Source organism: Micromonospora sp. NPDC051543 (genome assembly GCF_044454415.1).
Lineage (GTDB): Bacteria > Actinomycetota > Actinomycetes > Mycobacteriales > Micromonosporaceae > Micromonospora.
On the sequence record NZ_JBITDT010000005.1, the window covers coordinates 1 to 57,671 of the forward strand.

A 57,671-nucleotide genomic window follows, 5' to 3' on the forward strand; every position below is an offset into this window, starting at 1 on the left:
GCGATCCGGCAAGGCGCGGTTTCGTCCGGATACCGGTGTTGTATCCGGACGAAACCGCAACGCCGCCGGTCGTCGTCCGGGCCCGCCGCAGGCCGGCCAGTTCTTATGAAACAGGCCCTGGGTCAGCGGACCTGGTCGCCCTCGCCGGTACGCGCCTGGGCCTGGTCGACGCCCTTGTCGATCTGGTCGTCGTACTTGCCGCCGGTGCGCTTGTCGGCCATGTCGCCGGCCTTCTCCATACCCTGGTCGACCTGCTTGTCGTGCTTGTCGGCGAAGTCCTTTGCCTTGTCCATGAAGTCACCCACGGCGCTCCTCCTCCTCGGGTTGTCACGTTTCGCGTTCCCTCGTCCCGACAGCGCAAACGCCTTCCGCTCGGGCGTAGACCGCGAAGGCCCGACCAACGGACCCGTGCCGGCGTACGATCCGCGCGGACGGCCGGGTGTCGGCGCACGGCCAGCCGGGTACCGACCTCGCCGAGATCGAGGAGGGCCGACATGACGGCAGAACAACCCGGGGCGGACGTCGCGCCGACAACCGGCGGCACGCAGGAGACCGGTACCACGGCGGCGGCACCCGGCGGCACGGCGGCCGTGGGCGACGCCGGTGCGCGGCACGCGTGGGCGGGGCTGCCCTGGCTGGTACGGACCGCGGTGCTCTGGAGCGCCTGCCTGGTGGTGATCGTCGCCGGGCTCTACCTGCTGGGTCGGATCGCCGTCCTGCTGGCCCCGCTCGCCATCGCCCTGGCCGCCACCATCTTCCTCACCGCGCTGTTGGACCCGGTGCTGCTCCGGCTGCGTCGCCTGCGGCTGCCGGCGGCGCTGGCCGCGCTGCTCACCGTCCTGCTGCTGCTCGGCATCCTCGTGGGCGTCGGAGCGCTGGTATGGAACCTGACCGCCAGCCAGTTCGACCAGCTCAGTCAGCAACTGACGCAGGGGCTCGACCGGAGCCGCGACTTCGTCACGTCCACCCTGCCGGTCAGCGAGGCCCAACTCGACAAGCTGATCGACCAGGCCCGGGAGGGGCTCAGCGGCAGCTCTCCGGACCCGGTGTCCGGCGCCCGGGCGGCCAGCGAGGTCGTCGGTTCCGCGCTGCTCGCCCTGGTGCTGCTCTTCTTCCTGCTGAAGGACGGCCGGTCGATGTGGCACTGGACGCTGTCCCGGATGGCCGGCCCGAACCGATCTCTGGCGGCCGAGGCTGGCCGGAACGGCTGGCAGACCCTCGGCGCGTACAGCCGGGGAACGATGATCATCGCCGCCATCGACGCGATCGGCATCGGCCTGGCCCTGGTGGTGCTACGGGTGCCGCTGGCCCTGCCACTGGCGCTGATCACGTTCCTCGGCGGCTTCGTGCCGATCATCGGGGCGACGGTCGCGGGCGCGGTCGCGGTTCTGGTGGCCCTGGCGGCCAACGGGCCGACGACCGCTCTGCTCACCCTCGCCGCCGTGGTCGCGGTGCAGCAGATCGAGGGCAACCTGCTGGAGCCGCTGGTCATGAAGCGCCAGGTCCGCCTGCACCCCGCCGTGATCCTGGTGGCGGTCACCGCCGGCACCCTCATCGCGGGTATCGCCGGCGCCTTCGTCAGCGTTCCGATCACCGCCGTTCTGTGGCGCATCGTCGACACCGTCCAACGCCGCCGATCCACCTCGCAGGTGCCGGCGGCGGGGTAGAGCCGACACTCACCCGCGGCGGGTCGCGGTTGCCGTCCGGGTCAGACGGGTCGTGAACCAGGTGCCGGCATGCTCGGCGACCTGGTCGAGCGTGCCGGGCTCCTCGAAGAGGTGGGTGGCGCCCGGCACCACCCACAGTTCGCCCACGTCTCCCAGTTCGGCGAGCGCCCGCTCGTTGAGCGCGAGCACCTCCTCGTCCAGGCCGCCGACCAGCAGCAGGGTGGGAGACCGCACCTGACCCAGCGCGGTGCCCGCCAGGTCGGGCCGACCGCCCCGGGAGACCACGGCGCCCACCCGGTCGGCGCGGGACGCCGCTGCCACCAGCGCGGCGGCGGCACCCGTGCTCGCACCGAAGAGACCGATCGAAACGTCACCCGCCGGACGATCGGCCACCAGCCAGTCGACGATCCCGGCCAGCCGGCTGGCCAACATCCCGATGTCGAACCGGAGTTCGGCCGTCCGCGTGTCCACCTTCTCCTCGTCCTGAGTGAGCAGGTCGACCAGGACGCACGCGAGGCCACGGGCGTTCAGCGCCCGGGCCACCGCGACGTTGCGCGGACTGTGCCGGGAGCTGCCGCTACCGTGCGCGAACAGCACCACGCCCACCGGCTGGGCGGGTAGCAGCAGATCGGCGGGGAGTTGGGCGTCCCGAACCGGAATGGTCACCGTCTCGTGCTGCTCGTCCATGCCGCACCTCCGTGCTCGCCTGCGGTCGGGTTACCCCGCCCGGCGCGTCGCACGCACCTGGTGCGGGCGGCCGGAGCACGGCGTTTGCCGGGTGGGTCGCCGGGTACGCGACGAGGAGACCGCAGACCGTGTAGGCGCAGCCGCGCCCCGACGGATCGCGAGGATCACGATGGCCAAGCAGCAGATTTCCCGGCAGCAGCAGATGACCGAACGCGCCCAGCGTGAACAGGACGCCGCGCGCAACCAGGACGTCGGTGACCAGGACTTCGGTGACCAGGCCGCCTCGGCCCGCCTCCCCGACGATCCCAAGGCGGCTGCGCCGCAGGACGCGATCGGACGCCCCTCGACCGGCGAGCCGGTCTGACGTACGCGCGCGACGGCCGGGGCGGGAACACTCCCGCCCCGGCCGTCACTGCTGCTTGGCCTCGGGGAGCCGGAGCAGGGGCGACCGTCCCGGCGGCTGCTCCGGCGGCGGCCCCGAGGGCTCGGCCGGCGGCACCGGCACCGTCACCGGCTCGTCGCAGGTGACCCGCACCATCTGGTCGTGGTGGCGCAGCTCGACGACGTCGTCCGGGCCACCGTGGCGCAGTGAGTACGTCGTCTGGTGCGGTCGGACGTCGACCCGCAGCGCCAGCCCACGCCACTGGAGGGAGAACTCCAGGCGGCTCAGCCGGCTGGAGAGCCGGGGCGCGAACGACAGCTCACCGTCGTGGTCACGCAGCCCGCCCAACCCGCTGACCAGGGCGAGCCACGCGCCGGCCAGCGAGGCCATGTGCACGCCGTCGCGGGTGTTCTCGTTGAGGTCGTGCAGGTCCATCAGCGCGGCCTCGCGCAGATAGATGTGCGCCAGGTCGGGATGGCCGACCTCGGCGGCGAGCACCGACTGGGTGCAGGCCGACAGCGACGAGTCGCGCACCGTCCGACGCTCGTAGTACTGGAAGTTGCGAACCTTCTGCTCGGGGGTGAACGCGTCCCCCCGCCAGTGCATCGCCAGGACCAGGTCGGCCTGCTTGACGACCTGTTTGCGGTACAGGTCGAAGTACGGATAGTGCAGCAGCAGCGGGTACTTCTCGGCGGGCGTGTGCGCGAAGTCCCACTCCTGCAACCGGGTGAACCCCTCCACCTGCTGATGCACGCCCAACTCGTCGTCGTACGGGACGTGCATCGACGTGGCGGCGTCCCGCCAGCTCGCCGCCTCCTCGTCCGTGACGCCGAGGTGGAACGCGTCGTCCCGGTAACGCATGACGACATCGGCGGCGGTGAGCAGGTTCCGCTGGGCCATCAGGTTGGTGTAGATGTTGTCGTTCTTCACCGCCGTGTACTCGTCCGGACCGGTCACCCCGTCGATGTGGAACCGGCCGTGCCGGTCGTGGTGCCCGATCGAGCGCCACAGCCGGGCGGTCTCCACCAGCAGCTCCAGCCCGATCTCGCGCTCGGTGGCAGTGTCCCCGGTGACCAGCACGTACCGTCGGACCGCGTCGGCGATGTCGGCGGCGATGTGGAACGCCGCCGTACCCGCCGGCCAGTACCCGGACGACTCCGGCCCCTCGATGGTCCGCCAGGGGAAGGCGGCACCCTTGAAGTTGAGCGTCGCCGCCCGTTCCCGGGCCTGTTCCAGGGTGCTGTGCCGCCACTGCAGGGCGCTGCGCACCGCGCTGGGCTGGGTGTACGTGAGGACCGGCAGGACGAACATCTCGGTGTCCCAGAAGGCGTGCCCGTCGTAGCCGGGGCCGGTCAGCCCCTTTGCCGAGATCGGCCGCTGCTCGGCACGGGCACCGGCCTGGAGTACGTGGAACAGCCCGAAGCGGACGGCCTGCTGGATCTCCGGATCACCCTCGACCAGCACGTCGGCCGCGTCCCAGAACTCGTCCAGGTAGGCGCGCTGCTCCCGGTGCAGGCCGTCCCAACCGTCCAACCGGGCGCCGGCCAGCGCCGCGCCGACCTGGTCGCGCAGTGCGGGCAACGAACGTCGGCTCGACCAGCCGTACGTCAGGTACTTGACCACCCGCAGCTTCTCGCCGGGCTTGAGCACGCAGCCGATGGTGGTGCGCACCCAGTCCTCGTACCCCTCGGACTCGATGGTGGTGTGGTCCGGGCCGTGCACCTCGTGCTCCATGGCGGCGGCGACGCGCAGCCCGGACACCTTCGTGCGGTGGATGAGCTGGCCGCCGTCCGGGGTGGTCAGCTCCTCCTCGGCCAGCAGCGGCGATTCCAGCACGGCCGCGACCCGGGGGTCCTTGCTCTGCGCGGGCAGCGACTCGTTGGCCACCAGCTCGGACTGCACGATCAACCGCAGCGGGCCGTCGACGGCCTCCACCTCGTAGCTGATCGCGGCGACCGACCGCTGGGTGAACGACACGAGCCGGGTGCTGCGGACCTTGACCTCGCGGCCGGCCGGGGAGCGCCAGTGCAGCTCCCGGTGCAGGGTGCCGGCCCGCAGGTCGAGGATCCGCTCGTGGGACAGCAGCTCGCCGTAACGCACGTCGAGCGGTTCGTCGTCGACGAGCAGGCGGATCAGCTTGCCGTTGGTGACGTTGACGATGGTCTGCCCCGACTCGGGGAAACCGTAGCCGGCCTCCGCGTACGGCAGCGGACGTAGCTCGTAGAACGAGTTGAGGTAGGTGCCGGGCAGCCCGTGCGGCTCGCCCTCGTCGAGGTTGCCGCGCAGGCCGACGTGCCCGTTGGAGAGCGCGAAGACCGATTCCGACTGGGCCAGCACGTCCATGTCCAGGCGGGTCTCCCGGATGTGCCAGGGCTCGACGGGATAGGCCCGTTCCCGGATCACGTGCGGTCCCGTTCGCCGCTGCGGTGGGGTGCCGGCGGGGCGGCGTCGCCCGCGTCGAGCAGGTCCGCGAGGTCCTTGACCACGACGTCCGCGCCGTGCGCGAGCAGTTCGTCGGCCTGTCCCACCCGGTCGACACCGATGACGTACCCGAATTCGCCGGCCCGGCCGGCGGCCACCCCGGAGAGCGCGTCCTCGAAGACGGCGGCCTGCGCCGGCTCCACGCCCAGGATCCTGGCGCCGGCCAGGAAGGTGTCGGGTTGGGGTTTGCCACGCAGCTTCTGCTCCCGGGCCACGAGCCCGTCGACCCGCGCCTCCAGCAGGTCCGCCAGCCCGGCGGCGGCGACCACCTCGCGCCCGTTGGCGCTCGCGGTGACCACCGCCCGACGCAGCCCGGCGGCGGTCGCCGCGCGCAGATACCGCACCGAACCCGGATAGACCTCGACGCCGGAGGTGCGCAGGCGGTCCAGCAGCAGGACGTTCTTGCGGTTGCCGATGCCGTTGACCGTGTCGGCGTCCGGCGGATCGTCCGGGCTGCCCTCGGGAAGCACGATTCCCCGGGACTCGAGGAACGACCGGACGCCGTCGGCACGGGGTCGGCCGTCGACGTAGCGGTTGTAGTCGGGGCCGGGGTCGAACGGTTGGAAGGGCTGCCCGGTCGCCGTGGCGCGCTTGCGCAGGAACTCGTCGAACGTTTCGGTCCAGGCGGCGTTGTGCACCCGGGCGGTCTGCGTCAGCACACCGTCCAGATCGAAAAGACAGGCGGTCACATGAGCAGGTAGGCCCAGCACGGTACGAATCTAACCACCCGGCTGGGTGCGCAAACCCGTTTTGAGCCGCCGCCGGGCCGCTCAGTTCGGCCGCAGGGTCCAGATCACCGTCATGGCCGACGTGGGCGTGCCGTCCTCGGTGGCGATCTCCACCTCGATTCCGAACTCGGGCCGCTGACCGGCCTCCAGCTCGGCGACCACCTCCGACGCCGGACGCCCCAGCCGCGCGGTCGCCAGCACCGCCCCCATGGCCAGCTTGCGGTAGGCGATCTCGGCTCGGACGGCGAGCGGCACGGCCCGGTCGAGGAGCTGCCCGAAGGCGGCCAGCACGACCGCGCCGGAGGCCGTCTCGCCGAGCGTGAACATCGCCCCGGCGTGCGGGCCGCCGACGTGGTTGTGGGTGGCCGACGTGTCGGGGAGCCGGACGACGGCCCGCACCCCGCCGTCCGCCTCGGGCGCCACCTCGACGAATTCGATGCCGAGCGTGCGGGCGAACGGCACCGATTGCAGGATGCCGGCCGCCACCTGGCGGGAGTCGATGGTCATGACCCGACGCTACTTCTCGGTAACCAGGGCGGCAACCAGGGTTTTCCCCGACCACAAGATGGCCGGGTCCACCGCGATGAACCCGCTCAGAGGTTGGCGATCGTACGCAGGATCTCGGCGTAGAAGTTGCCGTCGATGCTGCGGAAGAGGGAGAAGTCCTGACCCGGGTCGCCGAAGAACGGGCGCAGCGTCCACGCCAACTGGGTGCCCACGAAGCCGAAGAGCAGGATCCAGATGTAGAGCAGCGTCATGCTGGCCGGGCGCTGCGTGGGCTCGCCCCGCCGCACCGGTGGGTTGCCCCAGTGGCGCTGCTGCGCCGGGTAACCCGGCGGCAGCATGCCGGGCGGGAACGCGGTGCCGGGCTGCCCACCCCACTGCGCCGGAACAGCCGCCGGGGCCGGGGCGGTGGTCGTGGCGCTCGCGCCCTCGGGCGCGGCACCGTTCGCCGCCGACGCGACGGCCGCGCCGGCCGGAACCGCGACCGGTTCGGCGGTACCCGCCGTCGCGGTGCCCGGAGTGCCCCCGGCGGTCACCGCGACCGGAGCGTTGACCTGGGCCGGAGCACCGGCCGCCGCCGGGACGCCGACCTGAGCCGGGGCCGTCGCCGGTGCGAGCAGACCGTGGTCGTTGAGCACCTGCATGCCACCGGTCAGGAAGCGAAGCCCGACCAGCGCCGACAGCGTCAGGATCGCGACGTTGAGCAGCTTGAAGAAGCCGTAGTCGGGTGCGGTGATCAGGAAGAAGAGGCTGATCGGCGCGAACGCCACCGCGAGCATCGAGGTGACGGTGATCGCCACCATCACCAGCGCCAACGACTGACGTACCGAGAGCCGGGCGCCGAACACCAGGTTGAACAGGTAGAGCGTGGGCAGGCAGATGGCCAGCGTCACCAGGAACAGCAGTGGCAGCTTCAGCGCGGACGTCAACGCCATCAGCGGGCTGTGGAACGCGCCGAGCACCGCCCCGTAACAGGCGAGGGCGATGGCGGAACTGGCCAGCATCCGCCCGGTCAGGGCGTTCAGGTCGCCCTCGGCCACGATCTGCTGCCAGATGCCCTGGCGGTCCCGCAGGATGCGCTCGATGACGAGCGGACTGGGACGGTCACCCGACACGGGGGCACCCCTCTCGGTCAGGCACGAAATGGACTAGGTGGGCAGACGGTAGGGCACCGGACGGGCGGGCCGCCACCCCGCTCCGGCGTGGCGTCACCGCCACCCCACGTCGATCCGCGCGCCGCGCTCGTCGAAGAAGTGCAGCGCGTCCATCCGGACCGACACGGCGAGCGGATGCCCGGCCGTGACGGCCGGGTACGGCGCGAGTCGTACCGCCAGCTCCGCCGGACGGCGGTGGTGCCGACCCGGGTCGGGCAGGACGCTTGTCGTCCGCGAGGCGCCGTTCGGCACCTCCTCGGACTCCACCGGCTTGCCGGTGAGCCGCTGCATCACCGCGCCGAACCGGCGCAGGCCGCGCTGGCCCACGGGCGGCGGGTCGAGCGGCGCGCCCATCTCGTCCACCATGATCGCGGTCGCCCCGATGTCGAGGAACGCCAGCGACTCGTGACCGTGGTGCTCCAGGTAACGGATCCGGCCGCGCAGCACGTCACCGGGGCTGTCCGGGGCGACCGGGGTGAGCGCCTCGGCCCGCATCCCGACCACGATCCGCTCGCCGTGGTAGTGCGCGACCGCCCGGCTGCGGATGTCGTTCCACGGCAGGTAGAGCGACTGCTCGCCGAGGTTGAGCGCGATGTACCGGTCGAGGTGGACGTAGACCGACGCCTCCAGCAGGTTCATCCGGGGGCTGCCCAGGAACGCCGCCACGTAGAGCGTCGCCGGACGGCCGTACACCTGGGTGGGCGTGCCCACGTCCTGGAGCACGCCACGGCGCATGATGGCCACCCGGTCGGCCATGGTCAGCGCCTCGGCCTGGTCGTGGGTCACGTAGACGGTGGTGACGCCCAGCTCCCGGGTCAGCCCGGAGATCTCCGCCCGCAGCTCGGCGCGCAGCCCGCTGTCCAGGTTCGACAGCGGCTCGTCCATCAGGAAGAGCCCCGGCCGCCGGACGATCGCGCGACCCATGGCGACACGCTGACGCTGGCCGCCGGAGAGCTGGCCGGGCTTGCGGCCGAGCACGTCGCTGATACCGAGCGCGCTCGCCACGTCGGTGACCCGCTCGCCGCGCGGTTCCGGTTCCACCCCGGCGAGCCGCAGCGGAAAGGCGATGTTGTCGCCGACGGTCATGTGCGGGTAGAGCGCGAAGTCCTGGAAGACCATGGCGATCTTGCGGTCGCGTGGCGGCAGGTCGTTCGCGAGTTCCCCGTCGAGCAGCACCGCACCCTGCGTCGGGTCCTCCAGACCGGCGATCATGCGCAGCACTGTGGACTTGCCGCAGCCGGACGGACCCAGCAACACCATGAACTCGCCGTCGTTCACGTCCAGATTTATGCTGTCGACGGCGAGTGTGCCGTCCTTGAAAACCTTTGTCACATCTTTGAGTGCGACGGTACTCACCGTCAGGTCCCCCACGTCTCTCGGCCGAACTCCTGATGACTGTGACCAGGATCATTGGTCCCGCACATCGGGTAAACGTCTCATGTTCGGCTTATGACGCCACCATTACACGGCGTACGGGGGAGCGAGCGGTCAGCAGCCCTGCGGCTGGTCAGGCAGCTCGCCGAGGAAAACCCGGCGCACCACCCGCTCGGCAGCCCGCCCGTCGTCCAGCCCGCAGAACCGGCTGCGGAAGCGCTCGCGGGCCTTGTTCGCCGCGTCCGATCGCACCGCGTCGGTCCGGAACAGATCGAGCAGGTCGGCGAACGTTGCGGCCACCGCGCCGGGTGGCTCCGCCGTGACGTCGAAGTAGACCCCCCGGGCCAGGCGGTACGCCTCCCAGTCCGGTGTGTAGAGCACGATGGGCCGGTCCAGCACCGCATAGTCGAACATCGCCGAGGAGTAGTCGGTGACCAGCACGTCGGCGACCAGGTAGAGGTCCTCCACCCGCTGGTAGCCGCTGACGTCGCGGACCCGGCGGAACTCGGACGGACGACCGGGTCGGCGCTCCCGGTCGTGGAAGTAGTGGCTGCGCATCAGCAGCCGGCCCGAGTCACCCAGCGCGTCGACGAGCCGGTCCGGGTCGAACGGCGACCGGTAACCGGGCAGGTGCTCGCGATGCGTCGGGGCGTACAGCACCACCTGCTCGTCGGGGGCGAGGCCGAACTCGGCGCGCAGCCGGCGCACCTCGTCGGGACCGGCGGCGACCAGGCGGTCGTTGCGCGGGTAACCCACCTCCAGGGTGGCGTACGTGGCCGGGTACGCCCGATCCCACATCTGGGTGGAGAAGCTGTTTGAGCTGACGCTGTAGTCCCAGCGGTCCACGCGGCGCAACAGGCCGGCGAAGTCCATCCGGCCCGCGCCGATCGGATAGCGCTGCTGGTCCAACCCCATCACCTTGACCGGCGTGCCGTGATGGGTCTGCACGTGCACCTGCTCCGGCCGCTTACGGACGAAGTCCGGGTAGTTCACGTTGTTGACCAGCCAGCGGGCGCGGGCCAGCACGCGGTAGTAGGCCGGCGTGCCGGCGACCACGTACTCCACCCCGTCCGGCACGGCGTCCACCCGGTCGCGGCGCACGATCCACACTCCCCGCACCTCGGGGGCCAGCCGGCGGGCGGCCTCGTAGATCGCGGCCGGGTTGCAGGAGTATCCCCGGAACCAGTAGGCGGCGTACACCGCGAGCGTGGAGTCCACGGGCCGGCGCAGCTCCGCCCGGTAGTACTCGCGCAGCAGGCCGTCGCGGGTGAGCCGGGCGCCGCGCCGGGCCACCGGGCCGACCCGACGCCGGGCGGTACGCGCCTGCCGGCGGGCCGTGTCGCGGGCCCGGCTGGCGGCCCGCAGGGCGCTGAACGTCCGCCAGCGGCCACTCGCGACCAGCCGGTGCTTGAGCCCTTCGACGCCGTCCGGCACGGGGTACCCCCCGACCGGCAGCCACCGCGCGTAGTCCGCGGTGATCTGCGCGAAGAACACCGGCCGCAGCTCGGGCGCGATGCGCTGACCGTTGCCGAGCACGGTGAGGTAATGCCAGATCATCCGCTCGAAGACCGCCGGCCGTAGCGCGTCGACGCTCGGCGACCAGGCATCCATCAGGAGGAAGACGCGGTGCCACTGGGCGAAGACCTCGAAGTGCCGGTCGCCCCGGGTCTTCGTGATCGCGCCCGCGCGGCGCTGCCGGTAGTTCACGCACACCCGATCGAGGACGCCGATCTGACGCGCGCCCATCAACACCGGGTAGCTGAACGAGACGTCCTCGTACCAGCCGGCCGCGAAGCGCAGACCCAGGTCGACCAGGAACTCCCGGCGGACCAACCGGTTCCAGGCGGTGTGCAGCAGCCGCATGGCCTCCGGCCGTTCCCGCAGCGCGAACGTCTCCGGACCAGGCGACTCGGGAAACACCTCGGCCATCGCGCTGCGGGTGGCAGTGTCGTTCCAGTGTGTCCGGACGTGGTCCACCAGCAGCACGTCCGGCCGGGTCGCCCGGAGGCGGTCGGCCACCTCCGACAGGCAGTCCGGGGCCAGCCAGTCGTCCCCGTCGAGGAACCACACGTACTCGCCGACGGCCCGGTCCAACCCGATGTTGCGGGCTGGACCGAGACCGACGTTCTCCGACAGTCGGACGGCCCGGACCCGCTGGTCACGGGCCGCGTACTCGTCGATGATCTCGCCGCTGGCGTCCGGCGAGCAGTCGTCGACCGCGATCAGTTCGAGGTCGGTCTCCGACTGGCCCAGGATCGAGTCCAGGCACTCGCGCAGATAACCCTGCACCCGGAAGGCCGGCACCACGAAACTGATCAGGGTCATCCGGCCGCCCCTTTCGTCAGCGCGGCGCGACACCTCCCGCGCCCACCGGCGCGGCCGACGCCCGCGCGCCACGGGCCGGCCGGACGAACCAGGCCAGGACGACACTCACCACGAAAACCACGAGAAGGTACGCACCGAGTGTAGCCATGCCGATACTCACGATGCCGGCAATCGCCAGGAGGGCGAGCAGCACCGATCGTCCGTCCCAGCCCAGCGTGGCGGCGTGCAGCGGGGGTGCCGCCTGCCGCTTCTCCAACCGGGCGGTCAGGTCGTAGTGGTGCACGGTGAGCACGAAGACGTACCCGAAGATCAGCCATCCGGGCGCGCCACCGACCACACCGACCGCGATCGCGAACAGGTACTCGGCGGCCCGCAACGCGGCCGGCACCAGCCAGTCCAGCGGCCCGTTGTGCGCGGCCCCCGCGCCGAGGCCGCCGGCCAGCAGCACCAGCAACGCCACCGGCACCGCCCAGCGCAGCCCGTCCGGCGCGTCGCCCAACAGGGCAACGACCAGCAGCGCCGCCGGACCGAGCGCGGCGATCACCGCCAGGGTGAGCGGCCCCATCGGGCGGACCACCGGCAGTCGACGGGCCAACGGACCGTCGTCGCGGTGCAGGGTGGCGTCGACCGTGTCCAGCACCGGCACCCACATCCAGCGGGCCCGCAGCGTCCGCAGGGCACCGGTGTACGCGAACGCCAGCCCACCCCACACCAGCACCGCGATCAGGCTGACCAGCGGGTTGAACAGCGCCACGGTCAGCGCGATCAGCGCCCAGCGCTCCCCGATCGGGAAGACCACGGTCCGCTTCAGCCAGTACGACACCGAGCCGGTGTCCGCCTGCACCCGGGTGGACGCGGCGTTCAGCCGGTCACCGATACCGCCGCTGGCGCCCGTCGTCGTCCGCGGTCGGCGGGCCGCCTCGTCGTGCAGCGCCCCGTACCAGGTGTCGGTCATGTGCCGGACGGTCTGCAACGTCATCGCGGCGATGGCGAGGGCCCAGCCGTTGCCCAGCCCGGCGTGGCTCACGCCGAAGCCCAGACCGGCGTAGACCAGGTACTCCTTGGCCCGGTCGGCCATCGTGTCCAGCCAGCCGCCCCAGGCGCTGAAGTGCCGGGTGTAGCGGGCCAACTGGCCATCCACGCAGTCCAACACGAAGCCCAGGTAGAGCAGCACCGCGCCGCTGACGAGCGCGAGCCGCCCACCGACCCCGAACAGCACCGCGGCACCCAACGCGAAGAGCACCGAGATCACCGTCACCCCGGTGGGGGTGAGCCGCAGCCGGGCCGCCAACCGCACCACGTACGGCGACCAGGTGCTGACGAAGTACGTCGAGAAGAAGTCGTCGCGATCCTTCACCGACAGTCGCAGCTCGGCCCGGTCCTCGTCGACCGACGTCACCGCCGCCTCGGCGGCGACCAGGGCGGCGGCGTCCTCGACCCGGTGCGCCACGAGCAGACGTACCCGCTGGGCGAAGATCAGGGTGCCGAGGGCCGCGAGACCCGCGACGAGCCGGTCCACGGCGGACCCGGGGGCGTCGTGGCCGGCGGACCCGGTCGCCGGCAGCGGCGACACGTCCCCGGCCGGGCCGACCGGGGCGGCGATTGGCCGCGCGCCGACGGCGGCGGCCCGGGCGGCGGCGGCGAGGGTCGGCAGGTCGTCCACGCCGACCCGGAGCGCGCCACCGAACACGCCGGTCGCGTCGCCGTCGAGAGCGTCAAGCGGGCCCGCGTCGACCACCTGGCCCCGCTCCTCGCGCACGGCCGTCCGGCCCGGCACCGGCGGGTCACCCAGCACCAGCGCCACGGTCGGTCCCACCGGGCTGGTGGCGAGGTGCCGCAGCACGGCGGTGTGCGCCACCAGGTCGGTGCCGGTGACCAGCAGCGGACCGGTGGCGGCGTCGGCCAGCGCGGCCAGCTCGTCCAGGGTGGCGGCGAAGCGCACCTCGGCCGCGCCGGCCCGGCGCAGCTGGTCGGCGAGCCGGTCGGCCAACGGCTCGCCGCTCGCGGTGGTGAGGCCCGCCGCGGAACTCCCGGCGGCGAGCACGATCGCGAGCGTCACCGCGGGACCGCGGCGTGGTACGCGTCGAGCGCCTCGGCGATGGTGCCGTCGAGCGTCAACCGGCCCGCGTCGAGGTACAACCCCCGACGGCAGAACCGGGTCAGGTCCTTTTCGTTGTGTGACACCAGCACGAGCGTGCGCCCCTCCCCGAGCAGACGGTCAATCGTCGCGTAACACTTCTTGCGGAACTCCGCGTCCCCGACCGCGGTCACCTCGTCCATCAGCAGGATCGGATGCGGCAGATGCGAGATGATCGCGAAGCCCAGCCGCACCTTCATCCCCGACGAGTAGTGCCGAACCGACGTGTCGATGGCCCGTTCCACCTGCTCGCCGGCGAACTCGACGATCTCGTCGAAGTGCCGCTTCAGGTAGCCCGTCGACAGCCCGTGCAGCCCACCGACCAGGTGCAGGTTCTCCCGGCCGGTCAGGTCATTGGAGAAGCCGGCGGACAACTCCAGCAGCGGCGCCACCGCGCCGTGCACCCGGATGTCGCCCTCGTCCGGGATGAGCACCCCGGCGATCAGCCGCAGCAGCGTGCTCTTGCCGGTGCCGTTGCGGCCGATCACGCCGACGGTCTCGCCCGGCTCGACGGTGAACGACACGTCGCGCAACGGCCAGAACTGGCCGGGCAGGGCGCCGCGCCCACCCCGATGGATGAACAACTCCCGCAGCCGCAGCTGGCGGCGACGATTGCGGACGAACCGGATGCCCAGACCGTCCGCCTCGATGATCGGCGCGGCCACTCAGAGCTCCTTGAGCACGGCGGGCTCCAACCGGCGGAACGACCACCAGCCCGCGGCCAGCACCAGCAGGCTGCCGACGATCGTCGTGGCGAGCAGCCGGGCGTCGGGAAACTCGTCCGGGTACCAGATCGCGTGGTGCAGCTGGAAGATCCCGACCAGCGGGTTCAGCTCGTACACCACCTTCAGCCAGTGCGGCAGGCCGGACTCCCGGACCAGGCTGAGCGGATAGATGATCGGCGTGGCGTAGAAGAGCACCCGGATGATCAGCCGCATCAGCCGTTCCACGTCGCGCATCAGCACGTTCCAGGCCGACAGCAACAGGGCCAGCCCGATCAACAGCACGGCCTGCACGGCCACCGCCAGCGGCAGGGCCAGCAGCGACCAGCCGGGGTGGATCCGCCCGTGCGCCGCGTAGATCACCGCGATGGCGGCCAGGATCGGCAGGCCGGCCGCGTACTCGGCGAACCGTCCGCTGACCCGGCCGATCGGAAAGACCTGCCGGGGCACGTTCATCGTGGTGATCAGCCGGGACTGGCCGGTCAGCGCGTTGGTCGCCTCACTCAGGGCCGAACTGGTCCACATCCAGGCGAAGATGCCGGTGATCAGGAACAGCGGGTACGACCCGGCGGCCTCGCCGAGGTGCCGGCCGGTGTCGCGGGAGTAGAGCACCCCGAAGACGAACCAGTAGATCGCGCCCATGCCCAGCGGCTCGATCAGCGACCAGAAGTAGCCCAGCACCGACTGCTGGTACTTGACCGCCAGGTCCCGCCGGACCAGGATGCGCAGCGAGTTGCGGTGCGACCACAGGGCCGCGACGCCAGAGGTCACCGCCGCCTCCCGCCTCCCGCAAACGGACGCCAGGTTAGCAGTCGGTGAACGAATGCCCTGAATCGACCGGCTTCAGCACTCGATCACGTTGACGGCCAGACCGCCACGCGCCGTCTCCTTGTACTTGACCTTCATGTCGGCGCCCGTCTCCCGCATGGTCTTGATGACCTTGTCCAGCGACACCGCGTGCACGCCGTCGCCGCGCAGCGCGAGCCGGGCGGCCGTGATCGCCTTGATGCTAGCCACGGCGTTGCGCTCGATGCAGGGGATCTGCACCAGGCCACCCACCGGGTCACAGGTCAACCCGAGGTTGTGCTCCATCCCGATCTCGGCCGCGTTCTCCACCTGCTCCGGCGTGCCGCCGAGCGCCTCGGCCAGACCCGCCGCCGCCATCGAACACGCCGAGCCGACCTCACCCTGGCAGCCGACCTCCGCGCCGGAGATCGACGCGTTCTCCTTGAACAGCACCCCGATCGCGCCGGCCGCGAGCAGGAACCGCACCACCCCGTCGTCGTCGGCTTTGTCGATGAAGCGGCGGTAGTAGTGCAGCACCGCCGGAATGATCCCCGCCGCGCCGTTCGTCGGGGCGGTCACCACCCGACCTCCGGCGGCGTTCTCCTCGTTCACCGCCAGGGCGAACAGCGTCACCCAGTCCATCGCGTGCAGCGGGTCGGCCGTCCCGGCGTCCGCCTCCAGCCCGCGCCGCAGCTCCGCCGCGCGCCGCCGGACCTTCAAACCCCCAGGGAGTACGCCGTCCCGCTCGCAACCGCGCTGCACGCACTCGCGCATCACCCGCCAGATCTCCAGCAGGCCCGCCCGGATCTCCGCCTCGCTGCGCCACGAGCGCTCGTTGGCCAGCATCACCTCGCTGATCGACAGCCCGGTGGCGCTGGTGACGTCGAGAAGCTGCGCCCCGGTCAGGAACGGGTACCGCACCGGCGTGCTGTCCGGCTTGATCCGGTCCGCGCCCGCCGCCGCCTCGTCCACCACGAAACCGCCGCCCACGGAGTAGTAGGTGCGGGTCCTGACCTCCTCGCCGGCCGCGTTGAAGGCCGCGAAGGTCATCCCGTTCGGGTGGTACGGCAACGACCGGCGGCGGTGCAGCGTCAGGTCCCGATCGGGGTCGAAGTCGATCTCGTGCGCGTCGAGGAGGCTGATCCGCCGCTCGGCGCGGATACGCTCCACGCGAGGACCGACGGTGTCCGTGTCGACCGTCTCCGGGGACTCGCCGGCAAGCCCCAGCAGCACCGCCGGCCCGCTGCCGTGCCCGTGCCCGGTGGCGCCCAGTGAGCCGAACAGCTCCGCCTGCACCCGCTCGGTGTCGGTGAGCAGCCCGTCGGCCTTGAGCCCGGCGACGAACGTACGCGCCGCCCGCATTGGCCCCACCGTGTGCGAGCTGGACGGCCCGATGCCGACGCTGAAGAGGTCGAAAACACTGATCATGGCTGCGCTTCCTCGGCGTGCTCCCGGGGTACGGGGTTCGCCCGGTCGTGGCCGCCGGTCGGCAGCCCCGCTCGTGACCGCCCGGTCGGGTGGCCGCCGGTCACCCGGGGTGCGGGTGCCCGACCTGTCAGCCTACCTGCCCTGCTCACCCCTTACCCGAGCACCGCAACCGGTCCATCCGATCATGGCGGCGCGGCCATCCGACCGCCGATTGCCGGACATCCCTCGGCCACCCCGCGCAGCCCGCGTGCCGGGCCCAGCCCGCCTGCCCCGCCAGGCCCGCGTGCCCCGCCCAGGCCGCCTGCCCCGCCAGGCCCGCGTGCCCCGCCCAGGCCGCCTGCCCCGCCAGGCCGCGTGCCCCGCCTGCCCCGCCAGGCCGCCTGCCCCGCCAGGCCGCGTGCCCCGCCTGCCCCGCCAGGCCGCCTGCCCCGCCCAGGCCGCGTGCCCCGCCAGGCCGCGTGCCCAGCCCAGCCCAGCCCAGCCCACATGATCGTGCTCGATCCTGGATGTAGTGGCCTCCCCCGCGTCCGAGGCCACTACATCCTGGATCGAGCGCGACCTTGGCGTGGGGACGCGGGCGTGGGGACGCGGGCGTGGGGACGGGGACGTGGAGCGCGCGGGCGCAAGGACGCGGGCGCAAGGACGCGGGCGCAAGGACGCGGGCGCAAGGACGCGGGCGCAAGGACGCGGGCGCAAGGACGCGGGCGCAAGACGCGGGCGCAAGGACGCGGGCGGCGCGGGGGCGCCGAGCGCGGGGGCGCCGAGCGCGGGGGCGCCGAGCGCGGGGGGCGTCGAGCGGGGGCCGCACGGGTAAGTACCTACGGGTCCACGGGTCGCTGATCCTCCTCGGGACCGAGGGCGGAGCGGCCGCCCCTTTCTACCGTGGATTGCAGACGCGGCGCACCGCCGCAGAGTGGGAGTACGACGATGAGTCGCAAACTGGTCCGACCCCGCCAGGGGCGCATGCTCGCCGGTGTCTGCGCCGGCCTCGGTCAGCGGTTCGGCATGTCCGCCGGAATGGTCCGGCTGCTGTTCCTGCTGTCCCTGCTGCTGCCCGGCACCCAGGTGGTCGTCTACCTGATCCTCTGGATCCTCATGCCCAACGAGGACCGCTACCTGGCCTCCACCGGCCACTGATCCCCGCCCCGACCCCAGCCGGTCGGGCCGGGCACAGCCGGCCGCAACTTCGGGGATACTGCTGCCTCCGGCGTCCGTGAGTCAGCAGGATCCCTGAAGTTGTGCAGATCTTGGCGGGCAGCTCGTCGTACATCGCAGACCCATGCCGACGGTCCGCTCCCTGCGCGGGCCTCTCGCCAGAGACGACAGCGCGGCAGGCAGGGCGACCGGCCAACACTCGCAGACACGGCAGCGCCCGCCCCGACCATCGTCGGGACGGGCGCTGCCGCAACACCAGAGCGCCGAGGCGCCGGGGTCAGGGGGCCGTGTAGGTGACCGTGACCTGCTGGTAGCCCAGCGAGCGCAGCAGCCCCTCCAGCATTTTTCGGGTGTTCTCCTCGGCGCGGGCGGAGAGCCCGCTGTCCCGGGCGGCGGCGGTGATCCGATCCTCGGCGAGCTGGTAGATCTGCTGCTGCCGGTTGGGGTCGTTGCCGACCAGGTCACCGAGCCGGTTGAGCAGGCCACGCTGCTCGGCGAAGACGTAGCTCTTCTCCATGTCGAGGTTGGTCTCGCCGAGCTGCGGCGCGGGCAGCTTGATCTCGACGGACTTGCCGTCGGCGGACTGCACCACGGCACCTTCACCGATCTTGGTGAAGTCGACGTACGCCTCGACGCTGCCGGCTCCGACGAACAGCGTGCGCTCGTTGAGCAGGAAGTCCGGGACGTTGCGCCGGTCGTTCTGGGTGTCGACCACGACCTGGAAGTTGCCCTCGGCCGCCACGTAGCGGCTCAGATCCTGGATCGACTTCAGCAGCGGCGGCTGGCTGCGGTCGGTCTGCTCCTTGGCGAACGGGTTACGGAAGTCCGGCAGGAAGCCGGTCGCCTGCACGCCGAGCAGCACCACCACGGCCAGCGCGGCGGCGCCGAGCAGCAGGAGCAGCCCGCGGGCAGCACCCCCACCCCCACCCCCGCCGGTGCCGGGACCATCAGTGCCATCCGGCCCGCCCGGAGTCGGGTCGGGTGTCGCGGCCGAGCGCTCCCTGAGGTCGTCGCCGGTCGGGTAACCGGGGAACTCCCTCGTGGGCTCGTTGATGTCAGCGTCGCGAGCCATCACACTCACCGTCCTCGTCAGACACGTCGTCTGTCAATGACGGTACGGCCCCCGTACGACAGCCGCGCGGCGAGCGGCCGGAATGTGTAAATGGGCAGGTCAAGCGAAGGCGGAGAGCCCGGTGAGCCGCTGGCCGACGATCAGCTGGTGGATCTCCGAGGTGCCCTCGTACGTCAACACGCTCTCCAGGTTGTTCGCGTGCCGCAGCACCGGGTACTCGCCGGAGACGCCGTTGGCGCCGAGGATGGTGCGGCACTGCCGGGCGATGGCCAGCGCCTCCCGCACGTTGTTCAGCTTGCCCACGCTCACCTGGTCGGGGCGGAGCCGGCCGGCGTCGGCGAGCCGGCCGAGGTGCAGCGCGAGCAGTTGCGCCTTCACCAGCTCGACGGCCATGTCGGCGAGCTTGGCCTGGGTGAGTTGAAACGCGGCGAGCGGTCGGCCGAACTGGGTGCGCGTGGTGGCGTACGCCAGGGTGGTTTCCAGGCAGTCGCGCGCCGCACCGACGGCCCCCCAGACGATGCCGTGGCGGGCCTCGGTCAGGCAGCTCAGCGGGGCCTTGAGCCCGACGGCCCCGGGCAGTTGGGCGTCGGCCGGAAGCCGGACGTCGTCGAGCACGATCTCGCCGGTCAGCGACGCGCGCAGCGACATCTTGCGGCGGATCTCGCGCGCCGTCACGCCGGGCGTGTCCATGGGTACGGCGAAACCGCGTACCCCGTCGTCGGTCCGCGCCCAGATCACGGCGACGTCGGCGATCGGCGCGTTGGTGATCCACATCTTGCCGCCGGTGAGCACCCAGTCGTCGCCGTCGCGACGGGCCCGGGTGGCCATGGACCCCGGGTCGGAGCCGTGGTCGGGCTCGGTGAGGCCGAAGCAGCCGATCGCCTCGCCGATCGCCATCGGGGGCAGCCAGCGCTGCTTCTGCTCCTCGCTGCCGAAGCGCCAGATGGCGTACATCGCCAGCGAGCCCTGCACCGAGACCAGCGAACGCACACCCGAGTCGGCGGCCTCCAACTCCTGACATGCCAGCCCGTACGCGACGGCGGACGCGCCCGCGCAGCCGTACCCGCTCAGGTGCATGCCGAGCAGCCCGAGCTTGCCGAACTCCCGGGCCAGCTCGCGGGCCGGCACACGACCCTCCTCGTACCAGTCGGCGACGTGCGGGCGGACCCGGTCGTCGACCAGTCGGCGGACGACATCGCGGATCTGCCGCTCCTCCTCGGTGAACGACGGGTCCAGGTCGAGCAGATCGAGGGCAGTCATGCCGCCACCTTAATGAAGCCTCAGGCGGCCGGGCCGCTCACTCGCGCTCAGTCGACGGGCTCGGAGAGCACCAGGACCCGGGCGTGGATCTGGTTGCGCTGTTGCAGCGCGGCGCGCAGCGCGCGGTGCAGCCCGTCCTCCAGGTAGAGGCCACCGCTCCACTGCACGACGTGCGGGAAGAGGTCGCCGTAGAAGGTCGAGTCCTCCGCGAGGAGCTTGTCGAGCGCCAACTCGCGCTTGGTGGTGATCAACTGATCCAGACGCAGCGGACGGGGCGGAATCTCCGCCCACTGCTTGAGCGTCAGGTTGTGCTCCGGGTAGGGACGCCCGTCCCGGACCGCTCTGAAGATCACGACGGCACGCTCCCCTCCCCGAGACCGGACGGACCGACGGCGCCGAGCCGGGCCGCGGCGGGCGCCGCGCGGCGCGGCGCCCATGACCGTGCCAGCCTAGCGGCCCCGCGCACGCGACGTTCTGCTCCCTGATGTCAGTTTCGCTATCGCTCGTCCGATCCTCAACCCGACGAACGGGACGCGACGCTCAGCTCCACCGGCCGCGCCGCACCACCTCGTCGATTTCGCGCCGGCGGCGCCGCAACGATGGTGACCGATGGTCCGGTGCGCGGTAACCGATTGTGACGGCACCGATGGGCTGGTACTCCGCCGGCACTCCGAAGCTCTCCCGGTACGCGGCCAGTCGCTGGGGTGGGATACCGAAGAAACACGCCCCCAGCCCCTCGTCCACCGCCGTGAGCAGCATGAGCAGCGCGGCGAAGCCGGTGTCGACGTACCAGTAGGGCACCGGCCAGCGGTCCTTCGACCGGTCGGTCCAGCCCTTGTCGGGCTCCGCGTACCGCGTCAGGTAGGCCGACTCGTTGGCGTGTGGCACCACGATGAGCGGCGCGCGTCGCATCCCGGCCAGCCAGCGCTCCCGGCCTCCGCCGTCGGGCGTGGTCGCCGCCCAGAACCGCTCCCGGTCCGCCGGTTCCTCCAGCACCAGGAAACCCCAGCCCTGGGCGAAGCCGGCCGACGGGGCGCGTACGGCGTGGCCGAGCAGCCGGTCCACCACGTCGGGCGGGACGGGGCGGTCCGGGTCGTAGTTGCGGATCATCCGTCGACGGCGGACGACCTCTGCGAACTCCATCAGGCCCCGGGACGGATGCCCCAGGCACCCCGCCAGGTCGCGCCGGGCTTGAGCGCGAGCACGTCCTTGCCCGACCGGAACGCGTCCGGCGGGCAGGTCATCGGCTCGATCGCCACCGACCGGCGGTGTCGTTCGCCGGTGAGCGCGTCGCCGGTGAAGACCTGCCACCAGCCGAACTCCGCGTCCGCCCAGATGCTCACCCCGGACGAGGAATCCGGTGCCGCGAGGCTCACCGAGGAGCCGCCGTCGGCGTCGCGGACGACCTCGCCGAAGCACAGGTCCAACTCGGCGTCGCCGATCCGGCGCGGGCTGGTCCAGTCGTACTCGGTGCCGGCCACCGGCGTCGCGCCGACCGGGAGCAACCGACCGTCCACCATGATCCGGGTACGCGCCGGCATCCGCATGACCAGGTCGTCCACGGCGACACCCGGCAGTTGCAGGTACGGGTGCACGGAGAAGCCGAACGGGGCGACCTCGGTGCCCACGTTCGTCACCTCGTGCTCGGCCCGCAGACCGTCCGCGCTCACGCTCCACCGGCTGACCAGCCGCAGCGGCCACTCGTAGCCGGGCTGCGGCGGCAGGTCGTAGCCGAGGGTCACCGCGTCCGTGGACTGCTCCAACAGCCGCCACGGCACCCAGTTGACCAGCCCGTGGATGGCGACGTGCCGCTCCGGCTCGGTCAGCGCGAGCTGGTGCGTCCGGTCGCCGTACGCGTAGCGCCCGTCCCGGATCCGGTTCGGCCAGGGAGCGAGAACCTGTCCGGCGCAGCCGGGGCAGACCTCGTCGACGCCGTACCCGTCGAGCAGGTCGACGCCGTCGTGCCGGTACGTCCGCAGCCCGCCGCCCACCTCGACGATGACGGCTTCGTGGCCCGCGGCGGCGATGGTCCACTGTGCGCCGGAGAAGGGGCGCTGCTCAGGGCTTTCCATGCCGGCGACCCTAACCGGTCACGGCCGGTCGCCGCTCGACGCCGTCGTGGCCCGGTAGCGCAGCAGCGCCGGGAAGGCGACCGCGAGCACCACCACGAGCACCGCCGAGGCGAGTCCGCCGGCGACCCAGGCCACCCCGCCGCCGAACCCGGCCGCCATGGTGCCGGCCCGCAGGTCGCCGAGGCGGGGCCCACCGGCCACCACCACCGTGTTGACGCCCTGGAGTCGGCCGCGCATGCGGTCCGGCGCGTACACCAGCAGCATGGACTGGCGGAGTACGGCGCTGACCAGGTCGGCGGCGCCGGCCACGGCGAGCAGCAGGACCATCAGCCAGAGCTGGTGCGCGAGTCCGGCGGCGGCGATCGCAAGGCCCCAGCCGACCACCGCGACGACCAGGCCGACGCCCTGCCGGCGGAGCCGACCGATCCAGCCGGAGGTCAGTCCGCCGATCATGGAGCCGATCGCGATGGCGCTGTAGAGCAGGCCGACCGAGCCGCCCCCACCGAACCGCTCGTTGGCGATCTCCGGAAACAGGGCCCGCGGCATGGCCAGGATCATCGCGATCAGGTCCACCCCGAAGGAGAGCAGCAGGACGGGCGTGGTGGCCAGGTACCGGAAACCGTCGATGACGCTGGCCAGGCCGGCACGGCGGACCTGACCGTCGGCGCTCGGCTCGGGCGGCAGCGCCGGCAGGCGCAGCGCCGCCCAGAGCATCGCCGTGAACAGCACCGCGTCCACCCCGTACGCGATCGGCAACACCACCCGCGTGTCCGACGAGGCGGCGAGGATGAGGCCGGCGGCGAGCGGACCGGCGACCGACGCGGCGGTGAAGGTCGTGTAGTTGAGGGTGCTGGCGGCCGGGACGAGGTCGTCGGGGACCAGCCGGGGCAGCATGGCGCTGCGGGCCGGCGAGGTGATCGCGAACGCCACCGACTGCACCGCCATCAACACCAGCAGCAGCACCGGGCTGCCCACGTTCAGCAGCGCCTGCACCAGCAGCCCGAGGGTGGATGCCCAGAGCAACAATGAGCCGCCGAGCAGCACCGCACGGCGGTCGCGGGCGTCGGCGACCGCGCCACCCCAGAGCCCGAAGATCAGCAGGGGTACGAAGGCAGCCACGCCCAGCAGGCCGACCCAGAACGAGTCCCGGGTGAGGGCGTACATCTCCACCGGCACCGCGACGGCGGTGAACTGGAAGCCGAACATCGCCACGGTGTTGCCGAGCCACAGCCGCCGGTACGCCGGGACGCGCAGCGGGCGGACGTCGATCGCCCAGCGGCGCGCTCCGCGCGGCCGGGCCTCCTGCACACCGGTCACGGCGCCAACCGCTCGACGATCCAGTCGCTTGCGTCGACGCGACGGAAGCGCAGGCGGTCGTGCAGCCGACCGGACCGGCCCTGCCAGAACTCCACCGAGTCCGGCCGGACCCGTAGGCCACCCCAGTGCGGCGGGGGCGGGATGGCGCTCTCGTCGTCGTACCGCTCGGCCACCTCGCGGTAGCGCTCCTCCAACGTGGCCCGGTCCGGCACCACGGACGACTGCGGGCTGGCCCACGCGCCCACCTGCGACCCGCGCGGCCGGCTGGCGAAGTACGACTCGGTCAGCGCCCGCTCGACCGGGGCGATCACTCCTGCGACCACCACCTGCCGCTGCATCGGAAACCACGGAAAGACCAGGCTGGCGTACGGGTTGCCGGCCGCCTCGACGCCCTTGCGGGACAGGTGGTTGGTGAAGAAGACGAAGCCGTCCGGGTCGTACCCCTTGAGCAGCACGGTCCGCCCACTCGGCCGGCCGGCGGCGTCGGCCGTGCCGACCACCATGGCGTTGGGTTCGGGCAGCCCGTGAGCCACCGCGTCGGCGAACCACCTGTCGAACTGGGTGTACCAGTCGGCGGCCAGGTCAGCCTCGGTCAGGCCCAGGTCCGCGGCGTACTCGTTACGCATCGCAGCCGGGGCTGGTGTGTCGCCCGTCACGTCCCCACTCCTTCTCGGCGTGCTGACCGGCACCCTCCCGCGCTGGCCAGACCGCTTCGCCCAGTCTCACCGACCGGCGCGGAGAATGCGCGCCCTGAGATGTCGCGTGCAGCACAGTCGCACTGGGTCGCGTATCCGGTTACCCAGCAGGCAAGATGTTCCGAACACATCCCTGAGGGTCGCCTAAGGCGCTCGGCCGACCGGGCCGGATCAGCTGATCGGGCGTACCGACCAGATCCAGGAGAGCGACATGGCCGACTTCAAACCCGGTCTGGAGGGCGTCGTCGCCTTCGAGACCGAGATCGCCGAACCCGACCGCGAGGGTGGCGCGCTGCGCTATCGCGGGGTCGACATCGAGGATCTGATCGGCCAGGTCTCGTTCGGCAACGTCTGGGCGCTGCTGGTCGACGGCCGGTTCGGGCCGGGCCTGCCGCCGGCGGAGCCGTTCCCGGTGCCGGTGCACTCCGGTGACATCCGGGTCGACGTGCAGTCGGCGGTCGCCATGCTGGCGCCGTACTGGGGCCTCAGCCAGCTGCTGGACATCTCCGACGAGCAGGCCCGCGAGGACCTGGCCCGGGTTTCGGTGACCGCGCTCTCCTTCGTCGCCCAGTCCGCTCGCGGTCTCGGCCTGCCGGCGGTGCCGCAGAAGGAGATCGACAAGGCGCAGACCATCGTCGAGCGGTTCATGAAGCGCTGGCGGGGCGAGCCGGACCCGCGGCACGTCAAGGCCGTCGACGCGTACTTCATCTCGGCCGCCGAGCACGGCCTGAACGCCTCGACCTTCACCGCGCGCATCGTCGCCTCCACCGGCGCCGACGCCGCGGCCTGCATCTCGTCCGGCATCGGCGCCCTCTCCGGCCCGCTGCACGGTGGCGCGCCGTCGCGCGTGCTCACCATGCTCGAGGCGGTGGAGCGCAGCGGCGACGCCGAGGGGTACGTCAAGGGTGTCCTCGACCGCGGCGAGCGGCTGATGGGCTTCGGCCACCGGGTCTACCGTGCCGAGGACCCGCGCGCCCGCGTGCTCCGGCGCACCGCCAAGGAGCTGGGCGCGCCGCGCTTCGAGATCGCCGAGGCGCTGGAGAAGGCCGCCCTGGCCGAGCTTCAGGCCCGCCGTCCGGACCGGGTGCTGGCCACCAACGTCGAGTTCTGGTCGGCCGTCGTGCTGGACTTCGCCGAGGTGCCGGCGCACATGTTCACGTCGATGTTCACCTGCGCGCGGATGGGCGGCTGGAGCGCGCACATCCTGGAGCAGAAGCGCCTCCAGCGGCTGGTCCGGCCGTCCGCCCGCTACGTGGGCCCGGAGACGCGCAAGCCGTCCGACGTCGAGGGCTGGGGCGCCGTCCCGCACGGCGTCTGAGCAGTAAGAGGACGGCCCCTCCGCAACGCCTGCGCGTTAAGGAGGGGCCGCTTCCTGATGCGAGTGGCCGCAGCCGGCGTGTGCTGGTCCTGCCGGTACGCGGTGCCGGCACGTCAGGCCCTGGCGGTCCTGATCTGGTCGCAGTACTCGGTGGTCGACTTCACCAGACAGACCTTGATCCAGATCAGCGTGTCCTCGGCGATGTCGCCGCTGGCCCACGGGCTGCAATAGGGCGAGTTCTGGCCCCGGGTCGATGCCTTACGGTCCCAGCCGGAGCCGGGGTCGGTGTCCAGCCAGATCTCTATGCCCCACCCGTCGGCGAGCCAGTCACACGCGCGGAGCGCGTCGCCGGGGGTACCTGAGTACGGATCCGCCTGGAACTCACCGGAGCCGGCGGCGGTGTCGCTCGGGTCGAAGAGGGTGACCGTTCGGTCGTACGACGCGCCGTCGCGTGCCTCCGTGTAGGTCACGACGGTGTAGCCAGATGGCAATGCGGCTTGAGCGGGCGCCTGGACGGCAACGACGACGATCATCGCCATCATCGCGGCCATCGCCAGGCGGATGGGACTGAGAGCCTTACGAATCATGATCTTCCACTCCCTACTGGAGCCAGACCTGTTGTCCGCGCCCCGTGCGCTTCCAGCGGTACCGCCAGGGCAAGCCGTTCCTCGGCTCTCCCACCCTGCGGTCGGTGTCCCGAAACGGTAGAGGTCGATGTCTGGGCGATCAAGGGCTCGTGCCCGCGCAGCGCCAAACATGATGGTTTGTCACCGGGAAACTGCGCGCGACAGCCGGTCCCGACGGTTGTCCGTCCGCCTGATCTGAAGCCAACGGCGCAGACCCCGAGTTGTCGCAGCCCCCAGTGGCAGCGCCCGGTCGCGCTGGATCGCCCGCCTCATCCGCCGGTGTGGCGAAGGACTCAGGCCGGCGGCCGGGACCACGGCGGTCGCCGCCGGCCCCGGGTGCGAGGATGAGGGCCGGCAGTGTCGCCGGGCCCGCCCTCGCCCTTGCGGAAGGATCTTCAGAACCGTGGCTGACGCACCGATCATCCGGATTCCCGACGAGATCAAGCCCGCCGACGGCCGTTTCGGCTGCGGCCCGTCCAAGGTCCGTCCGGCGGCCGTGTCCGCGCTCGCCGAGGTGGCGACCAGCTACCTGGGTACGTCGCACCGGCAGAAGACGGTCCGCGACCAGGTGGCCCGGCTGCGCTCCGGGATCGCCGAGTTCTTCTCCCTGCCCGAGGGCTACGAGGTCGTGATCGGCAACGGCGGCACCACGGCGTTCTGGGAGGTCGCCACCTTCGGCCTGGTCCGTGACCGGGCCCAGTTCGCCAGCTTCGGCGAGTTCGGCGCGAAGTTCGCCAAGTCGGTCGCCGACGCGCCGTTCCTGGGCGAGCCCACCGTCCGCAAGGCCGCCGCCGGCAGCGCCCCGGCCCTGGTCGCCGAGGCCGGCGTGGACGTGTACGCGACGCCGCAGAACGAGACCTCGACCGGCGTGGCCGTGCCGATCAGCCGGGTGGCCGGCGCGGACGAGGGGTCGCTGCTGCTGGTCGACGCCACCTCCGGCGCGGGTGGCCTGGAGGTCAACGTCGGCGAGACCGACGTCTACTACTTCGCGCCGCAGAAGTGCTTCGGCTCCGACGGCGGCCTCTGGCTGGCCCTGATGTCGCCGGCCGCGCTGGACCGGGCCGCCGAGATCAAGGCGTCCGGCCGCTACATCCCGGCCTTCCTCGACCTGGTGACCGCGATCGACAACTCGCGGCTCGAGCAGACCTACAACACCCCGGCGCTGGCGACCATCTTCCTGGCCGCCGAGCAGACCGACTGGATGAACGCGCAGGGTGGCCTGGCCTGGGCGGCGAAGCGCACGGCGGAGAGCGCCGCCACGGTGTACGGCTGGGCGGAGCGGTCCACGGTGGCCACTCCGTTCGTCACCGACCCGGCACTGCGGTCCAACGTGGTCGCGACCATCGACTTCGCCGACGGGGTGGACGCCACGGCGATCGCCAAGGCGCTGCGCGCCAACGGCATCGTCGACACCGAGCCGTACCGCAAGCTCGGCCGCAACCAGTTGCGGGTGGCGCTGTTCCCGGCCGTCGAGCCGTCCGACGTCGAGGCTCTGACCGCCTCCATCGACTACGTGGTCGAGCGCCTCTGAGCTTCGTCACGGTGGGTGTCCGTCGACGCCTCGATGGACACCCACCGTGATCATTGCCGCAGCTCAGTCACGACATGCGGGGTGTCGCTTCCCCCACCCTGAGACAGATGCGCGTACGGTGGTCCGAGACGCCTGGGTGGCCGACTCGTGGCGTGCGGCCAGCGAAGCGGGACGGAGGCAACGTTATGCGCCCAGTACGCTTCGTCGCCCTCTCCGAGGACGGCCAGGCCCTGGTGCTCGCCGACGAGGTCGGGCGACTGCTCGCCCTGCCGATCGACGAGCGCATCGCCGGTGTGATGCACCCCGAACCAGGTGCCCCGCCGCTCGCGGTGGCGCCGACCGCCGCCGATCCCGTTCCCTCCCTGTCCCCTCGGGACATCCAGGCCCGTATTCGTTCCGGTGAGTCCGCCGAGGACGTCGCCCGGATCGCCGGGGTGCCGGTCGACCGGGTCCTGCGCTACGCCGGGCCGGTGCTCCAGGAGCGGGCCATGCTCGCCCAGCACGCCCGCCGCACCCGGCTCAAGGGCGCGGAGAAGCCCACCCCGCTGGCCGAGGTGGTCAACGGTCGACTGAGCCAGCACGGCATCGACACCGAGAAGATCTCCTGGGACGCGTACCGGCGCGACGACGGCACCTGGCGGATCATCGCCACCTGGCCGTCGGGCAAGGCCACCGCGCAGGCCATCTGGGACATGGACAAGGCCCGGCAGGTGGTCACGCCGCACGACGACATGGCGCAGTACCTGTGCGCCGAGCGGCCCACGCCGATCCTCGGCCAGGAGCCGGCGCCGGAGCGGAGTGGGCACGGCCTGCCCGGTCCGTCGCGTGGCGAGCCGAGTCGTGGTGGGCACGGGTTGCCGGCGGCGTCCGAGCACCCGCGCCCGGGCCGCGATCCGATCCGGGCCGGCCGGGACGCCCTGCTCGCCTCGCTGGACCGTCCACTCGGGGCCTCGTCGGGTCGCGGGCTCGAACCGCGTAACCCGGCTGCTCTCGCCGGGTCGGACGCGCCCCGGCAGCGGCCGGTCGGCGGTGGCGCTGCCGCGCTGCTCGGCGGTGGCCAGGGGTCGGCCTTCGACGACGACTCGGACGCGCCCAAGGAGGTCCCGGCCGTGCCGTCGCTGGCGGTGTTGCGGCCGCGACGGACCGGCACGGCAGCCGCTGCGGCGGCCGGCGGCGAGTCCACCGACGCCAACGGCAAGCCGCGCAAGCGGCTGCCAAGCTGGGACGACGTGCTCTTCGGCAGCGGTCCGGCCGCCCGCGAGTCCTCCTGACGTTCCACGGGGCAGCCACTGCTTGATCGACTCGGGTTCTCGGAAACCGCGCTGTCGGCGCGTGTCGGACACCCCGGCTTTCGAGAACCCGAGTGGATCATGAGTCAGAGCGGCCAGGCGGCGAGCCGGTCGTAACGCGAGCGACCCGACCCGGGGTGGCTGCGCATCAGCAGCAACTCCGTGGTCGGCCACTCCGGGCCCGCGTACCCGTCCAGGTCGGTGCGGTCGGCTTCGACGGCGGCCGGATCCATCCGGTCCCCGGGCCGGGCCACGGTCAGGTGCGGGCGGAAGGGCTTTTCGTCGTACGGCAACCCGGCCACGCGTAGCCGCTCTCGGACGAGCCGGCCCAACTCGTGCAGTGCCCCGACATCGCCCCGAAGGTCCACCCAGAGCACCGTGCGCCGGCCGTCGCCGAACACGCCACCGCCGCCCAGGCGCAGCCGGGGCGGGACGTTCCGATCGGCGCCGAACGAGTCGGCGGCGAGCCCGAGCGCACTCTCCACGTCGACCAGCCGGCCGGCCTCGACGTCACCGAGGAACGCCAGGGTGAGGTGCAGGTCCGCCGGGTCGGCGAGCCGCACCTGGGCACCAGCGGCCGCCGCCGCGCCGACCCGCAGCCGGGCGACCTGCGCGCCGAGGTGGTCGACCGCCTCGGCGGGCGGATTGACCGCGACGAACAGGCGCATTCGGGGGCCCGTCAATGGTGGCGTTGCCGGTGCCCGGCTCGGGCGGCCGGCAGGGTCAACCCGGCGGCGTGCAGCACGCCCTCCACGCGTACCCGCTCGATCTCCTGGTCGACGCCGGTAAGCTCGGCCAGGTGCTCGGTGATCCCGAGGGCGCGGCAGGCCAGCCGGAGCCGGTCGTCGTACGCCTGGACCACCGCGCCGTGCCAGACCATCGGCCGGCCGATGCCGCCGAGCCGCTGACCGCCGAGGCGGCGCAGGTCGGCCGCGAGCTGTTCCAGGGGACGACGGTCGGTGCGGTCGAACTCGCTGAGGTCGATGTCCCGGGTCAGCGCGTCGGCTTCGATGGCCCGGTCGAGGCGGGCGATGGTGCGTCGCTCCCGTCGGCGCTCCCGCCACTCGGCCCAGCCGCAGACCACCCGGTCGAGAATCTCGTCGTAGCAGAAGAGCAGGGCGAACACCGCCGGAATGCTGGCCATGGCGAGGAACGCCAGGGCCAGCATCAGCGCGCGTCCGACTCCCACATATCGACGCTAAGCCCCGTCGTGCCACCTCGCCAGCGGTTTGGCCGCATCCGCGCTATCCGTGGATCGGGACCACGCTCGAGGGCCCCTGCCCGGCGGTCGGCGGGGGCCCGAGCGCGTGGCTCAGCAGTCGGCGGAAGTGACGTAGAAGCGGGGCATGGGCAGCACCCGGAAGCGCAGCCGCGCACCGGAGCGGCGCAGTTGCCAGGTCAGCGCGATCAGCGCGGTGGCCAGCGAGATCAGCCCGCCCATCCAGATGCTGGCGCCGGCGCCGAAGTGCTCGGCCACCCAGCCGATCAGCGGTGCGCCGACCGGGTTGGTGCCCAGGAACACCAGCACCCACAGGGCCATCACCCGTCCCCGGAACGCGGCGTCCACGCCGAGCTGGACCCGCTGGTTGGCGGCCTGGGCGAAGAAGACCATGAAGAAGCCGGTGGGCACCAGGAGCGCGACGACCAGCCAGTACGTCGATGCGAACCCGACCAGCGTGCCGAAGCTGGCGCAGCCGACCGCGGCGCCGAGCACCAGCCACACCGACGGGCGGCTCCGCCGGCCGGTGCCGCTGAGCGCGCCGCCCAGCGCGCCGACGGCAAGGGCGGTGCTGAACAGCCCGAAGGAGGCGGCACCGGTGTGGAAGACCGTCTTGGCCAGCGCGGCCAGGGTGAGCTGGAAGTTGAACAGCGACATGCCGATCACCGACATCACCGCCATCGGCAGCAGCAGGTCCGGCCGCCGCCACACGTACCGCAGCCCGTCGACGACCTTCGCGGACGCCCGCTCGTCGCGCGGTAGGAGCGCGTCGCGGTGCAGGTCGGCGGTCCGCATCCGGACGACGTTCACCAGCGGCGCGATGGAGCTGACGGCGGTGAACAGGAAGACCGGGCCCACGTCGAACGCGGCGATCGCCAGACCGGCGACCGCCGGACCGACGATCCGGGCGGAGTTGAAGACGGCGGCGTTCAGCGACAGCGCGTTGGGCAGCAGCGGTGTGCCGACCAGTTCGGAGACGAACGCCTGGCGGACCGGGGTCTCCACGGCGTTGGCCACGCCGAGCAGCGCGGCGAACGCGAAGACGTGCCACAACTGCACCAGGTCGGTGAGGACCAGCAGGGACATGACGAGCGCCAGCACCGTCCAGAAGGTGTTGGCGGCGAACAGCAGGACCCGCTTGTCGTACCGGTCGGCGAGGCGGCCGGAGAAGAGCGTGAGCAGCAGAACCGGCGTGAACTGACACGCGGTGACCACGCCGAGCGCGGTGGCGGAGTTGTCGGAAAGGTCGAGGACGAGCCAGTCCTGGGCGATGAACATCATCCAGACGCCGACCAGTTTGATCAGCTGCCCGGACGCGAAAAGGCGGTAGTTGCGGACCTGTAGGGACTGGAACATCGTGCTCAGCTTGGCCTGCACTCTCGGTGCGCCTCCTCAAGGACGTACGCGTCATCGTCAGGTGACGGCACGGCCCGGTGGCGCGGGCGCGGGCTCAGGCGCGAGCGAGCTGCTGGAGAATCTCGGCGGCCCTGTGCAGGGTCTCCCGTTGGTCCTCGTCGAGCGCGGCCAGCCGGTGGGCCAGCCATTCGTCGCGGGCCCGCTCGAACTGGTCGAGCACGGCCTGCCCTCCTTCGGTCGCCGCGAGGATGACCTGTCGGCCGTCGGTCGGGTGGGGGGTCCGCCGCACGAGGCCACGGTCCTCCAACTTCGCGACGATCTTGGTCATCGTCGGTGGCTGCACCCGTTCGATCTCGGCCAGTTCCCGTGGCGTCATCCCGCCCGCCAGCCGCAGGCTGGTGAGCGCGGAGACCTGGGTGACCGTGAGGTCGCCGACCGGCCGGGCCCGTCGGACCCGCCGGTTGAGTCGGGTGATCGCATCTCGCAACTGGGGAGCCAGCTGCGCCGGTGGCACGCGTTCCGCCGTCACCGTCCGCTCCGTCACGTTAGTTAGCTTAACTAATGAGCCTGGCTAACGACATCTGTTATGACCAGGCTCACGGGGATGTTTGTGCTGTTCCGGGCGGGGAATCACACTCGACCCCCGCCCGGACGACACCTGTCAGAGCACCAGCGACTCGATGGGCCCACGCAGGAAGTACAGCACGAAGAGGGCGGCCACCCCGTACAGCAGCGGGTGGACCTCCCGGGCCTTACCCCGGGCCAGCTTGACCACCACGAAGGTGATCAGACCAGCGCCGATCCCGTTCGAGATCGAGTAGGTGAACGGCATCAGCACGATGGTGAGGAACGCGGGAATGGCGATCTCGTAGTCCGACCAGTCGATCGTCCGTACCGCGGTCATCATCAGGAAACCGACCACCACCAGCGCCGTCGAGGCCGCCTCGAACGGCACGATCACCACCAGCGGCGCCAGGAACATCGCCAGCAGGAAGAGGGCGCCGGTGACCAGGTTGGCCACGCCGGTCCGGGCACCCTCCGCGACACCGGCCGCGCTCTCGATGTACGACGTGTTGCTGGAGGTGCTGGCCGCACCGCCGGCCGCCGCCGCGATCGAATCGACCAGCAGGATCTCCTTGGCCCTCGGCGGGGTGCCCTTCTCGTCGAGCAGGCCACCCTCCTGGCCGACCGCCACCATCGTGCCCATGGTGTCGAAGAAGTCCGTGATGAGCAGCGTGAAGATGAACATCAGCACGACGACCCAGCCGGCCCGACCCCACGAATCGAGCACGTTGAACTTGCCGAGCAGCGACAGGTCCGGCACGTCGACAACCGTCTTGGGCAGCTCCGGCACGTTCAGCGCCCAGCCCTTCGGATTGGGCTTGCCGTCGACGAACGACGGGCCGATGTTGCCGATCGCCTCCACGATCACCGCGAGCACGGTGGACGCGAGGATGCCGATCAGGATCGCGCCCCGGACCCGGCGCACCACGAGCACCAGCGTGAGCAGCAGGCCCACCACGAAGACCAGCAGCGGCCAGCTCACCAGCTTGCCGCCGACGCCCAGGCCGACCGGAACGGTGGTGTTGGCGGCGTCCGGGAGCCGCCGGACGAAGCCGGCGTCCACCAGACCGATAATGGTCAGGAAGAGGCCGATGCCGACGCCGATCGCCGTCTTCATCTGCGTGGGCACCGAGCGGAACACCGCGGTACGCAGACCGGTCAGCACCAGCACCGCGATGATCACACCCTCGATCACCACGAGGCCCATCGCGTCGGCCCAGGTCATCTCGGGAGCGATCTCGTACGCCACCAGGGCGTTGACGCCCAGACCGGCGGCGAGCGCCAGCGGGAACCGGCCGACGACACCCATCAGGATGGTCATCAGGCCGGCGACCAGCGCCGTCGCGGCGGCCAGCGCCGGAATCGGGAGAGTCTTGTTGTCACCGTCGACCGCGCCGCCCAGGATCAGCGGGTTGAGCACGACGATGTACGCCATCGTGAAGAAGGTCGCCAGGCCACCTCGTACCTCACGGCTCAACGTTGAGCCGCGGGCGGAGATCTCAAAGAACCGGTCGAAGCCATTACGCGGTTGAGCGGAGTTGGGAGGTGTGTCGTTCTCGGGCGGCGCTACTGCCATGAGGACCTCACAGGTGATCTTCCGGTTGTCGCGCGCATCGTCCCAGATCGCTGGCGGACAGGGGAAGGGCGTCGCGTACGCTTGCCCGATGCCGAACGACCAGCCAACGCGCCCCGCGCCGCTGGACCCGCCGATGGTGCCGTTCGCCGTAGCCGGCCTGATCGCGTGGGCGGTCGTCGGACTGGTGCTGCTGGTGTTCTTCCGGGGCTGGCTGACCGAGCACGATCACGAGAACTGGCTCTGGACCTGCCTGGCCGGGTTCCTGTGGGGCTTCCCCGGCCTCGCCGTCATGCTGCGGCACGACGCCAACCGACGCCGCCGCCGGGCGAGCTGAACGCACCGGCAGGCGCCGGAGCGCGACTCAGGGGTGCCCGTACGGCTCCGCCGGCTCCCCCGCCTCGACCGAACCCGGCGCACGGCTGACCGACATGGCCTCCACGGCGCTGTCGTCGTACACCGTTGGTAGGTCCTCGACCGCGGTCTCGGCGGCCTCGATCAGCGTCTCGGAGTGCGCGCCGCAACCATGGTCGGCGCTGACCACCCGGCCGTCGTCGGGTGCGTAGAAGTTGCCGCACGCGCCGAACGCCTGCCGCATCGCCCCGGCCAACGGAAGGTAGAAGCCACAGGTGCCGCAGCGGGCGGCGGCCGGCGCGGCGGTGGAGATGGCCGCCGTCGGGCCGTGCTCGCCGTCGTACCAGCGCTGCGCCGCGTCGGCCCGACCCTCACGGGAGAGCACCCGGGCCCGACCGAGACCCAGCTCCCAGGCCGTCTCCTCGACCGCCGGGTCGTCGGAGAGCAGGTAGCCGGGGACCAGCCGCTCATCCTCCGGAGCGGTCGGCAGCAGGTCACCCGGGCCGAGGTCACCGGGCTTGAGCCGCTCCTGCCAGGGCAGCCACCCGGGCGCGAGCAGCGCGTCCGGACCGGGCAGCAGCACCGTCTCGCAGATCGTGACCGTACGGCTGCGCGGGACGCGGGTGACGGTGACCGCCCACCGCCAACCGCGGTAGCCGGCGAGGCGGCACTCGAAGTAGTGGGTGACCAGCCGTTCGCCCTCGGACACGACCTGCAGGTGGTCGCCGACGTCGTCGGCGTCCACCTCGGTGATGCCGGCACGGGCCACCTCGACGGCGGCGGCGCAGACCTGGTCGAGACGGGCGGCACGGGTGGAGGCGGGCCTGGTCACCAGACCATTGTTCCCCATGCTCCCCGCAGGGGTGACAGGGACTCCCGGGGAACCTTTCGCCGCGACTGATGCGGCACACCTGCGTCGGATGGGCGAGGATGGTGCACATGCCGCCGTACTCCCACTCCGGGCGATCCCTCCTCGGGCGGACCGTCGGCACCGGCATCCGGGCGATCCGTCTGCTCCTGCGCGGTTCGGTGGGCAGCGGCCGCTGGGTGACCCGCCGGGCCGGTCACGCCCGGGCGCGGGGCGCCGGCGGCGAGGTGGGCATGGTCCGGCTGTTCGACCTGCACGCGCTCTCCTGCGCGGGTGACACCCTGATCGCGATCGGCCTGGCCGGGACGATCTTCTTCAACGTGCCGCTGGGTGAGGCCCGCAGCAAGGTCGCGCTCTACCTGCTGGTGACCATGGTTCCGTTCGCGATGCTCGCACCCGTGGTGGGGCCGCTGCTGGACCACTTCCGGCACGGCCGGCGGTACGCGCTGGCCGCCACCATGCTCGGCCGGGCGTTCCTGGCCTGGCTGATCTCGGACTACATCCACGGCTTCGGGCTCTATCCGGCCGCGTTCGGTGTGCTGGCGCTGTCGCGCGCCTACGGCGTGGCCCGCTCGGCGGCGGTACCCCGGCTGCTGCCGGAGGGGCTGGGCCTGTCCCAGGTGGGTGCCCGGGCCAGCGTGTACGGCACGGTGGCGGGCGCGCTCGTGGCCCCGATCGGTTTGGCCGCCTTCTGGTTCGGGCCGCAGTGGCCGCTGCGGGTCGCGTCGGTGATCTTCCTGATCGGCATGGTGATCTCGCTGCGGCTGCCCCCGAAGGCGGACTCGGAGCCACCCGAGCGCGTCCCCCGCGCGCTCCGCGCCCTGAGCCGTCGGAAGGACCGGCCGCTGGGCCGGGGCCGACCCGCCGGACGGCTGGTGATCGCCACCCTGATCGGCGCCGCGACCCTACGTGCCGTGTACGGCTTCCTGCTGCTCTTCCTCGCGTTCGCCATCAAGAAGGGCGATCTGACCACCGGGGTGTTCGGACGGGACCTGGGCGCGGAGTGGGCGCTGGGGTTGATCGGTGGCGCTCTGGCCGTCGGCAGCTTCTTGGCGACCGCCGTCGGCACCCGGTTGCGCATCCACCGGCCGACCGCCATCCAGTCCAGCAGCATGATCATCGTGGCGGGCGTAGGGGTACTCGCCGTCATCCAGTTCTCGCTGCTGATGGTGGCCCTGCTCTGCCTGGTCACCGCGCTGGTCAGCGGAGTGGCCAAACTCGCCGTGGACGCCTCGATCCAGGAGCGCATCCCGGAGCGGTTGCGGGCCAGCTCCTTCGCCCACTCCGAGACGGTGCTCATGCTCGCCTTCGTCGCCGGTGGCGGGCTCGGACTCGTGCCGTTCGCGGGCCGGACCGGCATCGCGGTCGCCGCCGGGGTGGGCATCGTGGCCGCCGTCCGGGGAGTGCTGGTCGCCGCTCGGCTACGTACCGAGAAGCTGGCCGGCCGGCCGCTGGGTGACGACGAACTGACCGAGGACGAGCCCGAGGTCGCCGCGCCCGAAACCGTCGCGCCCGAGACCGTCGCGCCCACCTCGCCGGCGCCACCTCAGGCCACGTCGCAGCGGCACGACGAAGCGGGGCTCGCGCCGCCGGGCTACCACATCTACCGGCCCTCTTCGTCGGTCGGCGGCCCAGGCGGGGGCGCGGACGACGAGACCCGCCGCGAGTCCCCCGGCTCGCTCTCGTGACCGGTCTGCTGGTGGTGACCGCGGTGCCGGCCGAGGCGGACGCCGTACAGGCCGGGTTGACCGCCACCGACGTGACCGTCGCCCCGGTCGGGGTGGGCCCGGCCGTGGCGGGTGCCGCCACCGCGCGGCTGCTGACGCTGGCCGAGGCGGCCGGTCGTCCGTACCGGGCGGTGGTCAGCGCCGGCGTGGCCGGCGGCTTCACCGGTCGCGCAGCGGTCGGCGACACCGTGCTCGGCACCGCGAGCATCGCGGCCGACCTGGGCGCCGACTCACCGGAGGGCTTCATCGGCATCGAAGATCTGGGCATGCCACCCGCGCTGCTCGGCGGCGGCAGCGTCGTCCCCGCGGACCCGGCGTTACTGGCGGCGCTGCGCGCCGCCCTACCCATGGCCACGATCGGCCCGGTGCTCACGGTCACCACCGTCACGGGCACCGCCGCCGGCACCGAGGAGCTACGCCGGCGGCATCCGGAGGCGGTGGCCGAGGCCATGGAGGGGTACGGGGTAGCCGTCGCCGCCGCACAGGCCGGAGTGCCCTTCGCCGAGCTGCGCACCATCTCCAACCCGATCGGCCCGCGCGACCGCGACGCCTGGCGGCTGCGCGAGGCCCTCACCGCCCTGACGAAGGCGGCTCCGGCGCTGGGCTGACCCCGGGTACGCCTCGGACGTCGAGCATCAGCGCCGACGGTCTGCTCGCCCGGAGTTCGAAGCCGCAGGCGAGGAGAAAGACGACGTTGCCGAACTCGGCGACGGCGTGCGCGGTGCGAAGGCCTACTCGCGCCATCTCGTTCGCCAACAGCTCGACCAGCCGCCGTCCGATACCCAGAAACCGCAGGTCCGGAGCGACGACAACACCCTCGATCACCACCTCACGCCGGTCGTTGCGGTCTTCGCCGAGGAGGAGGTCGAGGCTCCGTTCATGAGCCCGCAGTTCCCCTACCGGTCCCGCTCCGGGCACCTCGGCGACGAACCGCCAAGACGTGGGCGGCACGCCTTCGAACGCACGCCGGAAAATCACCCGTGCGCGGGCCTCCTGCCGCCACCGCCGCCGGTCCCGCCGAGCCCGGTCGAGGTCGTAGGTCAGCTCCGGCACGCGCAAAGGCCACGATCTCTGCGGGAGTGTGTACGAATGCGCCCACCACGCACCCGGCCAGTCCTTGAGGGTCCGTACCCGGCGGACATCGAGGTGCGCCGGGTACCGACGGTCGGCCTCGTCCCGTGGCTCGTCAACAGGCATGCCTAGCGGCACGCCGTCCGGATCGGTGAACTTGTCGCCCGGCGGTTCGCCGTGCAGCCGGATCGACAGCTCGCCCCCTGCCGCCCCGACGAGCCGCGCCACCGTGCGAAACGCCGGCTCGCCACCCCGCCCCGCCTCGATCCGGGCCAGCGTGCTCTTCGGGACCCCGGAGCGATCGGCCAACTCCCGTTGGCTCAGATCTGCACGTCGACGAAGATCACGCAGCACCGCCCCCACGTCGATCGCATCCCCGCTCATCCCCATCCGTCCATGCTTTTCCGCACGGCGAACGTCGTCAACAGCGCACCCTTCGCCTGTGGATAACCATGTGGACAACGCGCCAGGGCTGTGGGTATCCCTGTGGTGGTCGGCCCCTGTCGAGCTGCCCCAGAAGTGGGGCGCGCCCCGCACGGGCACGGCCACGGGCAGGGCACGGCACGGGCAGGGCACGGGCAGGGCACGGGCACGGGCAGGGCACGGGCACGGGCAGGGCACGGGCACGGGCAGGGCACGGGCAGGGCACGGGCACGGGCAGGGCACGGGCACGGGCAGGGCACGGGCAGGGCACGGGCAGGGCACGGGCAGGGCAGGGCACTGGCAGGGCAGGGCACTGGCAGGGCACGGGCAGGGCACGGGCAGGGGCAGGGCACGGGCAGGGCACGGGCAGGGGCAGGGCACTGGCAGGGCACGGTCAGTGCAGGGGCAGGGGCAGGGGCAGGGCACGGTCAGGGGCAGGGCATGGGCAATGGGCAATGGGCAATGGGCAATGGGCAATGAGCAATGGGCAATGGGCACCGGTACGCGTACGGCACGGCATAGGGCATCAAACGCCGCCACGACCGCCGCCGCTGGCGCACGGCGCCCCACATGTGGAGCAGCTCGACAGGCAGCGACCTAACCACCCGCCACCACCGCCGCCGGCGCCCTCTCACCCCACATTCGAAGCAGCTCGACGCGGCGCGACCTGACCAACCATCCACCTCACCGCCGGCGCCATGCTCACCCCACATTCGAAGCAGCTCGACAGGGACCGACCTAACCACCCGCCACCACCGCCATCAGTGCCCCTCGCCCTACATCCGGGGCAGCTCGACACCGAGCGACGTGACCTCTCGCACCTGGACGAGGGGCGCCGGAGGGGCAGGAGCCGGCGCCGGCCTGGTTTGTCGCGGATCACCAGGCACGGGGTCGCCCCGACCGGCCGCGCGGGCGGGGCTAACGTGAGGGGCGTGGCGCTCTCCCTGGCGATCTCGCCCTGCCCCAACGACACGTTCGTGTTCGACGCCCTGGTGCACGGGCGGGTGCCTGGCGCACCGCCGGTGGAGGTGACGTACGCCGACGTCGACGTCACCAACACGGCGGCCGAGCGGGGTGCTTTCGACCTGGTGAAGGTGAGCTACGCGGCGCTGCCGTGGCTGCTCGACGACTACCACCTGCTGCCCTGCGGTGGCGCGCTCGGCCGCGGGTGCGGGCCGCTGGTGCTCACCCGGGGCGACCGCGCCGACCTGACCGGCGCCACGGTGGCTGTGCCGGGCGACCGGACCACCGCGTACCTGCTGTTCCGGCTCTGGTCGGCTGGACGGCCGCCGGCCCGGATCGAGGTGGTTCCGTTCCACGAGATCATGCCGGGCGTCGCGGCCGGCCGCTACGACGCGGGCCTGGTCATCCACGAGGCCCGCTTCACCTACCACCGGCACGGCCTGACCGCGCTCGTCGACCTCGGCGAGTGGTGGGAAGCCGACACGGGCCTGCCCATTCCCCTCGGCGCGATCCTGGCCCGTCGCGGCGCGGTCGACCCGGAGGCCGCCGCCGGTTGGATCCGCGAGTCCGTCCGGCAGGCCTGGGCGGACCCGACGGTCAGCCGGGAGTACGTCCTCGCGCACGCCCAGGAGATGGAACTCGACGTGGTGGACCGGCACATCGGCCTCTACGTCAACGAGTTCACGGCCGACCTGGGCGAGGCCGGCTTCGCCGCGGTGACGGCGCTCCTCGACCGCGCCGCCACCGCCGGGCTGGTGCCTCAGACCTCCAGCTCGCGCGCGACCGCGTGGACCAGCTGAGCGATCTTCTGCGCGGTCTTCTTGTCCGGGTACCGGCCCCGACGCAGGTCCGGCTGGACCTTCGCCTCCAGCACCTTGATCATGTCTTCGACGAGGCCGTGCAGCTCCTCGGCCGGCCGGCGCCGCAGCTCCGCCATCGACGGCGGCGCGTCCAGCAGTTTCACGCCCATGGCCTGCGCGCCACGGCGGCTGTCCACGACGCTGAAGTCGACCCGCTGACCACCCTTGAGGTCGGTGACGCCCGCCGGCAACGCGCCCTTGGGCAGGAACACGTCACCGCCCTCGTCGCTGGTGACGAAGCCGTATCCCTTGGCCGTGTCGTACCACTTCACTCGACCCGTAGGCACCTGAAAACCCCTGCTTCACTTGAGCCGCTACTGCTCCAAGGCTAGCTGGATCATGCCGTCGAGCGCCGCTGGGAATCCGGTGAGATCGTCCAGCACGACGCTCGCCCCCGCCGCACGCAGCTCATCCGCGGAGCACGGGCCCGTCGCGACGGCGATTCCGGGCACCCCGGCGACCCCCGCCGCCACCATGTCCGCCACGTGATCGCCCACGTAGTGGGTCGCGCCGTGCTCCCGCAGGGCGGTCGCCTTCTGCTCGGCGAACAGGTCACCGGCGAGCTCGTCCACCACCAGGCCGAGGTGGTCCAGGTGCAGCCGAGCCAACCGGGCGATCTTGGAAGTGACGACGAGCACCCTTCCGCCCCGGGCGCGGATCGCGTCGATGGCCTCCCGCGCGCCGGGCATCGGGACCGTCGGGGTGATCGCGTACGCCGGGTACAGCTCGCGATAGAGCAGGACGGCCGACTCGACCTGCTCCGGTGGGAACCAGTGGGCGATCTCGGTGCGCAGCGGCGGGCCGAGGCGGGACACCGCCAGGTCGGCGTCCACCGGAACGCCCGTCCTCGCGGTCAGCGCCCGGTAGGCCGCGGCGATGCCGGGGCGGGAGTCCACCAGGGTCATGTCGAGGTCGAATCCGACGGTCGGTGCAGACATGCCGAGAAACCTACTCGCCGACGCACAGCCGGCCGTACGTCCGAGGGGCGCGACCGGCCCACCCCGGGCTAGCGTGGAAAGACGATGACCACCTCACTCGCCGACCATCTGCGGTCGCTGCCCGACGAGTCACTGGCCGCACTCCTGCAACTGCGGCCGGACCTCGTCGTGCCCGTGCCGGCCGACATCTCCGCTCTGGCCATCCGCGCCCAGTCCCGGGTCTCGGTGGCCCGCGCGCTGGACGGGCTGGACCAGTTCACGCTGCTGATCCTGGACGCCGGCCGGCTCACCCGGCACCCGGACGAGGGCACGACCGCCACCGACACGATCCTCGCCATGGCGACCGCCGGGCCGCACCCACCGGCGCCGACCGCGGTCCGGGCCGCCGTGGGCCGGCTGAGGGCGCTGTTCCTGCTGTACGGCCCCGAGCACGCCATGCACGTGGCGGCCGCCGTCGACGAGGTCTCCCCGTACCCCGCTGGACTTGGTCGACCCGCCGCGGACCTGGACGTTCGCGCGGCCGCTCTCTGCGCGGACCCGGCGAAGCTGCGCCGGACGCTGCTCGCGGCGCCCCCGTCGGCCCGGGCGATCCTGGACCGGCTGGCGGCCGGACCGCCGGTCGGTAGCGTGCCCGCGGGCGCGCTGCAGGCACCGGCGATCGGCGCGCAGGACGACGTCCTCGCCGACCCGACCAACGGTGGCGCGCCCACCGGCTCACCGGTGCGCTGGCTGGTCGACAACCGGCTGCTGGTGAACGTCTCGGCCGGCTCGGCGACGGCTGGCGGCACCGTCGAGCTGCCCCGCGAGGTCGGCCTCCTGCTGCGGCGCGACAGCGGTCCGCTCGGGCCGTTGCAGACCAGCCCGCCGTCGGTGGCCGCCGCTCCCCGCGAGCCCAAGATGGTCGACTCGGCCGGCGCCGGGCAGACCATGGAGGTGGTCCGGCACACCGAAGGACTGCTGGAACAGCTCGCCGCCGAACCCGCCCCGGTGCTGCGCTCGGGTGGCATCGGTGTCCGCGACCTGCGCCGGCTGGCCCGCACCGCCGGCCTGGACGAGCCGACCACCGCGCTGCTGCTCGAGGTGGCGTACGCGGCGGGGCTCGCCGGCGAGATGGAGATGCCTGGTGCGACCACCGGTCGGTACGGGGCGGACCAGCAGGTGCTGCCGACCGGCGGGTACGAGGTGTGGCGGGCCGGATCGCTGGCCCAACGGTGGGAGCACCTGGCCCGCGCCTGGATGACCATGACCCGGCAGGTGGGGTTGGTCGGGCGGCGTGACGACCGGGACCGGCCGATCACCGCGCTCTCCGCGGAGGCGGAGCGGGCCGGTGCGCCGGCAACCCGCCGGGCGGTGCTCGGGGTGCTCGCCGACCTGGAGCCGGCGACCGCGCCCACCCCGGAGGAGTTGCAGGCTCTGCTGGACTGGCGGACGCCACGGCGCAGCCGGGGTCGGGAGGCCGCCCACCGGGAGGTGCTGGCCGAGGCGGCGCAGCTCGGTATGACCGGGCTGGGGGCGCTCACCTCGTACGGACGGTTGTTGCTGGGCGAGCTGACGTCGACCGACGAATCCGGTGGCGACCCGCTGGGGTTGCACGCGGACACCGAGAGTGGCGATCCGTCCGGTGCGGCGCGGGCGTTGGACGCGCTGTTGCCCGCCCCGGTCGACCACTTCCTGGTGCAGGCCGACCTGACCGTGGTGGTGCCCGGGCCGCCCGAGCCGGCGCTCGCCGCCGAGTTGGAGGCGACGACGGAACTCGAGTCGGCCGGCGGGGCGAGTGTGCACCGGGTCACCACGGCGAGCGTCCGGCGAGCGTTGGACGCCGGTTACACGGCCGACGATTTGCACGAGTTGTTCCGTCGCCGATCGCGTACCCCGGTGCCGCAGGGGCTCAGCTACCTGGTGGACGACGTGGCCCGTAAGCACGGCGGGCTGCGGGCCGGCTCGGCCGGGGCGTACCTGCGCAGCGACGACGAGGCGCTCCTCACCGAGGTGCTGGCCGACCGGCGGCTGGAGTCGCTGACGCTGCGTCGGCTGGCGCCGACGGTGTTGACCACCCCGTACCAGGTCAGCCGGATGCTCACCGCGCTGCGGGAGGCCGGGTACGCGCCGGTGCAGGAGGACGGCACTGGCAGCACGATGCTGATCCGGCCACGAGTCCGGCGCGCTCCGGCGCGGGTAGGGGTGACCACCAGGACGCTGGACCCGCTGGCCACCCCGAAGCTGCCGATGCCCCGGCTGCTCGGGGTGGTGGAGCACATCCGGCGGGGCGAGGCGGCGGCGCGGGCGGCCCGTCGTGCCCCGGCGGTGGTTCGGGGTGGGGCGGCGGGGCTGGGCGGTGGCCCGGTGCCGGCGCACACGCACAGCGAGGCGCTCGCCGTGCTCCAACAGGCGGTCCGGGACCGGGCGCTGGTCTGGGTCGGGTACGTGGACGCCCACGGGGCGACCGCGTCGCGGCTCGTGAAGCCGGTGTCGATCGGGGCGGGCTACCTGCGCGCCGAGGACGAGCGGACCGAGATGCTGCACACCTTCGCGCTGCACCGGATCACCGCGGCGGTGCTGGCGGACTGAGCGGCGCTGTCTCTCCCGTGGTCGCCCAGCTTCTCCCGTGGTCGCTCAGCGGCGGCTGCGTCGTACGGTGCCGACCACCGAGACGATCAGCAGGAGGGCGAAGCCGGCCCCGGCCGACTCGCCGACCGAGTCGACGAAGCCCTGTTGGAGCACCAACCACCCGAAGAGGAACCACCCGAAGAGCAGCGCCGCCGCGAAGGCGTACGCGAACACCGTCGCGCGGGACACCTCGTCGGGCGGCGCATGCTCGTACTGCGCGACCACTTCACGGTCGACCGTCATATCCAGCCTCCCCGCCCGGTCCGGCCCTGGACTCCCAGCGTGACACTCCTGGGACCGGTGTGACAGGGGATAAAACCCGGAAATGGGGGTGTGTCGCTCAGGTGCCGGGGCGGCGACCGATCAGCACCACGCGGGTGCCGACCTTGCCCAGCTCCCACATCCGGACGGCGTCGGTGTGCAGGAGGTTGACGCAGCCGTGCGAGCCGATCGACTTGTCGTGCAGGTAGGTGGTGGTCTCGTGGAAGCCCATGCCCTGGGTGAAGTGCTGCCAGTAGGGCAGCCACACCTCGTACGGGTCGGACCACTCCTTCAGGTTGCGGAAGTTGACCGTGTACGTGCCGGAGGGGGTGCGGTAGCCGGACATTCCGGTGCGGGTCACGGTCGGCGCCATGACCACCCTGCCGCCCCGCATCGCCCAGACGGTCTGCCGGGTCAGGTCCACGCAGAACGTGGTGCCGGCGCCGGCCTGGCAACGGCTCGTGTCGGTGGTGGCGAGGCGCTGGGCCACGTCGAGGGTGGTCGGTCCGGCGCGACCCTCGACGGGGCGGATGCCGTACCTCTGCTGGAACTTCTTGATGGCGGCGCAGTCGGCGGCGGACTGCCGCCCGTCGACGGTGACGGCCCCGAACCCGCCGAGGCGGGCGAGGTACGTCTCCACCGCGCGCTGGTGCTGGCCCTGCGGGCAGCCGGCGGCGGTCGGCGACGTCGACGTGGCGGTGGTCGGCGTCGGCTTCGGTTTCGGTTTCGGCGTGGTCTTCTTCGGCGGTGGTGTGGCGGTGCGCGGGGCGGGCGACGGTGTGGTGGGCCGGCCGTGCTGGGCCGGCCCGGACGTGCCGCTCGCCCCCGATGCCTGCTCCGCCGCACCGACCGGGGCGGCTCCCCCGCCACCACTCCCGCCGGACCGCGGATCGAACGTGCACGCGCCGGTGCCGACCAGCACGACCACCACCAGGGCAAACAGCCGGGAAGTGTGCCGAACACGCCGCATGGCACCTCCCCTGGACAGTTGTCCCTTTCCTAGACGTTCGTAAGTGCCTTCCTGGTTGCATCCGGTGAGCATCTTTCTTGGGACGTTCTCCGTCGTGCAACACTGGATGGTCGGCCAGCGGCGGGTATAGGACCGCGGCGGTGCCGACGGCCAACCGAGGAGAGGACGCTGGCGTGAGTGGTGGACCCCTGATCGTGCAGTCGGACAAGACGCTGCTGCTGGAGATCGACCACCCCGACGCGCAGGCCTGCCGGATGGCGATCGCGCCGTTTGCCGAGTTGGAGCGGTCTCCGGAGCACGTGCACACGTACCGGCTGACCCCGCTGGGGTTGTGGAACGCGCGCGCGGCGGGGCACGACGCCGAGGGTGTGGTGGATTCGCTGCTCAAGTACTCCCGCTACCCGGTGCCGCACGCGCTGCTGGTGGACGTGGCCGAGACGATGGACCGGTACGGCCGGCTCCAGCTCGCCAACGATCCCGCGTACGGGCTGGTGCTGCGGGCGCTCGACCGGCTGGTGCTGATCGAGGTGGCGAAGAGCAAGAAGCTCGCCGGCATGCTCGGCGACAAGATCGACGACGACACGATCCGGGTGCACCCGTCCGAGCGGGGCCGGCTCAAGCAGGCGCTGCTCAAGCTGGGCTGGCCGGCGGAGGACCTGGCCGGCTACGTCGACGGCGAGGCGCACCCGATCGAGCTGGCCGAGGCCGGCAAGGACGGGCGCAGGCCGTGGACGCTGCGGTCGTACCAGCGCGAGGCCGTCGAGGCGTTCTGGGCCGGCGGGTCGGGCGTGGTCGTGCTGCCCTGTGGGGCCGGCAAGACCCTGGTCGGCGCGGCGGCGATGGCCGAGGCGAAGGCGACGACGCTCATCCTGGTCACCAACACGGTCGCCGGCCGGCAGTGGAAGCGCGAGCTGATCGCCCGCACGTCGCTGACCGAGGAGGAGATCGGCGAGTACTCGGGCGAGCGCAAGGAGATCCGCCCGGTCACCATTGCCACGTACCAGGTGCTCACCTCCCGAAAGGGGGGCGCGTTCACCCACCTGGACCTGTTCGGCGCCCGCGACTGGGGCCTGGTCGTCTACGACGAGGTGCACCTGCTGCCCGCGCCGATCTTCCGGTTCACGGCGGACCTCCAGGCCCGCCGCCGGCTGGGCCTGACGGCCACTCTGGTACGCGAGGACGGCCGCGAGGGCGACGTGTTCAGCCTGATCGGGCCGAAGCGGTACGACGCGCCGTGGAAGGACATCGAGTCGCAGGGCTGGATCGCCCCGGCCGAGTGTGTCGAGGTCCGGGTGACGCTGACCGACGCGGAGCGGATGTCGTACGCGACGGCGGAGGCCGAGGAGCGCTACCGGATGGCGGCGACCGCGCGCACCAAGCTGCCCGTGGTCAAGGCCCTGGTCGACCGGCACCCGAACGACCAGGTGTTGGTGATCGGCGCGTACATCGACCAGTTGCACCAGATCGGCGAGTACCTGGACGCGCCGATCGTGCAGGGCTCCACCACCAACAAGGAACGCGAGCGGCTGTTCGACGCGTTCCGCACCGGTGAGCTACGCACGTTGGTGATCTCCAAGGTCGGCAACTTCTCCATCGACCTGCCCGAGGCGGCGGTGGCGATCCAGGTGTCCGGCACGTTCGGGTCACGGCAGGAGGAGGCCCAGCGGTTGGGTCGGGTGCTGCGTCCGAAGGCCGACGGCCGGCAGGCGCACTTCTACACGGTGGTGTCTCGGGACACGATCGACACCGAGTACGCGGCACACCGGCAGCGCTTCCTCGCCGAGCAGGGGTACGCGTACACGATCGTCGACGCCGACGACGTCCTCGGCCCGTCCCTACCGTCCTTCGACTGACCGCGTCCTGCCGTTTCGGGCCTCGGCTCGATTTCCTGGAAGGCGGGGTGTCCCGAGCACCGCAACACCCCGCCTTCCTGGAACCCGGCCTCGCTCAGCGGGAGAAGCGATCGACCAGCACCGCGAGCCGGCGGTCGTGGCCCTTTCGGCGGAGCCTGCCGCTGCGCATGAGCGTGACCAGACCGTGCAGGCCACTCCAGAACGCCTCGGTGAAGATCTCCAGGTCACCGTCCCCCACGAACGGGCGTACCGTCTCGGCCAGCTCGGCGAAACCCCGGGCGAGGTCGGTCGGTACGTCCGAGCTGGCGAACGGCAGGTCCACGGCGAGGGTGAACATCGCGTCGTAGATCGCGGGCCGCTGCTCGGCAAACGCGACGTACGCCGCCGCGACGTCGGCGACCGCCTGTCGCGGGTCGGCGGCCGAGGCGCGGGCGGTCACCAGCGCGGTCGCCAGTTCGGCGAAGCCCTCGACGGCGACCGCCGCCATGATGGCGTCCTTGCCCTTGAAGTGGCTGTAGAGGACGGGCTGGCTGTACTCGATCTCGGCGGCGAGCCGCCTGGTCGTCACCGCGTCCCAGCCTTCCGCGAGGGCTAACTCCCGGGCGGCGGCGACGATGGCGCGTTCCCGTTCCGCCCGCTCGCGCTCCCGGCGTACCTGAGTCGACATGACCGAACCCTAGCACCGCTAGCGTTCCTTTCGACGCTCTGCTAGCGTCGCTCATATATCTAGCGGCGCTAGCAATTGGAGCGGATCATGTTGTCACCCCTGGCCTACGGGCTCGCCGTCGTACTCAGCCTCTTCGTCGCCTTCATCGGCGCGCGGTTCCTGCTCGTGCCGCAGGCCGCAGCCGCCGGATACGGCGTGCCGGCCCGGCCGGGCGACTCCGCCTACCTGACGGTCAAGGGGCTCAAGGATTTGACGTTCGGGCTGCTCGGCCTCGCCCTGATCGCCTTCACCACCGCCGACGCGGTCGCGTGGTACATGCTGATCGTCGCGCTCGTCCCCTTGGGCGACACCCTCATCGTGCTGCGCAACGGCGGAACGAAGGCTGTCGCGTTCGGCATCCACTTCGCGACGGCCCTGGTCGTCCTCCTGAACGCCGCCCTCCTGTTCGCCCTGTAACCCCCCAGGCTTGTGCCCTGGTGATCAAGAGGTTCGCGTCAAATTCCGCCCGATCCATGACGCGAACCTCTTGATCACCGCGAACGGGCGGGGGTGGGTGGGGTGGGGTGGGGTCAGGGGGTGGGGGGTGGGCAGCGGTCGGGGAGGGTGACCTCGCCGGGGTGGTGGTCGAAGGTGTCCATCGTGAACCACTCGTCCAGCTCGGGATCGAAGAGATTCTGGAGGCCGAACTGCAACACCTGCCACCACTGGCTCGGGTCCCGCTGGTCGACGTAGATGTCGCCGAGCGCCAGCGGGAACCGGAAGAACTCCCCCGGCACGGTGGAACCGCCGACCACTCCCACCCGCCAGTGGTCCACGTGCCGGTCGTTCGCACCCTGAAGGATCTCCGGCCCGACATAGCGGGACGTCTTCAGCTTGTCGTTGAAGATCTGCCGGTTGAAGAACCCGGGCACCTTGCTGCACGGGCGCGGCGGGAACAGCGGGATGTTCGGCCACTTGTAGGTCAGCGTGTAGAGCGTGTTCTCGTAGATCAGGTTCGTGAACCAGATCGGGTGCTCGGGGCCGCCGGCGATCATCTGGCTGTTGCCGTCGCGGCCCTGCCAGCTGAACGGCACGTCGATGCCGAGGTCGCGCACGACGTACCGGCCGGTGCCCCGGAAGTCGGCGGGGAGCAGCGGTGGGCGCGGCTCGCGTGGCACGGGGACCGCGTCGCCGTCCGCCCGGGCCGCGCGAGGCGGCGGCGCGGCGGCCGGGCCGGGCGCGACCACGCCGAGGGCGAACAGCGCGCCGGCCAAGGCCGCAACCACAACCCGAGGTGTACGCCTCGACGCCATCAGCCCTCCGTCGGTGTCGAAAGTGGCCGGCGCCTCGGCCGCGCCCGCCTCCGGCGAAGCGTAGGAGCAGGGCAAACGTGAGAGCGGGTGGAACGGATGGCCTCCACCGGACGGGTGACGCGCCCTGCGCCCCGCCCCGGGCCTTGGTCGACTCGTGTTTCAGGAAGGCGGGGTGTCGGGGCGCTCGGGACACCCCGGTTTCACGGAAGCCGAGTCGATCAACGCGCACGCCGGCCCGGGACCAGCAGTCGGTCCCGGGCCGGCGTTCACGCGAACCCTGTCTACTTGATCAGCTTCCAGGGGCCGTTCGTGTCGCCCGGCTCCTGGCCGCGCGTCCACCACTTCGCCTCGTAGACGTGGCCCTTGAAGGACACCCGGTCGCCGGCCGTGTACACCTTGGTCAGCGTCCAGGCGGCCGGGCTGTTGTCCGGCGGCGTCGGAGCGATCTCCTCCCAGGACCCGTTGCGGTCACCCGGCTTCTGGTTGCGGGTGTACCACTGGGCCCGCCACTTCTTGCCCTCGTACATGGCGAAGTCGCCCGAGTTGAAGATCCGCGACGCGGTCCAGATCGCGGTGCCGTCCTCGGTCATGGCGATTTCCTGCCACGCGCCGTTGGCGTCCGCGCCGGGCTTCTGGTTCTTCGTGTACCAGGAGGCCCGGAAGACCCGGCCCTGGTAGGTCACCCGGTCGCCGTCGTTGTAGACCGTCGACGAACTCCACTGCGCCGGCAGGTTCACCGTCAGGGTGGCGGTGGCCTCGGCCGCGGTCAGGTGGTCGTCACCCGCGTACGAGGCGGTCAGCGCGTGCTGGCCGCCGGCCAACCCCACCGGCAGGGTGAACGTCGCCGTGCCGTTGGTCAGCGTGGCCGAGCCGCGCACGGTCGTACCCTCGCGCAACTCCACCGCGCCGGTGACCGGCGTGCTGCCGGCCGCGACCTTGACGGTCACCGTCGCCGCCGTGCCCCAGGCGGTCGGGGTGGTGGTGACGGTCATCGTCGGGACCCGCTTGGCGGTCGTGAACACCGCCGGCTGGGCCACCGCCTCGCCGCCGTCGGCGCTCTTCGCCGACACGACCCAGCCGTACGAGGTGCCCGGCAGGAGCTTGTCCCACGTCGTCGTGGCCACGTCGTTCGAGGTCACCTCGTCGGTGCCGATCGTGCCGGCCGGCACGTACGCGGCGAGCGAGTCGGTGGTGAACGACGTCTTGCGGGTGGTGAGGTCCACCGGCAAAGTCAGGTTGTCCTCCGCGCCGTTGTAGCGCGGCTTGGGCTGACTGCCGTCCTGGCGGATGTCGTACTCGGTCGCCCCGAAGTTCTTCAGGAACGGCGAGTACGTGTCGATGTGCATCTCGGCCCGGTCCACGTCGAACTGGAGCAGCCGCAGGAAGCTCGCGCCGAACTGCAACCGGTCGGTGGCCTTGTGGTCCGGCGTGCCGTCGCCGTTCACGTCGATCGTGCCGTCGGCGGCGACCTGGTTCGGCCACAGCTCGGCCGCGGCGACCGTGTAGAACTGGTAGTCGGCCAGCAGCTCGACGACGTCGTGGCTGACCGTCACGCCGATCTTCGACTTCAGGTTGGTGCCGACGCCGTGCTCGTGACCGGCGAGCACCAGGAAGACGTTCGGGTTGGCCTCGACGACCTGCTTGAACAGCGGCGAGCCGTCCGGGGCGGAGAAGTCCGCGCCGCGACCGTCGGGGTTGGCCGACGGCTTCAGGTAGTCGTGCGAGAGCAGGATCCCGTTGCGGTCCTTGTACCGCTTGAAGATCGAGTCAGCCCACTTGGCCTCGGCCGGCGTGACGCCGTACGACAGGCCGACCGCCACGAAGTCCAGGCCACCGGCGGAGAACAGCAGATAGTTGTTCTGGTTGTCCCTACCCGGCGTGACCGAGCCGTCGGCGTTCGTCCGCTCGTCCCAGGCGTGGTACTCGGTGCCCTTCGGCCAGGACTTCGCCGTCCCGTAGTACCGGTCGGCGCTGAAGGTGCGGCTGAACCGGGAGTCGGGGCCGGTCTCGGCGCCCAGCTGGTCGTCGTGGTTGCCCGCGATGACCTGGTTGACGACACCGTTGTCGTCGAGGATCTTCTGGAAGCCCGAGGCGGTGGCGAGTTCCTTCTGCACCTGCTCGTGCAGACCGGGCCGCTTCAGCGAGCCGTCCGGGTTCTTCGCCAGCGGGTCGTAGTAGTCGTTCTCGATGACGTCACCGGTGTGCGCCGCGTACGCGATCTTGCGGCTGTCCGCGTTGTCGGCGATCCACTGCATCTGGTCGCGGTACGCGGCCGACCAGATCGCCTGCTCCTCGGCGGTCTCGACGTCCGAGGGCTCGGCGTTGCCGTCGAAGTCGTCGTACGTGCCGCCGGCCGCGCCCTCGGTGACGTACTGGGTGTCGGTGAAGTGCGCCAACGAGAAGTCGTACGACGCGGGGTCCTCGAAGCGGTCCTTGTCGTTCTGCGCCGTCGAGTCACGCGGCGACAGGTCATCGGCGAACGGGTCCTCGCCGGTGACCAGCACGTGCACGACACCGCCGTCGCGGTAGCCGGCCTCGACCGACGCGGTCAGGACGGTGTCCTGCCCGGCCCGCCCACGGGAGCTGGTCAGCACGACCCACTTCCCGGTCGCCGGGTTCCAGGCCCGCAGCGCCACGATCCGCGCCGGGTCGATGCTGCCCGACCAACGCAGCGTCGGCTCCTGCTTGGTGGTGCCCAGCGGAAGGTCGTACCGCTGGAAGGCCACCCCCCGGCTGGACGGGCTGTCGATGGTCGAACCGTCAAGCGGACGCAGCGAGGTGACGTCCACGCTCCGGTCGTGCTGGACGTCGAGCGTGCTCGGCACGTCGGCCGCCTCGCCCTGATAACCCTTGGTCGGCAGGACGACGTCGGCCTTGGTGAAGGTCGCGGTCAGCCCGACACCCTCGGCGCCGGGGATCCGGGCGGACAGCTCCGCCGAGAGCGGGTCGGTGTTCCGGACCGTGGCGTTCAGCTCGATCGGGACGTCCGGGATGCTCGCGCTGCTGAAGCGCACCTCGCGGGTCGCGGTGTTGCCGAGCGCGTCGGTCGCCGTCATCGCGATGGTGTGTTCGCCGGCCGGCAGGCCGTGACCGATCTGGTCGCCCTGCTTGACGGCCGCGCCGTCGAGCGTGATGGCCGGCGTGCCGACCACGCCGCTGGCGTCCTTGACGCCGACGTCGAGCGCCACCGTCGACGTCAGCCGCTGACCGGCCGCCGGGACGCTGCTGGCGATCTCCGGGGCGGTGTTGTCGGTGGTGAACCGCCGGGTGGAGGTCTTGTCGCCGACAACCGCCTTGATGGTGTGGGCACCGTCCGCGATCGTCGTGGTGTCCACGTCGGCGCGCTTGCCCAGCGCCGGCAGCGCCGAGCCGTCCTGGGCGGTGACGTCGAACAGGACCATCGTGGTGAGGACACCGTTGAAGCTGCTGCCGCAGGTGCCGTCACCGATGTACGTGGTCACGGGCGAGCCGGCCGGGTAGGTGGCCGAGCCGATGGTGACCGTCGTCTGCGCGACCGAGCGGGTCAGCTGGGTGGCCTTCGCGCCGCTGGGCAGCAGCTCGAAGTCCCGCAGCGTGAAGTCGTCGTAGTTGTCGCAGCCGCCCGGCTTGGCACCGCCGTGGTCGCTGCCCGCCACGAACTCCAGGGCGTTGACGCCCGGCACCAGCCACTCGTTCGGGAAGGCGAGGTCGGCGACCTCCTTCTCCCACATCCCGATCTCCAGCGGGATGCCGTTGACCAGCACCTTGTTGTCGTACCCATTGTCGCTGCCGTTCCCCCCGACGAACACCTTCAGGTGGGCGTCGCTCCCGGCCGCGAGGGTGTCGACGGTACGCGTCGTCGGCGCGCCCGCGACGGTGAAGTGGAACTCGGCGTCCTTGTTGGCCCCGCACGTGCCGTCGCCCAACGCCAGCGACGGGTCGGTCGTCTCCGCCTTCGTCACGGTCGTGCCGCTGGTGGTGACGAGGTACGTGGTGCCGGCCGTCACCGTGCCGGCCGTGCTCAGGGTGAGGCTCGTGGCCGCTCGGGTGAGCTTGAAGTCGTCGTGGTTGGCGCAGGTGACGCCGTTGAGCGTGCCGTTGTAGTCGCCGGTCTTCACCTCGACGACGTTGTCGCCGAGGTGCAGGAACCGGTTCGGGAACGCCAGCTTCACGGCCTCCGCACCGAGCGCGCCGTAGTCACCGCCGAGGTCGACCCGGTGGCCGTTGACCAGCGCGTAGTTCTGGTAGCGCGCCTCGATCGAGTTGCCGGCCTCGACGGCCAGGCCGAGGGTGGCGGTGCCGGCGGCCAGCATCTCCGCGTTCTCGGCCGGCTTGTCGTCGATCGCGAGCGACTCGACGCGGTCCTTGCCGGCGGACGCGAGCGCGGCGATGACCGGCTGGGTTCCGCGTACGCGGGCGCCGTCACCGGGGGTGACCACCGCCGCGCCGGCCGGGGCGTTGTTGACGTCGACCGTGACGCTCGTCTTCGCGCCCGACAGGCTCGTCGCGCTGACGGTGTGCGTACCGTTGGAGAGCTTCGTGGTGTCGAGGTCGGTACGCAGGCCGGACGTGCTGCCCGGGGTGCCGGAGATGACGAAGGTCAGGTCCTGGTTGAGCAGCTTCGCCGAGCTGCCGCAGGTGCCGTCGCCGAAGTTGTAGCTGAACAGGTTCTGCTCACCGTCGGCGACCACGCCGAGCAGGCTGAGGCTGATGCTGCTCAGCGCATAGTCGTCGTAGTTGGGGCAGCGGCCACCTTCACCGTTCGGCAGCTCCTGGTAGCCGACGCTGGTCTTCGTGGTGGTGTCGACCCAGTTCGCTCCGGCGTGCACCGAGACGGTGTTCGCGCCGGGCTTCAGCCAGTCGCCCGGGAAGTCGAGGGTGCCGACCCGCCCACCCGGGACGTCCGGGAAGTAGACCCGGTCGGCCTCGGCCGTGTGACCGTTGACGGTGAGGTAGTTGCGGTAGCGGGCCTCGGTGCCGTTGCCACCCATCTCGAACGCGAAGTGGGCGGTGCCCGCGGTCTTGACGGCGGCGATCTTGTCGCCGTCGACCGCGAGCGTGGTCACCGAGTCGTTCTCGGTGACCGGCTCGACGACGACGGGCACCTTGCCCTCGACGTTCTGCCCGTCGCTCAGGTTGATCAGCGGTGTGGTGGCGCTGGGCGGCACGGCCTCCGCTCCGGCCAGCGCCGGATGCAGGGTCGTCGCCGGTCCGGCGATGAGGACGAGCGCCATCGCGGACAGCAGTCCGCGTGTTCGCTTCCGGCGCGCACGTTTGTCGTGCGTCATGGCGGGGTTTCTCCTTTGTTGGGTGCGAGGAACCGCCGACGCCGTGATGCCGACTGCGGCGGGCAGAGGGGGCCGCCCTGGTGGCGGCCGGTCTCAGGACGACGGTCGGACGCGGGTGGCTCGTCGGCGACGTACCTGGCGTCGCAGCAACGACCCGACGGCCGCGACGAGTAGCAGGGGGCCGACGCTTCTGGCGACCTTCCAGGCGGTGGTCGGACCGTGATCAGCCGCGCTCGCCGTGGCCGCCGCGGTTGTTGGGGGCGCGTCGCCGAGCAGCCAGTCGTGGGAGTACTCGTCGGGGCCGTACACCTGGCGCTTGCCCTTGGGCCCGGTCGCCACCGTGCGGTACGCGGGGTCGAGGTCGCTCAGCATCCGGATCTCGATGCGGGCGACGCCGAGCGGGCCTGGGCAGGTGTAGTCGACGTCCACACCGGAGTCGCTCGTCTTTCCGACGACACCGGCGCACGCGTGCCCGTCGCTGCTGACCGTCATCTGCTTGAGCAGGTAGGTCGCGAATAGCGGGGAGGCGGCGAGGACTGTCGCGTCCGTGTCCCGGGTGTCGACAGCCCCGTCGAGCAGGACACGGTCCTGCGGCAGCAGGCCAAGGTGGACGCCGAGGAGGGTCAGCTCGTCGACACCGCCGGGCTTCCACCTCAGGCGCACCAGGTCGGGGCGGGCCGCGTCCGTCGCGATGGTCACGGTCTGCGGATAGCCGTACGGGTGGGCGTCGGCGGGGATCGCCGTGGTGAGCAGGGTGAGGGTGAACGCCGCCGAGGTCACGACACGGCGGGGCCACCGGGCGGTTGCGGGCATGCCAGCGCTCCGGTCTACAGGGCTGTGGCACGCCGGTGGGCGCGGCCGTTCAGTGACCCTGCCGGCCGTTGGCGAACTCGCCACGCAGACCCGATGAGGAACGGGCGCAGCGAGGGTGAACAGTTAGTTGATCAACTGCGTCTTTCGGGGCACCCAAGGGGTTAGCCTGCCGCGCACGCGAAGCTGAGCTTCCGGGATAGGTTCCCGCTAACGCCCCTAGGCTAGAACTCGACCCCCGTCGGGGGGGTGCGGTCTGAAGCTGTCGGCCGCTGCCAGCTGGTGCAAGCCCGCGTCAACGAGCAGGTGCCGGACGTCGTCGACTCACGTCGGGGGTCGACCCACGTCGACGCTGCCGCTGCCTTCTTGCTGCCTCGCTGTTTGACGCCTCGCTTACAAGCTCTGTGCGTCGTGTCCGCACGCGTCCGGCAACGACCGCATGCTTGGATCCTCGTCCATGCAGCCGTGCGTCAGCGTGCCGCCGTCCCGTGGCGTTGCTATCAGCGTTGCTGTCGGCAGCCGTTCCGCCGGCGGCCCCGGCCGGCCCCCGCTGCCTCGCTGTCCGACGCCTCGACAAGAGCTCTGTGCATCGCGACCGACACAGGTCTGGCCCTCAGCTGTACGCTCGGGCCTCGTCCATGACAGCGCTCGCCAGTGTGCCGTCGTCTGACGCAGTTGCTGTCGACAGTCATTCCGCCAGTTGCCCGAGCCCAAGCCTCTCGGAGAGCCTGGTCGGGCCAAGCATGCGGGAACGAGACGGCACGGTCGCGCCTGTTCTTAGCACGCTCGCTACCGCTCGGCGCGCCGCCGTGCCTCCGGATCCCTCGGAAGCCGGAGTAACATCCAACCTCACGCTGTCCGCGAAAATCGAACTAGCGCCGCGTCGAAGGGCTTAAGGACCGACAAATGCCTGAACCGCTCGCCGTCCGCCGACAAGGCGGGAAGGTTTGGAGCCACATTCGGAAGAAGTGGCTGACCGAGACCCCCGAAGAAACCGTGCGGCAGGACTACCTGTGCACCCTCGTTAACGAATACGGCTTCGATCTGAACCAAATAGACGAGGAATTGGAGGTCACCGGCCGCGGTTCCGGTCGAGCGCGTGCTGACTTCATCATCTGGAGAACGCCGAAGGATAAGGCGGATTCCAAAAACCCCTTGATCGTGGTCGAATGCAAATCCGACAACGTCACAATCAGGCCTAGTGACTACGGCCAGGGCGACAACTACTCTCGCCTCACAGGGGCCCGCTTCTTCGTCACCCACAACAGCCGAGAGACAAAGTATTGGCGCGTTGTGCACGAGAAGATGCCAAAGTCGCTGGAAGAGATTAGCAATATCCCCCACGCCAACGCGGACGACAAGGAGATTCGGGAACTCCTATCCAAGCTCAAAACCTTCAAGGAAGACGAGTTCGCGGAACTGCTTCACCAGTGCCACAATGTCATACGCAACCGAGAAAAACTGGACCCCGCCGCAGCGTTCGATGAGATCGCAAAGATTCTCTTCGTCAAGGTGTACGTAGAGCGCGAACTCCGAGCGCGACGCCAACGGAAAAACCTCTTCACCGTTGAGTACCTCGACGATCAGATCGCAAAGAATCCGATCAACGCGCTTTTCGACCAGACAAAAATCGCTTACGAAGATGAGCGCATCTTCGAACACGACGAAGAAATCCGACTGAAGCTGGCCACCGGGCGGGAGATCGTTCGCCTCCTGGAGCGCTACAACCTGTCGGACACGAGCGAGGACATCAAGGGAATCGCCTTCGAGCGCTTCTTGGGTCGCACCTTCCGTGGCGAGATCGGACAGTTCTTTACCCCAAGAACTATCGTCGAATTCATGATTAGAATGATTGACCCCAAGGAGGGTGACGTCATTTGCGATCCTGCCAGCGGGTCCGGAGGCTTCCTCATTCGCTTCTTTGAAATTGTACGTGAGCAAATTCTGGCCGACGCGGACGATCAGTATCAGCGATTTAAGGCTGAGCTGGAGAAGACGGGCCTGGACGAGGAGAAGAAGGCAGCAGCCCTTCGAACCAAGTACGCCGAGATTAATAAGACCCTCGACCAGCGGCGGCCTGGCTCACGAATGTGGCAGCTAGCAAATCGGTGCATCTACGGCACCGACGCAAATGAGCGCATGGCCCGTACAAGCAAGATGAACATGATCATGCACGGCGATGGGCATGCGGGCGTCCATCACCACGACGGCTTTCTGAATGTGAACGGAATCTTTGAAGGCCGCTTCGACGCAATCCTCACAAACCCGCCGTTCGGTGCAACTGTTGAGCCCAGCGACGTCGTCCACGAGGCTGATGTCGCAACTCGGCGGGAAGATCAGAGGCGCTACGAAGAAGAGTACGGTACGCAATACGCGGAATCGCTTGCGCGAGTAAAGGCAGCGGTGGGGAAGCCAATTGCGAGTCTCTTTGAACTGCCGAGAGCTGCTAAGAGCAAGACCAAAACCGAGGTGCTGTTCATCGAGCGGTGCCTCGCCCTGCTGAAGCCGGGTGGCCGGTTGGGTATCGTCCTACCGGAGGGTGTCTTCAACAACCAATCTCTCGCTTATGTGCGCGAGTTCTGCGAAGACCGAGGATTCCTCCGCGCAATCATCAGCCTGCCGACTGAAACATTTTTCTCGTCAGGCGCTAGCGTTAAGGCTTCGCTGCTGTTCATGCAAAAGTTCACTCCTGAGGAGCAGGCGGAGTACGACCGTGCGAACGGGGATGCGCGCGTTGAGGTAGAGGCCAAGTATGCCGACGAGATCGCAGCTGAAACCGACCGGTTGACCGAGGCATACAAAGCTGCCAAGCTGGCCCGGAGAACGGACGAGCAAAAAGCGCATTCCAGTGCGCTCCGGGAATACCGAAAGCGGATGGACAGGCTTATCGCGCAAGAGACACGTTCATCGCTCAAGGAGAAGTTCTCCTATCCGATCTTCTTCTATCAAGCCGACAAAGTTGGCATAACCGCAACGGGAGGTCCGGACCAGAACGAACTCATACCAAATGACAACCTGCCGGGCGACGTAAGCAGGTCTTGCCTGGAGCTGTACCAAAAGTTCCGTCAGAATCCGGAAAGCTTCTCCCTATCGGGTCTAACGAAATGACCAGCCAGGCCCAAGCCGTTAAGCGGTCGTTGATTATGCAGTGGAATGACCTCAAGGCATGGTCGGTACCAACCACAGCGATTCCTGATGGCGCACTGCCAGTGGGGTGGACACGCGCGAAGGCCCGGGATCTCGTTAAGCTAGTGACGGACCGCGTCCGACCGCAAGCAGAGACTGCCTACAAGATGGCTGGCGTGAGGTGGTACGGGG

At 71.1% G+C, this 57,671-nt stretch carries 50 protein-coding genes (1 of these 50 running past the window's edge); 15 read left to right on the forward strand and 35 right to left on the reverse strand.

The features are described 5' to 3' along the window. Positions 1-122 precede the first annotated feature (122 nt). Positions 123-293, reverse strand: coding sequence for an antitoxin (locus ACIA3K_RS10110; RefSeq protein ID WP_393394344.1), 171 nt, complete (start codon positions 291-293; stop codon positions 123-125). A 201-nt stretch (positions 294-494) separates the two neighbouring features. Here ACIA3K_RS10110 and ACIA3K_RS10115 point away from each other — a divergent pair, with 201 nt between their 5' ends. After that, a complete protein-coding gene (locus tag ACIA3K_RS10115) occupies positions 495-1,667 on the forward strand; it encodes an AI-2E family transporter (RefSeq protein ID WP_396800314.1) in 1,173 nt (390 codons plus the stop codon). 9 nt (positions 1,668-1,676) lie between these two features. Here ACIA3K_RS10115 and ACIA3K_RS10120 read toward each other — a convergent pair whose 3' ends face one another. Further along, positions 1,677-2,354 carry a dienelactone hydrolase family protein gene (locus tag ACIA3K_RS10120; RefSeq protein ID WP_396800315.1) on the reverse strand — a complete coding sequence of 226 codons (678 nt, stop codon included), beginning with the start codon at positions 2,352-2,354 and terminating at the stop codon, positions 1,677-1,679. A gap of 169 nt (positions 2,355-2,523) precedes the next feature. Here ACIA3K_RS10120 and ACIA3K_RS10125 point away from each other — a divergent pair, with 169 nt between their 5' ends. Next, positions 2,524-2,718, forward strand: coding sequence for a hypothetical protein (locus tag ACIA3K_RS10125; RefSeq protein ID WP_396800316.1), 195 nt, complete (start codon positions 2,524-2,526; stop codon positions 2,716-2,718). 45 nt (positions 2,719-2,763) lie between these two features. On the opposite strand, the gene ACIA3K_RS10130 is transcribed toward ACIA3K_RS10125, so the two are convergent. The 10 genes from ACIA3K_RS10130 to ACIA3K_RS10175 form a co-directional block, all read right to left on the reverse strand. Further along, positions 2,764-5,139 carry a glycoside hydrolase family 65 protein gene (locus ACIA3K_RS10130; protein ID WP_396800317.1) on the reverse strand — a complete coding sequence of 792 codons (2,376 nt, stop codon included), beginning with the start codon at positions 5,137-5,139 and terminating at the stop codon, positions 2,764-2,766. Next, positions 5,136-5,927 carry an HAD family hydrolase gene (locus tag ACIA3K_RS10135; protein ID WP_396800319.1) on the reverse strand — a complete coding sequence of 264 codons (792 nt, stop codon included), beginning with the start codon at positions 5,925-5,927 and terminating at the stop codon, positions 5,136-5,138. Before ACIA3K_RS10135 ends, ACIA3K_RS10130 begins: the two co-directional genes overlap by 4 nt. Before the next feature lie 60 nt (positions 5,928-5,987). Beyond that, complete coding sequence (locus tag ACIA3K_RS10140) at positions 5,988-6,452, reverse strand: DUF4442 domain-containing protein (RefSeq protein WP_396800321.1); 465 nt, start codon at positions 6,450-6,452, stop codon at positions 5,988-5,990. Positions 6,453-6,538: 86 nt separating this feature from the next. Beyond that, a complete protein-coding gene (locus tag ACIA3K_RS10145; protein ID WP_396800323.1) occupies positions 6,539-7,564 on the reverse strand; it encodes a hypothetical protein in 1,026 nt (341 codons plus the stop codon). A gap of 93 nt (positions 7,565-7,657) precedes the next feature. After that, positions 7,658-8,959, reverse strand: coding sequence for an ABC transporter ATP-binding protein (locus ACIA3K_RS10150; protein WP_396800324.1), 1,302 nt, complete (start codon positions 8,957-8,959; stop codon positions 7,658-7,660). Between the two features lie 132 nt (positions 8,960-9,091). Then, entirely contained in the window at positions 9,092-11,302 is a 2,211-nt protein-coding gene (locus ACIA3K_RS10155; protein WP_396800326.1) for a CDP-glycerol glycerophosphotransferase family protein, read from the reverse strand. Between the two features lie 16 nt (positions 11,303-11,318). Further along, positions 11,319-13,361 (reverse strand): DUF5941 domain-containing protein, encoded by a 2,043-nt coding sequence (locus ACIA3K_RS10160; RefSeq protein WP_396800327.1) that lies wholly within the window; start codon positions 13,359-13,361, stop codon positions 11,319-11,321. Next, a complete protein-coding gene (locus ACIA3K_RS10165) occupies positions 13,358-14,104 on the reverse strand; it encodes an ABC transporter ATP-binding protein (protein ID WP_203178085.1) in 747 nt (248 codons plus the stop codon). Before ACIA3K_RS10165 ends, ACIA3K_RS10160 begins: the two co-directional genes overlap by 4 nt. Further along, positions 14,105-14,932 carry an ABC transporter permease gene (locus ACIA3K_RS10170; RefSeq protein WP_355049176.1) on the reverse strand — a complete coding sequence of 276 codons (828 nt, stop codon included), beginning with the start codon at positions 14,930-14,932 and terminating at the stop codon, positions 14,105-14,107. A gap of 72 nt (positions 14,933-15,004) precedes the next feature. Then, positions 15,005-16,375 carry an L-serine ammonia-lyase gene (locus ACIA3K_RS10175; protein WP_396800329.1) on the reverse strand — a complete coding sequence of 457 codons (1,371 nt, stop codon included), beginning with the start codon at positions 16,373-16,375 and terminating at the stop codon, positions 15,005-15,007. A 927-nt stretch (positions 16,376-17,302) separates the two neighbouring features. On the opposite strand from ACIA3K_RS10175, the gene ACIA3K_RS10180 reads away from it, so the two are divergent. After that, positions 17,303-17,512 (forward strand): PspC domain-containing protein, encoded by a 210-nt coding sequence (locus ACIA3K_RS10180; RefSeq protein WP_355049178.1) that lies wholly within the window; start codon positions 17,303-17,305, stop codon positions 17,510-17,512. Between the two features lie 295 nt (positions 17,513-17,807). On the opposite strand, the gene ACIA3K_RS10185 is transcribed toward ACIA3K_RS10180, so the two are convergent. From ACIA3K_RS10185 to pdxH, 7 genes are all read right to left on the reverse strand, one after another. Continuing rightward, positions 17,808-18,602, reverse strand: coding sequence for a DUF4230 domain-containing protein (locus tag ACIA3K_RS10185; protein WP_396800330.1), 795 nt, complete (start codon positions 18,600-18,602; stop codon positions 17,808-17,810). A gap of 99 nt (positions 18,603-18,701) precedes the next feature. Continuing rightward, positions 18,702-19,862: an acyl-CoA dehydrogenase family protein gene (locus tag ACIA3K_RS10190; RefSeq protein WP_396800331.1), complete on the reverse strand. Its 1,161-nt coding sequence runs from the start codon at positions 19,860-19,862 to the stop codon at positions 18,702-18,704. A gap of 47 nt (positions 19,863-19,909) precedes the next feature. After that, complete coding sequence (locus ACIA3K_RS10195) at positions 19,910-20,215, reverse strand: type II toxin-antitoxin system VapB family antitoxin (RefSeq protein ID WP_393219867.1); 306 nt, start codon at positions 20,213-20,215, stop codon at positions 19,910-19,912. 187 nt (positions 20,216-20,402) lie between these two features. Continuing rightward, a complete protein-coding gene (locus ACIA3K_RS10200; RefSeq protein WP_396800333.1) occupies positions 20,403-21,005 on the reverse strand; it encodes a nitroreductase family protein in 603 nt (200 codons plus the stop codon). Further along, the gene (locus ACIA3K_RS10205) at positions 21,005-21,934 is read right to left on the reverse strand and encodes an aldose 1-epimerase family protein (protein ID WP_396800334.1); all 930 of its coding nucleotides are present in this window, start codon (positions 21,932-21,934) and stop codon (positions 21,005-21,007) included. The genes ACIA3K_RS10200 and ACIA3K_RS10205 overlap by 1 nt, the downstream gene beginning before the upstream one ends. Positions 21,935-21,952: 18 nt before the next feature. Further along, positions 21,953-23,251 carry an MFS transporter gene (locus ACIA3K_RS10210; protein WP_396800336.1) on the reverse strand — a complete coding sequence of 433 codons (1,299 nt, stop codon included), beginning with the start codon at positions 23,249-23,251 and terminating at the stop codon, positions 21,953-21,955. Continuing rightward, positions 23,248-23,877, reverse strand: coding sequence for a pyridoxamine 5'-phosphate oxidase (gene pdxH / locus ACIA3K_RS10215; RefSeq protein WP_396800811.1), 630 nt, complete (start codon positions 23,875-23,877; stop codon positions 23,248-23,250). Before pdxH ends, ACIA3K_RS10210 begins: the two co-directional genes overlap by 4 nt. Positions 23,878-24,157: 280 nt before the next feature. On the opposite strand from pdxH, the gene ACIA3K_RS10220 reads away from it, so the two are divergent. After that, positions 24,158-25,264, forward strand: coding sequence for a citrate synthase 2 (locus tag ACIA3K_RS10220; protein WP_357123927.1), 1,107 nt, complete (start codon positions 24,158-24,160; stop codon positions 25,262-25,264). A 113-nt stretch (positions 25,265-25,377) separates the two neighbouring features. On the opposite strand, the gene ACIA3K_RS10225 is transcribed toward ACIA3K_RS10220, so the two are convergent. After that, positions 25,378-25,851, reverse strand: a complete 474-nt coding sequence (locus tag ACIA3K_RS10225; RefSeq protein ID WP_396800338.1) for a hypothetical protein — start codon at positions 25,849-25,851, stop codon at positions 25,378-25,380. 442 nt (positions 25,852-26,293) lie between these two features. Here ACIA3K_RS10225 and serC point away from each other — a divergent pair, with 442 nt between their 5' ends. Continuing rightward, positions 26,294-27,421: a phosphoserine transaminase gene (serC, locus tag ACIA3K_RS10230; RefSeq protein ID WP_396800339.1), complete on the forward strand. Its 1,128-nt coding sequence runs from the start codon at positions 26,294-26,296 to the stop codon at positions 27,419-27,421. A gap of 185 nt (positions 27,422-27,606) precedes the next feature. Next, positions 27,607-28,692: a septation protein SepH gene (sepH, locus tag ACIA3K_RS10235; protein ID WP_396800341.1), complete on the forward strand. Its 1,086-nt coding sequence runs from the start codon at positions 27,607-27,609 to the stop codon at positions 28,690-28,692. Between the two features lie 104 nt (positions 28,693-28,796). Here the strand turns inward: sepH and thpR are convergent, their stop codons facing one another. From thpR to ACIA3K_RS10260, 5 genes are all read right to left on the reverse strand, one after another. Next, complete coding sequence (gene thpR / locus ACIA3K_RS10240; RefSeq protein ID WP_396800343.1) at positions 28,797-29,378, reverse strand: RNA 2',3'-cyclic phosphodiesterase; 582 nt, start codon at positions 29,376-29,378, stop codon at positions 28,797-28,799. Between the two features lie 11 nt (positions 29,379-29,389). Beyond that, positions 29,390-29,899, reverse strand: coding sequence for a hypothetical protein (locus tag ACIA3K_RS10245; RefSeq protein ID WP_396800344.1), 510 nt, complete (start codon positions 29,897-29,899; stop codon positions 29,390-29,392). Positions 29,900-30,022: 123 nt separating this feature from the next. Beyond that, complete coding sequence (locus ACIA3K_RS10250) at positions 30,023-31,306, reverse strand: MFS transporter (RefSeq protein ID WP_396800345.1); 1,284 nt, start codon at positions 31,304-31,306, stop codon at positions 30,023-30,025. 73 nt (positions 31,307-31,379) lie between these two features. After that, positions 31,380-31,829 (reverse strand): MarR family winged helix-turn-helix transcriptional regulator, encoded by a 450-nt coding sequence (locus ACIA3K_RS10255; RefSeq protein ID WP_396800347.1) that lies wholly within the window; start codon positions 31,827-31,829, stop codon positions 31,380-31,382. Between the two features lie 117 nt (positions 31,830-31,946). Next, on the reverse strand, positions 31,947-33,425 hold the full coding sequence (locus ACIA3K_RS10260) for an NCS2 family permease (protein ID WP_355049192.1): 1,479 nt from the start codon (positions 33,423-33,425) through the stop codon (positions 31,947-31,949). A gap of 88 nt (positions 33,426-33,513) precedes the next feature. On the opposite strand from ACIA3K_RS10260, the gene ACIA3K_RS10265 reads away from it, so the two are divergent. Next, positions 33,514-33,759, forward strand: coding sequence for a DUF2530 domain-containing protein (locus ACIA3K_RS10265; RefSeq protein WP_396800349.1), 246 nt, complete (start codon positions 33,514-33,516; stop codon positions 33,757-33,759). Positions 33,760-33,786: 27 nt separating this feature from the next. On the opposite strand, the gene ACIA3K_RS10270 is transcribed toward ACIA3K_RS10265, so the two are convergent. Next, positions 33,787-34,626, reverse strand: a complete 840-nt coding sequence (locus ACIA3K_RS10270; protein WP_355049194.1) for a DUF3027 domain-containing protein — start codon at positions 34,624-34,626, stop codon at positions 33,787-33,789. A gap of 89 nt (positions 34,627-34,715) precedes the next feature. Here ACIA3K_RS10270 and ACIA3K_RS10275 point away from each other — a divergent pair, with 89 nt between their 5' ends. Both ACIA3K_RS10275 and ACIA3K_RS10280 read left to right on the forward strand, forming a co-directional pair. Further along, positions 34,716-36,332, forward strand: a complete 1,617-nt coding sequence (locus ACIA3K_RS10275) for an MFS transporter (RefSeq protein WP_396800350.1) — start codon at positions 34,716-34,718, stop codon at positions 36,330-36,332. Then, complete coding sequence (locus ACIA3K_RS10280; protein ID WP_396800351.1) at positions 36,329-36,979, forward strand: futalosine hydrolase; 651 nt, start codon at positions 36,329-36,331, stop codon at positions 36,977-36,979. The genes ACIA3K_RS10275 and ACIA3K_RS10280 overlap by 4 nt, the downstream gene beginning before the upstream one ends. Here the strand turns inward: ACIA3K_RS10280 and ACIA3K_RS10285 are convergent. Then, positions 36,942-37,991 (reverse strand): GNAT family N-acetyltransferase, encoded by a 1,050-nt coding sequence (locus ACIA3K_RS10285; protein ID WP_396800352.1) that lies wholly within the window; start codon positions 37,989-37,991, stop codon positions 36,942-36,944. The genes ACIA3K_RS10280 and ACIA3K_RS10285 overlap by 38 nt on opposite strands. An 806-nt stretch (positions 37,992-38,797) precedes the next feature. Between ACIA3K_RS10285 and ACIA3K_RS10290 the strand changes: the two genes are divergently transcribed. Next, the gene (locus ACIA3K_RS10290; RefSeq protein WP_355049197.1) at positions 38,798-39,628 is read left to right on the forward strand and encodes a 1,4-dihydroxy-6-naphthoate synthase; all 831 of its coding nucleotides are present in this window, start codon (positions 38,798-38,800) and stop codon (positions 39,626-39,628) included. Here the strand turns inward: ACIA3K_RS10290 and ACIA3K_RS10295 are convergent. Both ACIA3K_RS10295 and ACIA3K_RS10300 read right to left on the reverse strand, forming a co-directional pair. Then, positions 39,589-39,975, reverse strand: coding sequence for a cold-shock protein (locus ACIA3K_RS10295; RefSeq protein WP_088986676.1), 387 nt, complete (start codon positions 39,973-39,975; stop codon positions 39,589-39,591). The two genes, ACIA3K_RS10290 and ACIA3K_RS10295, sit on opposite strands and share 40 nt — an antisense overlap. Before the next feature lie 27 nt (positions 39,976-40,002). Next, positions 40,003-40,626, reverse strand: coding sequence for an HAD hydrolase-like protein (locus ACIA3K_RS10300; RefSeq protein ID WP_355049198.1), 624 nt, complete (start codon positions 40,624-40,626; stop codon positions 40,003-40,005). Positions 40,627-40,710: 84 nt separating this feature from the next. Here ACIA3K_RS10300 and ACIA3K_RS10305 point away from each other — a divergent pair, with 84 nt between their 5' ends. Continuing rightward, positions 40,711-43,194 (forward strand): helicase-associated domain-containing protein, encoded by a 2,484-nt coding sequence (locus tag ACIA3K_RS10305; RefSeq protein ID WP_396800354.1) that lies wholly within the window; start codon positions 40,711-40,713, stop codon positions 43,192-43,194. A 45-nt stretch (positions 43,195-43,239) separates the two neighbouring features. Here the strand turns inward: ACIA3K_RS10305 and ACIA3K_RS10310 are convergent, their stop codons facing one another. After that, on the reverse strand, positions 43,240-43,476 hold the full coding sequence (locus tag ACIA3K_RS10310; protein ID WP_396800355.1) for a hypothetical protein: 237 nt from the start codon (positions 43,474-43,476) through the stop codon (positions 43,240-43,242). A 97-nt stretch (positions 43,477-43,573) separates the two neighbouring features. Further along, the gene (locus tag ACIA3K_RS10315) at positions 43,574-44,464 is read right to left on the reverse strand and encodes a L,D-transpeptidase family protein (protein ID WP_396800357.1); all 891 of its coding nucleotides are present in this window, start codon (positions 44,462-44,464) and stop codon (positions 43,574-43,576) included. Between the two features lie 173 nt (positions 44,465-44,637). On the opposite strand from ACIA3K_RS10315, the gene ACIA3K_RS10320 reads away from it, so the two are divergent. Continuing rightward, positions 44,638-46,317, forward strand: coding sequence for a DNA repair helicase XPB (locus ACIA3K_RS10320; RefSeq protein WP_396800359.1), 1,680 nt, complete (start codon positions 44,638-44,640; stop codon positions 46,315-46,317). Positions 46,318-46,411: 94 nt separating this feature from the next. Here ACIA3K_RS10320 and ACIA3K_RS10325 read toward each other — a convergent pair whose 3' ends face one another. Continuing rightward, positions 46,412-46,984 (reverse strand): TetR/AcrR family transcriptional regulator, encoded by a 573-nt coding sequence (locus ACIA3K_RS10325; protein WP_396800361.1) that lies wholly within the window; start codon positions 46,982-46,984, stop codon positions 46,412-46,414. A gap of 87 nt (positions 46,985-47,071) precedes the next feature. Here ACIA3K_RS10325 and ACIA3K_RS10330 point away from each other — a divergent pair, with 87 nt between their 5' ends. Then, positions 47,072-47,440, forward strand: coding sequence for a DUF4267 domain-containing protein (locus tag ACIA3K_RS10330; protein WP_396800362.1), 369 nt, complete (start codon positions 47,072-47,074; stop codon positions 47,438-47,440). A 113-nt stretch (positions 47,441-47,553) separates the two neighbouring features. Here ACIA3K_RS10330 and ACIA3K_RS10335 read toward each other — a convergent pair whose 3' ends face one another. From ACIA3K_RS10335 to ACIA3K_RS10345, 3 genes are all read right to left on the reverse strand, one after another. Then, positions 47,554-48,249 carry a hypothetical protein gene (locus ACIA3K_RS10335; protein WP_396800363.1) on the reverse strand — a complete coding sequence of 232 codons (696 nt, stop codon included), beginning with the start codon at positions 48,247-48,249 and terminating at the stop codon, positions 47,554-47,556. 308 nt (positions 48,250-48,557) lie between these two features. Beyond that, positions 48,558-53,543: a carbohydrate-binding protein gene (locus ACIA3K_RS10340; protein ID WP_396800365.1), complete on the reverse strand. Its 4,986-nt coding sequence runs from the start codon at positions 53,541-53,543 to the stop codon at positions 48,558-48,560. A gap of 93 nt (positions 53,544-53,636) precedes the next feature. After that, complete coding sequence (locus tag ACIA3K_RS10345) at positions 53,637-54,356, reverse strand: hypothetical protein (protein WP_396800366.1); 720 nt, start codon at positions 54,354-54,356, stop codon at positions 53,637-53,639. A gap of 903 nt (positions 54,357-55,259) precedes the next feature. Here ACIA3K_RS10345 and ACIA3K_RS10350 point away from each other — a divergent pair. Both ACIA3K_RS10350 and ACIA3K_RS10355 read left to right on the forward strand, forming a co-directional pair. Then, complete coding sequence (locus ACIA3K_RS10350) at positions 55,260-57,461, forward strand: N-6 DNA methylase (protein ID WP_396800367.1); 2,202 nt, start codon at positions 55,260-55,262, stop codon at positions 57,459-57,461. Between the two features lie 194 nt (positions 57,462-57,655). Continuing rightward, a protein-coding gene (locus ACIA3K_RS10355) for a restriction endonuclease subunit S (protein WP_396800368.1) crosses the window boundary here: on the forward strand, positions 57,656-57,671 show its 5' end (the start). 1,154 nt of this gene lie beyond the right edge of the window; the window shows 16 of its 1,170 coding nt (coding positions 1-16); its start codon is at positions 57,656-57,658; its stop codon lies beyond the right edge, outside the window.

Bases quoted from the DNA above. Each gene is read 5' to 3' on its own strand.
- ACIA3K_RS10110 (WP_393394344.1), bottom strand. From the start codon at position 293: ATGGACAAGGCAAAGGACTTCGCCGACAAGCACGACAAGCAGGTCGAC.
- ACIA3K_RS10115 (WP_396800314.1), top strand. From the start codon at position 495: ATGACGGCAGAACAACCCGGGGCGGACGTCGCGCCGACAACCGGCGGC.
- ACIA3K_RS10120 (WP_396800315.1), bottom strand. From the start codon at position 2,354: ATGGACGAGCAGCACGAGACGGTGACCATTCCGGTTCGGGACGCCCAA.
- ACIA3K_RS10125 (WP_396800316.1), top strand. From the start codon at position 2,524: ATGGCCAAGCAGCAGATTTCCCGGCAGCAGCAGATGACCGAACGCGCC.
- ACIA3K_RS10140 (WP_396800321.1), bottom strand. From the start codon at position 6,452: ATGACCATCGACTCCCGCCAGGTGGCGGCCGGCATCCTGCAATCGGTG.
- ACIA3K_RS10155 (WP_396800326.1), bottom strand. From the start codon at position 11,302: ATGACCCTGATCAGTTTCGTGGTGCCGGCCTTCCGGGTGCAGGGTTAT.
- ACIA3K_RS10175 (WP_396800329.1), bottom strand. From the start codon at position 16,375: ATGATCAGTGTTTTCGACCTCTTCAGCGTCGGCATCGGGCCGTCCAGC.
- ACIA3K_RS10180 (WP_355049178.1), top strand. From the start codon at position 17,303: ATGAGTCGCAAACTGGTCCGACCCCGCCAGGGGCGCATGCTCGCCGGT.
- ACIA3K_RS10185 (WP_396800330.1), bottom strand. From the start codon at position 18,602: ATGGCTCGCGACGCTGACATCAACGAGCCCACGAGGGAGTTCCCCGGT.
- ACIA3K_RS10190 (WP_396800331.1), bottom strand. From the start codon at position 19,862: ATGACTGCCCTCGATCTGCTCGACCTGGACCCGTCGTTCACCGAGGAG.
- ACIA3K_RS10200 (WP_396800333.1), bottom strand. From the start codon at position 21,005: ATGGAGTTCGCAGAGGTCGTCCGCCGTCGACGGATGATCCGCAACTAC.
- ACIA3K_RS10205 (WP_396800334.1), bottom strand. From the start codon at position 21,934: ATGGAAAGCCCTGAGCAGCGCCCCTTCTCCGGCGCACAGTGGACCATC.
- pdxH (WP_396800811.1), bottom strand. From the start codon at position 23,877: ATGCGTAACGAGTACGCCGCGGACCTGGGCCTGACCGAGGCTGACCTG.
- ACIA3K_RS10220 (WP_357123927.1), top strand. From the start codon at position 24,158: ATGGCCGACTTCAAACCCGGTCTGGAGGGCGTCGTCGCCTTCGAGACC.
- ACIA3K_RS10225 (WP_396800338.1), bottom strand. From the start codon at position 25,851: ATGATTCGTAAGGCTCTCAGTCCCATCCGCCTGGCGATGGCCGCGATG.
- sepH (WP_396800341.1), top strand. From the start codon at position 27,607: ATGCGCCCAGTACGCTTCGTCGCCCTCTCCGAGGACGGCCAGGCCCTG.
- thpR (WP_396800343.1), bottom strand. From the start codon at position 29,378: ATGCGCCTGTTCGTCGCGGTCAATCCGCCCGCCGAGGCGGTCGACCAC.
- ACIA3K_RS10260 (WP_355049192.1), bottom strand. From the start codon at position 33,425: ATGGCAGTAGCGCCGCCCGAGAACGACACACCTCCCAACTCCGCTCAA.
- ACIA3K_RS10265 (WP_396800349.1), top strand. From the start codon at position 33,514: ATGCCGAACGACCAGCCAACGCGCCCCGCGCCGCTGGACCCGCCGATG.
- ACIA3K_RS10270 (WP_355049194.1), bottom strand. From the start codon at position 34,626: ATGGGGAACAATGGTCTGGTGACCAGGCCCGCCTCCACCCGTGCCGCC.
- ACIA3K_RS10275 (WP_396800350.1), top strand. From the start codon at position 34,716: ATGCCGCCGTACTCCCACTCCGGGCGATCCCTCCTCGGGCGGACCGTC.
- ACIA3K_RS10300 (WP_355049198.1), bottom strand. From the start codon at position 40,626: ATGTCTGCACCGACCGTCGGATTCGACCTCGACATGACCCTGGTGGAC.
- ACIA3K_RS10305 (WP_396800354.1), top strand. From the start codon at position 40,711: ATGACCACCTCACTCGCCGACCATCTGCGGTCGCTGCCCGACGAGTCA.
- ACIA3K_RS10310 (WP_396800355.1), bottom strand. From the start codon at position 43,476: ATGACGGTCGACCGTGAAGTGGTCGCGCAGTACGAGCATGCGCCGCCC.
- ACIA3K_RS10315 (WP_396800357.1), bottom strand. From the start codon at position 44,464: ATGCGGCGTGTTCGGCACACTTCCCGGCTGTTTGCCCTGGTGGTGGTC.
- ACIA3K_RS10325 (WP_396800361.1), bottom strand. From the start codon at position 46,984: ATGTCGACTCAGGTACGCCGGGAGCGCGAGCGGGCGGAACGGGAACGC.
- ACIA3K_RS10330 (WP_396800362.1), top strand. From the start codon at position 47,072: ATGTTGTCACCCCTGGCCTACGGGCTCGCCGTCGTACTCAGCCTCTTC.
- ACIA3K_RS10340 (WP_396800365.1), bottom strand. From the start codon at position 53,543: ATGACGCACGACAAACGTGCGCGCCGGAAGCGAACACGCGGACTGCTG.
- ACIA3K_RS10345 (WP_396800366.1), bottom strand. From the start codon at position 54,356: ATGCCCGCAACCGCCCGGTGGCCCCGCCGTGTCGTGACCTCGGCGGCG.
- ACIA3K_RS10350 (WP_396800367.1), top strand. From the start codon at position 55,260: ATGCCTGAACCGCTCGCCGTCCGCCGACAAGGCGGGAAGGTTTGGAGC.